The 57671-nt window shown below is 73.9% G+C and carries 32 protein-coding genes and 2 pseudogenes (2 of these 34 only partly in view); 25 read left to right on the forward strand and 9 right to left on the reverse strand.

Translation table 11 applies throughout. The features are described from left to right. Positions 1-828, forward strand: partial view of an FAD-dependent oxidoreductase gene (locus tag ACIPLC_RS17925; protein ID WP_400473939.1) — the 3' portion only. 798 nt of this gene lie to the left of the window's left edge; 828 of the gene's 1626 nt are visible here — the last part of the coding sequence; its start codon lies off the left edge, out of view; the stop codon is at positions 826-828. A gap of 116 nt (positions 829-944) precedes the next feature. On the opposite strand, the gene ACIPLC_RS17930 is transcribed toward ACIPLC_RS17925, so the two are convergent. Then, positions 945-1868, reverse strand: coding sequence for a serine/threonine dehydratase (locus tag ACIPLC_RS17930; protein WP_400473940.1), 924 nt, complete (start codon positions 1866-1868; stop codon positions 945-947). 327 nt (positions 1869-2195) lie between these two features. Between ACIPLC_RS17930 and ACIPLC_RS17935 the strand changes: the two genes are divergently transcribed. Then, positions 2196-3053: a DMT family transporter gene (locus ACIPLC_RS17935; RefSeq protein ID WP_400473941.1), complete on the forward strand. Its 858-nt coding sequence runs from the start codon at positions 2196-2198 to the stop codon at positions 3051-3053. An 18-nt stretch (positions 3054-3071) separates the two neighbouring features. Here ACIPLC_RS17935 and ACIPLC_RS17940 read toward each other — a convergent pair whose 3' ends face one another. Together ACIPLC_RS17940 and ACIPLC_RS17945 are read right to left on the reverse strand one after the other, a co-directional pair. Then, a complete protein-coding gene (locus tag ACIPLC_RS17940; RefSeq protein ID WP_400473942.1) occupies positions 3072-3398 on the reverse strand; it encodes a hypothetical protein in 327 nt (108 codons plus the stop codon). Continuing rightward, complete coding sequence (locus ACIPLC_RS17945; protein ID WP_400473943.1) at positions 3395-3700, reverse strand: SAV_915 family protein; 306 nt, start codon at positions 3698-3700, stop codon at positions 3395-3397. Before ACIPLC_RS17945 ends, ACIPLC_RS17940 begins: the two co-directional genes overlap by 4 nt. A 236-nt stretch (positions 3701-3936) precedes the next feature. Between ACIPLC_RS17945 and ACIPLC_RS17950 the strand changes: the two genes are divergently transcribed. From ACIPLC_RS17950 to ACIPLC_RS17965, 4 genes are all read left to right on the forward strand, one after another. After that, complete coding sequence (locus ACIPLC_RS17950) at positions 3937-4365, forward strand: helix-turn-helix domain-containing protein (protein WP_400473944.1); 429 nt, start codon at positions 3937-3939, stop codon at positions 4363-4365. A 128-nt stretch (positions 4366-4493) separates the two neighbouring features. Then, positions 4494-4850, forward strand: a complete 357-nt coding sequence (locus ACIPLC_RS17955; RefSeq protein ID WP_400473945.1) for a DUF4180 domain-containing protein — start codon at positions 4494-4496, stop codon at positions 4848-4850. A 165-nt stretch (positions 4851-5015) separates the two neighbouring features. Beyond that, a complete protein-coding gene (locus tag ACIPLC_RS17960; RefSeq protein ID WP_400473946.1) occupies positions 5016-7238 on the forward strand; it encodes an NADP-dependent isocitrate dehydrogenase in 2223 nt (740 codons plus the stop codon). Positions 7239-7482: 244 nt separating this feature from the next. Continuing rightward, complete coding sequence (locus ACIPLC_RS17965; protein WP_400473947.1) at positions 7483-8763, forward strand: RICIN domain-containing protein; 1281 nt, start codon at positions 7483-7485, stop codon at positions 8761-8763. Positions 8764-8782: 19 nt separating this feature from the next. Here ACIPLC_RS17965 and ACIPLC_RS17970 read toward each other — a convergent pair whose 3' ends face one another. Next, positions 8783-9415 carry a YdcF family protein gene (locus tag ACIPLC_RS17970; protein WP_400473948.1) on the reverse strand — a complete coding sequence of 211 codons (633 nt, stop codon included), beginning with the start codon at positions 9413-9415 and terminating at the stop codon, positions 8783-8785. Between the two features lie 74 nt (positions 9416-9489). Continuing rightward, positions 9490-10503, reverse strand: a complete 1014-nt coding sequence (locus tag ACIPLC_RS17975) for a cytochrome c oxidase assembly protein (protein WP_400473949.1) — start codon at positions 10501-10503, stop codon at positions 9490-9492. Between the two features lie 260 nt (positions 10504-10763). Between ACIPLC_RS17975 and ACIPLC_RS17980 the strand changes: the two genes are divergently transcribed. Further along, positions 10764-11729 carry an NAD-dependent epimerase/dehydratase family protein gene (locus tag ACIPLC_RS17980; RefSeq protein WP_400473950.1) on the forward strand — a complete coding sequence of 322 codons (966 nt, stop codon included), beginning with the start codon at positions 10764-10766 and terminating at the stop codon, positions 11727-11729. 45 nt (positions 11730-11774) lie between these two features. Here the strand turns inward: ACIPLC_RS17980 and ACIPLC_RS17985 are convergent, their stop codons facing one another. Next, positions 11775-13886 (reverse strand): phosphocholine-specific phospholipase C, encoded by a 2112-nt coding sequence (locus ACIPLC_RS17985; RefSeq protein ID WP_400473951.1) that lies wholly within the window; start codon positions 13884-13886, stop codon positions 11775-11777. Positions 13887-14114: 228 nt separating this feature from the next. On the opposite strand from ACIPLC_RS17985, the pseudogene ACIPLC_RS17990 reads away from it, so the two are divergent. Both ACIPLC_RS17990 and ACIPLC_RS17995 read left to right on the forward strand, forming a co-directional pair. After that, positions 14115-15065, forward strand: a pseudogene (locus ACIPLC_RS17990) (hypothetical protein); the annotation flags it as partial. 208 nt (positions 15066-15273) lie between these two features. Further along, positions 15274-17277: a transglycosylase domain-containing protein gene (locus ACIPLC_RS17995; RefSeq protein ID WP_400473952.1), complete on the forward strand. Its 2004-nt coding sequence runs from the start codon at positions 15274-15276 to the stop codon at positions 17275-17277. 96 nt (positions 17278-17373) lie between these two features. On the opposite strand, the gene ACIPLC_RS18000 is transcribed toward ACIPLC_RS17995, so the two are convergent. Both ACIPLC_RS18000 and ACIPLC_RS18005 read right to left on the reverse strand, forming a co-directional pair. Next, entirely contained in the window at positions 17374-18633 is a 1260-nt protein-coding gene (locus ACIPLC_RS18000; protein ID WP_400473953.1) for a hypothetical protein, read from the reverse strand. A gap of 203 nt (positions 18634-18836) precedes the next feature. Further along, positions 18837-22118, reverse strand: a complete 3282-nt coding sequence (locus ACIPLC_RS18005) for a cytochrome P450 (RefSeq protein ID WP_400473954.1) — start codon at positions 22116-22118, stop codon at positions 18837-18839. Between the two features lie 173 nt (positions 22119-22291). Here ACIPLC_RS18005 and ACIPLC_RS18010 point away from each other — a divergent pair, with 173 nt between their 5' ends. The 3 genes from ACIPLC_RS18010 to ACIPLC_RS18020 all read left to right on the forward strand — a co-directional run bounded on the left by ACIPLC_RS18010 (position 22292) and on the right by ACIPLC_RS18020 (position 25042). Further along, positions 22292-22957: a LuxR C-terminal-related transcriptional regulator gene (locus ACIPLC_RS18010; protein ID WP_400473955.1), complete on the forward strand. Its 666-nt coding sequence runs from the start codon at positions 22292-22294 to the stop codon at positions 22955-22957. Positions 22958-23120: 163 nt separating this feature from the next. Next, positions 23121-24590, forward strand: a complete 1470-nt coding sequence (locus tag ACIPLC_RS18015; protein ID WP_400473956.1) for an MFS transporter — start codon at positions 23121-23123, stop codon at positions 24588-24590. Beyond that, a complete protein-coding gene (locus ACIPLC_RS18020; protein WP_400473957.1) occupies positions 24590-25042 on the forward strand; it encodes a MarR family winged helix-turn-helix transcriptional regulator in 453 nt (150 codons plus the stop codon). The genes ACIPLC_RS18015 and ACIPLC_RS18020 overlap by 1 nt, the downstream gene beginning before the upstream one ends. Before the next feature lie 47 nt (positions 25043-25089). On the opposite strand, the pseudogene ACIPLC_RS18025 reads toward ACIPLC_RS18020, so the two are convergent. Continuing rightward, positions 25090-25746: pseudogene (locus ACIPLC_RS18025) on the reverse strand (alkene reductase); the annotation flags it as partial. A 290-nt stretch (positions 25747-26036) separates the two neighbouring features. Between ACIPLC_RS18025 and ACIPLC_RS18030 the strand changes: the two are divergent. From ACIPLC_RS18030 to ACIPLC_RS18090, 13 genes are all read left to right on the forward strand, one after another. Beyond that, positions 26037-27335, forward strand: a complete 1299-nt coding sequence (locus ACIPLC_RS18030; RefSeq protein ID WP_400473958.1) for a helix-turn-helix domain-containing protein — start codon at positions 26037-26039, stop codon at positions 27333-27335. 204 nt (positions 27336-27539) lie between these two features. After that, positions 27540-27983 carry a cobalamin B12-binding domain-containing protein gene (locus tag ACIPLC_RS18035; protein WP_400473959.1) on the forward strand — a complete coding sequence of 148 codons (444 nt, stop codon included), beginning with the start codon at positions 27540-27542 and terminating at the stop codon, positions 27981-27983. Further along, positions 27980-29269, forward strand: a complete 1290-nt coding sequence (locus ACIPLC_RS18040) for a methylaspartate mutase (protein WP_400473960.1) — start codon at positions 27980-27982, stop codon at positions 29267-29269. The genes ACIPLC_RS18035 and ACIPLC_RS18040 overlap by 4 nt, the downstream gene beginning before the upstream one ends. Positions 29270-29388: 119 nt before the next feature. Next, on the forward strand, positions 29389-30381 hold the full coding sequence (locus tag ACIPLC_RS18045) for an asparagine synthetase A (RefSeq protein WP_400473961.1): 993 nt from the start codon (positions 29389-29391) through the stop codon (positions 30379-30381). Further along, complete coding sequence (locus ACIPLC_RS18050; RefSeq protein ID WP_400473962.1) at positions 30378-31649, forward strand: glutamate synthase-related protein; 1272 nt, start codon at positions 30378-30380, stop codon at positions 31647-31649. Before ACIPLC_RS18045 ends, ACIPLC_RS18050 begins: the two co-directional genes overlap by 4 nt. A 163-nt stretch (positions 31650-31812) precedes the next feature. Next, complete coding sequence (locus tag ACIPLC_RS18055) at positions 31813-36675, forward strand: amino acid adenylation domain-containing protein (protein WP_400473963.1); 4863 nt, start codon at positions 31813-31815, stop codon at positions 36673-36675. Positions 36676-36707: 32 nt separating this feature from the next. Beyond that, entirely contained in the window at positions 36708-41222 is a 4515-nt protein-coding gene (locus tag ACIPLC_RS18060; protein WP_400473964.1) for an amino acid adenylation domain-containing protein, read from the forward strand. A gap of 9 nt (positions 41223-41231) precedes the next feature. After that, complete coding sequence (locus tag ACIPLC_RS18065) at positions 41232-42971, forward strand: non-ribosomal peptide synthetase (RefSeq protein ID WP_400473965.1); 1740 nt, start codon at positions 41232-41234, stop codon at positions 42969-42971. Continuing rightward, positions 42968-43774 (forward strand): thioesterase II family protein, encoded by an 807-nt coding sequence (locus tag ACIPLC_RS18070; protein ID WP_400473966.1) that lies wholly within the window; start codon positions 42968-42970, stop codon positions 43772-43774. The genes ACIPLC_RS18065 and ACIPLC_RS18070 overlap by 4 nt, the downstream gene beginning before the upstream one ends. Then, positions 43768-44952, forward strand: coding sequence for a cytochrome P450 (locus ACIPLC_RS18075; RefSeq protein ID WP_400473967.1), 1185 nt, complete (start codon positions 43768-43770; stop codon positions 44950-44952). Before ACIPLC_RS18070 ends, ACIPLC_RS18075 begins: the two co-directional genes overlap by 7 nt. Positions 44953-45092: 140 nt before the next feature. Then, positions 45093-45305 carry an MbtH family protein gene (locus ACIPLC_RS18080; RefSeq protein ID WP_400473968.1) on the forward strand — a complete coding sequence of 71 codons (213 nt, stop codon included), beginning with the start codon at positions 45093-45095 and terminating at the stop codon, positions 45303-45305. A gap of 8 nt (positions 45306-45313) precedes the next feature. Beyond that, on the forward strand, positions 45314-46309 hold the full coding sequence (locus ACIPLC_RS18085) for a TauD/TfdA family dioxygenase (RefSeq protein WP_400473969.1): 996 nt from the start codon (positions 45314-45316) through the stop codon (positions 46307-46309). A gap of 49 nt (positions 46310-46358) precedes the next feature. Then, positions 46359-57671: the 5' portion of an amino acid adenylation domain-containing protein gene (locus tag ACIPLC_RS18090; RefSeq protein WP_400473970.1), read on the forward strand. Its footprint extends 2001 nt past the window's final position; 11313 of the gene's 13314 nt are visible here — the first part of the coding sequence; its start codon is at positions 46359-46361; its stop codon lies beyond the right edge, outside the window.

Genomic DNA, 57671 nt, shown 5'->3' on the forward strand with positions numbered 1-57671 from the left:
CACATCCGCACCGCCGTCGGCCTGCCGGATCTCGACGTCGAGGTGACCGGCCGGGCGCCCTGGCACGCCGCCGAACGGGTGGCCGAGCGGTACGGCGCCGGGCGGGTCTTCCTCGCCGGGGACTCGGCGCACGAGATGTCGCCGACCGGCGCGTTCGGCTCCAACACCGGCATCCAGGACGCGCACAACCTGGCCTGGAAGCTCGCCGCGGTGCTGTGCGGCTGGGCCGGGCCGGCGCTGCTGGAGACGTACGGGCAGGAGCGCCGCCCGGTCGCGCAGGTGACCGGCGAGCGCGCCTCGGCCCGCTCGGCCGAGCACAGCCACCCCGGGTACGCGGTGGTGCCGGGCACCGGGCGGCAGGCCGGGGTGCTCGCGGTGGCGCTCGGCTACCGCTACCCGGTGGGCGCGGTGACCGGGACGGACCCGGCGGGAGCGGTCGTCCCCGAGAAGTTCGAGTCGGCCGGGGAGCCGGGCAGCCGCGCCCCGCACCAGTGGCTGCTGCGGGCGGGCGTGCGGCTGTCCACGGTGGACCTGTACGAGCAGGCGATGGTGCTGCTCACCGGCCCCGAGGGCGCGGCCTGGCAGACCGGCGCGCGGCGGGCGGCCGACCGGCTGGCCGTCCCGCTGGACGCCTACCGGATCGGCGGCGGCGCCGAGGACGACCTGGCGCCGGAGCCGGGCGCGGACTTCGCGGAACTGCACGGGATCGGCCCGGCCGGCGCGGTGCTGGTCCGGCCGGACGGCTTCGTCGCCTGGCGCTCCACGGGCGCGGCGGACGACCCGGAGGCGGAGGTCGCCGCGGCCCTGCGGACGGTGCTGAGCCTGTAGCGCGTGTCCGACAACGGGACCTGCCCGCCGGTCTCCCAACCGGTGGGCAGGTCCTCATGCTTGACGGTGGATCCGGCCGGTGCCGGTGCCGAAGGCGTCGTCCGGGTGGTCGCCGATCAGGGCGCGGCCAGGTCGGACGGGTCGGTGTTGGCGCCGCAGAGCAGGACGGCGACCCGCTCGCCCTCCGCGTGGTCGAGGGCCGCCAGGGCGGTGGAGGCCGCGTACTCGACGGCGATGCGGTGGTCCTCCCAGAGCCGGCGGCGGGCGCGCACGATGGCCTCGTCGTCGACCAGGACGGACCGGACGCCCTCGTGGCGGGCGGCGTGGACGGCGAGGGCGGTGGCGCGGCGGGCGCCGAGGGCGTCCTGGGCCACGGAGGAGACCGGGACGTCGACGGGGTGGCCGGCGGCCAGGGCGGCGTGCAGCGCCCGGCTGCCCTCCGGCTCCACCGCGACCACCCGCACGCCGTGCTCGCGGGCCGCGACGGCCACCCCGGCGAACAGCCCGCCGCCGCCGACCGACACCACCACCGTGTCCAGCCCGGGGACCCGGGCCCGGATCTCCTCCAGCACGGTGCCCGCGCCGGCGGCGATCAGGGGGTGGTCGTAGGCGTGCGAGGCCAGCGCCCCGCCGGCCGCCGCGAACTCCTCGCAGGCCGCCAGCGCCTCCGCGTACTCCCGGCCGACCAGCCGCACCTCGGCGCCGTACGAGCGCAGCCGCGCCAGCTTCACCGGGGAGGCCGTCTCGGGCAGGAACACCGTGGCGCGGACGCCGAGTTCGCGCGCCGCCCAGGCGCAGGCCAGTCCGGCGTTGCCGCCCGAGGCGATGGTGACCCCGGCCTCCGGGAGGGTGCCCGCCTCGGCGTGCGCGAGCAGGAAGTTCTGCGCACCGCGCGCCTTGAAGCTGCCGGTGTGCTGAAGGAACTCCAGCGCCAGCCAGATCCGCCCGCGGTCGTCCCCGGGGGCGACCGCGACCGGCCGCACCCTCCCGGCGATCCGCTCACCGGCGGCCTTGACCTCGTCGTACGTCAATCGGTCCATCGCGCCTGCTCCTCGCGCCGGGTGCGTCACGTCTGGGCTCGACGGTACGTCGCGGCCGCGGAAGAAGGAAAGATCACCATCGGGCCGGGGCGGGACGAGGCCCTGGCGCCTGTCCGGCGCTGTCCGGCCGGGGGTGGGGCGGGGGTGGGGCGGGGGCGTAGGCTGACCGTCATGCGTCACGTGATCCTGCCGCCGCCGGTCCGCTAGCGGGCGGCGCACTCCACACCCACCCCGGCCGGGCGGCCGTAGCCGCCGCCACCGGGGCGCTGGTTGCCGCCCGCGTACCCCGCGGACCTCATCCGGCATCTCATCGTGGAGTACCGACGCATGACCTCGTACACCGCCGTGCCCTTCCGGCACGGCCTGTTGTCCATCTCGGCCGCCGCCGTCGCCTGGGGCGTGGGCGGCGCCGTGGCCGCCCTGCTGCTGCGGACCAGTGGCCTCGGCCCGGTCGCCGTCTCGTTCTGGCGCTTCGCCGTCGCGGCGCTCTGCCTGGCCCTGCTGCCCTCCCGGGACCGGCACGGCACCGGGCGGGGCGCCGCCGTCCTGACCGGGCTCGGCCTGGCCGTCAGCCAGTGCGCCTACTTCGGCTCGGTGCAGTACGCGGGCCTGGGGCTGGGCACGCTGATCACGATCGGCGCCGGTCCGGTGCTGACCAGCCTCGGCGGGCACGTCCTGCTGGGCGAGCGCCTCGGCGGCCGGGCGGTCGTCGCCGTCGGGCTGGCGCTGGGCGGCCTCGTGCTGCTGGTGGCCGCCCCGGCGGCCGGGCCGCGTCCGGCCCTGGGGGTCGCGCTGGCGGTGCTGGCGGGTGCCGGGCAGAGCGGGCTGACCCTGTGGGCCCGGGGCGGCGGTTCGGCGCGTGCCAGCGCGGGCGCGTTCACCACCGGCCTGCTCTGCCTGCTGCCGCTGGCCGCCGTCCAGGGCCTGCTGCCGAACGCGGGGAACCCGGCGGTGACGTGGGGCGCGATGCTGTTCCTCGGGACGGTGCCGACGCTGCTCGCCTACCGCTGGTACTTCACCGGCCTGAGCGTCGTCCCCGGCACCACGGCCGCCGTGCTGGTCCTGTGGGAACCGGCGACGGCGGCCGTGATGGGAGTGGTGTTCCTCGGCGAACCGCTCACCGCGGGCCTGCTGGCCGGCTCGGCGCTGCTGCTCGCCGCGATCGCGACCCTGGCCCGCGAGTAGGGGCTTCCGGCGCGATCTCTAGGGCACCGGTCGGAGGGTCACCGGCCTGGGGGTGAGGGCGCGCAGCACCAGGTCGATCCGGACCTTGGCGGCCCCGGCGCGCTGCAGGGCGGTGGCGACCGCCCGCAGTTCCTCCGGGCCGGTGCAGGCGAGGCGGAGCTCCAGGTCGGCGTCGCCGGCGAGGGAGAGTCCGCCCTGGACGGCCGGGTGCTCGGCCGCCAGCCGGTCGAAGTCGAGCGGGACCGGCCCGTAGCTGACCCGGGCGAGCGCGTGCAGCGCCCGGGCCGGCTCGGGTGGTTCCGGTTCGGGGTCCGGATCCTCGGGGACCAGATGGAGGGCGGTCACCGGTGCTGGAGCTGTGCGGTCGGGGCGGGGGTGAGCGGGGAGGCGGGTTCGGTGACGGGCGGGGCGACCAGGCGCGGGTCGAGGACGAGGGTGTCGACGCCGAGCGGGGCGGTGAGCGCGCGCAGGGCGGGCTCGCCGAGTTCGGTGAAGGTCTGGTCCGGCCCGAGGAGGGCGGCGAGCGACTCGGGGCTGGAGAAGCCGACGGCGCAGCGGCGGCCGTCGCGCAGGCGGAAGAGGCGGAGGGCGGTGGTGGTGCCGGTACTGGAGACGGTGACCGGAACGTGCCAGACGACGCGGGCCATGCGGGTGCTCCCGGGTGGGGTGGTGGTGCCTGCCGGAACTGCTGCTTCGACGCTAGGCCGGGTTCCGCCGGGCGTCGCCGGTCCTGACGCGGCGTTGACCGAATGGGGTGGTGCGTTGACGGACTCCTGACGGCCGGGTCACCCGGGTGGACTAAACCACTCCCTATCATTACGTAAACATCCCTATCTGATGGTATGTTTCCTGCGGATGGGGACGTTCGAGAGGATGGTCGCAGGTGGCGCAGTACTACTCGGTGGAACAGGTGGCCGAACTGCTCGGCCTGCACGTGCGCACCGTCCGCGGCTACATCCGCGACGGCCGGCTCGTGGCGGCCAGGATCGGCAAGCAGTACCGGATCGCCCGTGCGGACCTGGAGGCCTTCACCGGCGCCCCGGCCGCCGAGGTCGCGCCCGGGGCCGGCCCGCGGCGCGCCGAGGTGTCCGCCGTCGTCCGGATCGAGGGCGTCGACCGGGTCGCCGCGGACCGGCTGTCCAACGCCGTGCTGGCCGCGATCGCCGGCCCGCGCGAGGGCGGCTGGCCGCTGCACGTCGAGACCGTCCACGACGAGGAGCGGGAGACCCTGCGGCTCGTCGTCCTCGGCGATCCGGCCGACACCGCCGCGTTGCTCGGCATCGTCCACACGATGACCTCGTCCATGCACTGAGACCTCGTCCACGCACCGAGACCCCGTTCACGCGTTGGCGCCTCGTCCATGCGCTGACGCCGGCCGCGCCGGATGGCGTCGGTCACACCGGATCCGCATCGAATCCACATCGACCAGGGAGAACGGCAATGTCCGAGCAGTACGGCACGACGGTCCTGCGGCTGCCCGTCGAGGGTGCGCCGATCCGCGAGGAGCAGGACGCCGTGGACGTGATCGGCGACGCGTTCGGCCGCGGCGCCTCCTGGGTGGTCGTCCCCGTCGCCCGGCTGCACCCGGACTTCTTCGCGCTGCGCACCCGGGTCGCCGGCGGCATCGTGCAGAAGTTCGTCAACTACCGCGTCGGCCTGGTGGTCCTCGGCGACATCGCCGACCACGTCGCGGCGAGCGACCCGCTGCGCGACTTCGTCCGGGAGAGCAACCGCGGCCGGCAGCTCTGGTTCCTCACCGACGAGGCGGAGCTGGCGGCCCGGTTCGCCGAGGTCTGAGCGCTCTCCGCTTGCCCCGCACCGGCCCCGGGACCACGGTGGAGCTGACCGTCGGAGCGCCCCCGGGGCGCCCGGCGCGCGCTCCGGGGCGGGGGGAGGTGGAGCTAGGGGGCCGTGACGAGATATCTTGACGTCAAGACGTTGGAGACGTGAAGCGGAGTACCGATGACTGACTCGACCATCATCTATACGCACACCGACGAGGCTCCGGCCCTGGCGACCTACTCGTTCCTGCCGGTTGTCCAGGCATACGCCTCGACGGCGGGTGTGCGCGTGGAGACCCGCGACATCTCCCTGGCCGGGCGGATCATCGCGAGCTTCCCGGAGCGTCTCGCCGAGGGCCAGCGGATCGAGGACGCCCTCGCCGAGCTGGGCGACCTGGCCAAGACCCCGGGCGCCAACATCATCAAGCTGCCGAACATCTCGGCGTCCATCCCGCAGCTGAAGGCCGCCGTCGCCGAGCTGCAGGCGCAGGGCTACGCGCTCCCGGACTACCCGGACGACCCGCAGACCGACGAGGACCGGGACGTCCGCGCCCGTTACGACAAGGTCAAGGGCAGCGCCGTCAACCCCGTCCTGCGCGAGGGCAACTCGGACCGCCGCGCCCCGGGCTCGGTGAAGAACTACGCCAAGACCCACCCGCACCGCATGGGCGCCTGGTCGGCCGACTCCAAGACCAACGTCGCCACCATGGGTGAGAACGACTTCCGCTCCACCGAGAAGTCCGCCGTGATCGCCGCCGACGGCGCGCTGCGCATCGAGCTGGTCGCCGAGGACGGCAGCGCCACCGTGCTGCGCGAGAGCGTCCCGGTGCTGGCCGGCGAGGTCGTCGACGCCTCGGTGATGCGCGTCGCCGCCCTGCGCGAGTTCCTGGCCGCCCAGGTCGAGCGCGCCAAGGCCGAGGGCGTGCTGTTCTCGGTCCACCTCAAGGCCACCATGATGAAGGTCTCCGACCCGATCATCTTCGGCCACGTGGTCCGCGCCTTCTTCCCGAAGACCTTCGCCAAGTACGGCGAGGTGCTGGTCGCCGCCGGTCTGGACCCGAACAACGGCCTCGGCGGCATCCTCAACGGCCTGGACGGCGTGCCGCACCTGGGCGCGGAGATCAAGGCCTCGTTCGAGGCCGAGATCGCCGAGGGCCCGGCCCTGGCGATGGTCGACTCGGACAAGGGCATCACCAACCTGCACGTCCCGAGCGACGTCATCGTCGACGCCTCGATGCCGGCCATGATCCGCACCTCCGGCCACATGTGGGGCCCGGACGGCCAGGAGGCCGACACCCTCGCCGTGCTGCCCGACAGCAGCTACTCCGGCGTGTACCAGGCCGTCATCGAGGACTGCCGCGCCCACGGCGCCCTGGACCCGGCCACCATCGGTTCCGTCCCGAACGTCGGCCTGATGGCCCAGAAGGCGGAGGAGTACGGCAGCCACGACAAGACCTTCGAGGTCGCCGCGGCCGGCACCGTCCGCCTCGTCGACGCCGAGGGCAACGTGGTGCTGGAGCAGGCCGTCCAGCCGGGCGACATCTTCCGCGCCTGCCAGACCAAGGACCTGCCGATCCAGGACTGGGTCAAGCTGGCCGTCACCCGCGCCCGCGCCACCGGCGACCCGGCGGTGTTCTGGCTGGACGGGAGTCGCGCCCACGACGCCGTCCTGATCGAGAAGGTCAAGAAGTACCTGCCGGAGCACGACACCACCGGCCTGCAGATCGAGATCAAGTCCCCGGTCGAGGCCACCACCTTCTCGCTGGAGCGCATCCGCCGCGGTGAGGACACCATCTCGGTGACCGGCAACGTGCTGCGCGACTACCTGACCGACCTGTTCCCGATCCTGGAGCTGGGCACCAGCGCCAAGATGCTGTCGGTCGTCCCGCTGATGGCGGGCGGCGGCCTGTTCGAGACCGGCGCCGGCGGCTCCGCCCCGAAGCACGTCCAGCAGCTGGTCAAGGAGAACTACCTGCGCTGGGACAGCCTGGGCGAGTTCTTCGCCCTGGCCGCCAGCTTCGAGCACCTGGCCACCAGCACCGGCAACGCCCGCGCCCAGGTGCTGGCCGACACCCTGGACCGCGCCACCGGCACCTTCCTCAACGAGGACAAGTCGCCGAGCCGCCGCCTCGGTGGCATCGACAACCGCGGCAGCCACTTCTACCTGGCCCTGTACTGGGCCCAGGAGCTGGCCCAGCAGACCGCCGACGCCGAGCTGGCCCAGGCGTTCGAGGGCCTGGCCAAGGCGCTCGGTGAGCAGGAGACGGCCATCGTCGACGAGCTGATCGCCGTGCAGGGCTCGCCGGTCGACCTCGGCGGCTACTACCAGCCGGACCCGGCCAAGGCCGCGGCCGTGATGCGCCCGTCCAAGACCTTCAACGAGGCGCTCGCCAACCTCGCCTGATCCCAGGGGAGTCGAAGCACCGGGAGGCTCCCGGGTCCAGTACCGGACCTGGGAGCCTCCCGGCTTTCCAGGCTGCCTCCGTGGCCGCTGCGGGGCCAGGGCGGAGGAAGATCATCAACGGTCCGTCAGGGAGCCGTCAAGATCACGGGTGGCGCCGGTGAGCGGTCCTAGCATCCGGAGGACCGTTCTCCGCTGCGGATCCGCAGACGGACGCCACCTCGCCGAATGATCGGGGCACTTCAGCATGCGCGCTTCCTCCCGCCGGACGACCAGGGCCACCCACCGGGCCGTCGCCGGCACCCTGCTGGCGGCCCTGGCCTCGACCGGCCTGATGGCCGTGCCGCAGCAGGCCTCGGCGGCGACCGACTGCCCGGGCATCGAGCCGGGGGTCGGCGGGCCCGCCAACATCGGCAACGGCAACTGCTACAGCGCGCTGATCAGCTCCATCGGCGCCATGATCGGGGGCTTCCGCAGCGCGGCCCTCACCGCGCAGGCCGACAACGCCGCGTTCACCCAGGGCATGGCCGGCCAACTGAGCGCCGCCGCACCGGGGTTCAACGTGATGGTGTTCAAGTACGACGGCACCGACCTGTACGACACCCTCTGGTTCCGCAACGTCTACGAGGCGGACATGCGCGGGGTGCTGATCGACCAGACCGTCAAGCTGGAGCACCACGACAACGAGGGCGGCCCGACCGGCTACGACGACTTCCGGATCTGGGTCTTCGCGGGCGAGTCGACCTTCACCAACAAGGGCGACGGCGGCTACGGGAACTGGGCCTTCGTCGGCAGCGACTCGGACCGGACCGTGACCACCTCCCGGTCCTGCGTGCTGATCCGGTGCTACGACAGCAAGCGGATCATCCACTTCCCGGCCCGCGAGATCCCGGCCGACATCGCGGGGACCCCCGGCACCCCGGGTGTCCCCGTGACCCCCGGCGTCCCCGGCACGGTGCCGGGCGTCGGCACGGGCGGCACCGCCACCCCGGGCATCCCCGCGAACCCCGGTACGGTGCCGGGCGTCGGCACCGGTGGCACCGCCACCCCGGGCATCCCCGCCAAGCCCGGTACGGTGCCGGGCGTCGGCACCGGTGGCACCGCCACCCCCGGCGTGCCCGCGCACCAGGGTGGCGGTGGTGACGTCGTGACCGGGCTGCTGTACCCCAAGGTGAAGACCGGCCGGGGCCCGGTGGCCACCGGGGCCGCCTCGGGCCCCTCGATCCTCGCCGGCACCAGCGGCCCCAAGAACACCGGCTGGCAGTTCACCGCACTGGGCAACGGCCGCTACAAGATCACCAGCGCCGTGTCCGGCCTCGCGCTGACCGAGAACACCAAGGGCTACGTCGCCGAGGCCAAGCCGTGGACCGGCGCCGACGAGCAGAAGTGGCAGCTCGTCGCGCAGGGCGACGGCCAGTACCGGATCCGGATCACCGACCAGGACTGCCTGACCTACGACGAGGACGCCAAGGCCCTGGGCGTCTGGACCTGCAACAGCGGCTGGAACCAGCAGTGGAGGCTCCAGTAGCAGCCGGGGTGTCCGGGGCTCATCCGAGGAGCACTCCGGTGCCGGCCAGCAGCAGGAGGGCGGCGACGTTGGCGCGCGGGTACGCGAGTGCCGTGCCGACCGCCTCCCGCAGCAGCGCGTACGGGCCGTGGGCGAGCAGCCCGTCCGCGCCGACCACCGGGCCGGGGGCGCCGGCCCGGCGGGCGGCGAGTGCGGTGCGGACGGTGTGGAAGCCGCTGGTGACGACCGTGCATCGGTAGCCGGGCCGTTCGGCGGCCATCAGCGCCGCGCTGAAACGCAGGTTCTCGACGGTGTTCACGGCCCGCTCCTCGCGCCGGATCCGGTCGGCCGGGACGCCCCGGGCGGTCAGGTAGCGGGCCATCGAGGCGGCCTCGGTGCACTCCTCGTGCGGGCCCTTCCCGCCGGTGACCAGGAGCAGCGGCGCGTGCCCGGCGGCCTCCTCGGCGGCGAAACGTTCCAGCGCGGCGTCCAGCCGGGCCGCCAGCGGCGGGGCGGGCTCGCAGCCGTCCAGGGCGGCGCCGAGGACGACCAGGTAGTCGGCCCCGGCGGGGGCGGGGCGGCGCCCCTGCCGCAGCGCGCAGCCGAGGAAGCCGAGCAGCCAGAGCAGGACGTACCCGCCGAGCAGGACAGCGACGGTCAGCAGAGCGTGCATACCGTCCGAACGTATACGGCGGAACCCCCGTTCCGAACGGGAACGGGGGTTCCGCGGCGCGGGCGGCGGCGGGCTCAGCCGGCGTCGGCCGCCGGGGTGACGGGGGTGACAGCGGCGGCGGGGGCGGCGGGCGCCGCCGGGCGCGGGCCGCGCTTGTGCAGCGAGGCCAGGTAGGCGTTGTACGCCTCCAGCTCGGCGTCGCCGCTGCGCTCCTCGGCCCGGTCGGTGCGGCGGGCGTGCCGCTGTTCGGAGCGCATCCACTGGTACACCAGCGCGATCAGCACGATCGCGGTCGGGATCTCGCCGAACGCCCAGGTGATGCCGCCGGCCAGCTTCTGGTCCTCCAGGAGGTCGGTGCCCGGTGGCGCGCTCTCCACGGTGAAGGTGGTGACCAGCGGGTGGGCGGCCATCATCACGGCCACGCCGAAGAAGGCGTGGAACGGCATGCCCATGAACAGCTCGATGATCCGCATCACATGACTGGGGCGGTGCGGGCCCGGGTCCACGCCCATGATCGGCCAGAAGAAGGCCAGACCCGTGGCGAGGAAGTGCACCATCATGAAGATGTGCCCGGCGCGGTACTGCATCAGGAAGTCGAACAGCGGGGTGAAGTAGACCCCGTACAGGCTCGCGATGAACAGCGGGATGGTGAAGGCCGGGTGCGAGATCACCCGGACGTACCGGCTGTGCAGCAGCGCCACCAGCAGCTCGCGCGGACCGCGCGGGCGGCCCTTGCCGGCGGGCCGCAGCGCGCGCAGCGCCAGCGTGATCGGGGCGCCCAGCAGCAGCAGGATCGGCGTCAGCATGGACAGCACCATGTGCTGGATCATGTGCGCGCTGAACAGCACCATGCCGTAGTCGTTCAGCCCGGTGCAGGTGACCAGGATCAGGCTGCCGACACCGGCCGCCCAGCCGACCATCCGGCCGACCGGCCAGCGGTCGCCGCGCCGGTGGAGCCGGACCACGCCCGCCGCGTACAGCGCCAGGGCGGCCAGACCGCCCAGCAGGAACACCCAGTCGGGGGACCAGGTCCAGACGTTGGACAAGGTGAACGGGCCTAGCTGGGTCATCCCGCCGTGGTGGTGCATGCCTGACATTCCGTCGCCCATCGGGGGGCCCTGCTTTCCGTCCTCGTGGCCCCTGGAGGGGGTCCGGTTCGCCCGTTTTGCTTGGTCTACAGCCTAGGTGGGCCTTACCTCGGGCCGTGCCCCGCCCCCTCCGTACGGGCGGCCGCCGGGCGGGTGGCGGGGGCTGGATAGACTGACCGGCCGGTCGACGGCGATATGCCGACACAGCGACACGGCGACACCGTGAGACGGCGAGACGGCGAGACGGCGAGGGGTGCGGCATGGCGGCGGGACGGCAGCACCCGGAGCGCACCACGGTCGCGCTGACCGGAGCGACCGGCTTCATAGGCTCAGCCGTGCTGGCCGCCCTCACCGCCCGCGGCGCGCGGGTGCGCGCGCTGGCCCGCGAACTGCCGCCCGTACGCGGCGCGGCCGACTGGGTGCCGGGTGACCTCGCCGACGGGGCGGCGCTGGCCGCGCTCTGCGAGGGTGCCGACGTCCTGCTCCACCTGGCCTCCCGGGTCTCCGGCGGCGCCGAGGAGTGCGCGGCGGTGAACGTGCGCGGCACCGAGGCGGTGACGGCCGCCGCGACCCGGGCCGGGGTGCGCCGGATCGTCCACCTGTCGACGACCGCGGTGTACGGCGAGGGGCCGCACGCCGGCATCGGGGTCGACGAGGTGCCGGCCGCCCCGGTCTCCGAGGCCAGCCGGACCAGGCTGCTCGGCGAGCGCGTCGCGCTGGCGGCGGGCGCCGTCGTGCTGCGGCCCGGCCTGGTGACCGGGACGGGCGACCGCTGGGTGGTGCCCGCGCTGGCCGAACTGGTCCGCCGGGTGCCGGTGCCCTGGGCGGGTGGGAACGCCAGGCTCTCCGTGGTGGACCGCGCCGACCTGGCCCGGCTGATCACCGCCCTCGCCCTGGACGACCACGTCGTCCCGCCCGGCGTCCACCACGCGAGCCACCCCGACCCGGTCCGGGCCGGCGACCTGCTCGCCGCCCTGGCCGACCTCGGCCTGCTGCCCGCCCTGGCCGGCCCGGACACCTCCTGGGACGAATGCCGCCGCCTGCTCGCCGCCACCCCCGGCCGCGTCTCCGAGCGCCAGTTCTCCCTGATCGCCCGCGACCACTGGTACCGGGGGGACGACGTCTGGCGCCTCGCCGCCTGCCCGCCCGGCCCGGGCCCCCTCATCAGGCTGCCCGCCGCCGCCCCCTGGTACCGCCGGACCCTGGGGCTCCCCGCACCGGCGTAGGACGGAACGCCGGTGCGGGGAGCCGGTCAGGGGCTCCGCCGTCGGTCAGCGGGGGCCGGGGTCGCTGGTGCCGGGGCGGCCGTTCTCCAGGTGGCCGGCCCAGCGGCGACGGAAGGTCGGTCCGTCGGTGCCGGCGACGGTGATGTCGTACCAGCGGCTGTCGGGGCGGATGTCGAACGTGAACTGGGCCGAGGCGCCGGGCCGGATGCTGCGGCTCTGCTGCGAGCCCTTGGCGTAGGCGTTGGCGGCGGTCACCGTCCGGGCGACCGGCCCGTTGTTGGTGACCTTGACGCGCACCGTGGACTTCTTCGGGTCGAACAGCGCGACCAGTTCGGTCCGGGCGTTGCCCTCGAACTCCTGCACCGACCCGTTCGGGCCGTGGGCGGCGAGGTGGTAGTCGCCGGAGGCGGTGAGCGGCCAGAAGTCGCCGAGGGTGTCGCCGCCCGAGATGGTGTAGCGGCGGGGGGCGGCCTTCGGCGCCGTCCGGTCGTAGACGTAGAGCCAGGCGCCCGCCTCACCCCGGTTCTCCAGGTCCAGCTGGAACCGCCCGGGGGTGTCCGTCTCCTCCTCGTTGACCACCAGGTCGTACGGGAGGGCGCGGGCCGGCCGGACGCCGGGCTCCTGGGTGGGCATCCGCTGGGGCAGCGGCACCTGGTACGGCTTGCCCTGGGAGGCGATCGGCGCGGGCACCGGGATCGAGACCGGCCGCGGGTCGGCGCCGGAGAAGTCGAGCGCCGAGGTGAGGTCGCCGCAGACCGACCGGCGCCAGGCGCTGATGTTGGGCTCCTCGATGCCGAACCGGGCCTCCAGGAACCGCAGGACGGAGGTGTGGTCGAAGGTCTCCGAGCAGACCCAGCCGCCGCGCGACCACGGGGAGATGACCAGCAGCGGCACGCGCGGGCCGAGGCCGATCGGCTGGAGGCCGCCCGGGTCGGCGCCGGGGACCAACGGGCCCATCTCGCCCGGGTGCTTGCCGAGGTCGAGCAGTTCGTCGCGCAGGCTCGCCCGCAGGTCGGCGGAGACGATGCCCTGGCCGCCCGGGCCGCTGACGACCGGCGGCATCGGCGGGACAACGTGGTCGAACAGGCCGTCGTTCTCGTCGTAGTTGATGAGGAAGACCGTCCTGCCCCAGACCTCGGGGTTGGAGGTGAGCGCGTCCAGCACGAGGTTGATGTAGTACGCGCCGTCGGTGGGCGTCGCGGACGGGTGCTCGCTGTACTTGTACGGCGGGACGATCCAGGAGACCTGCGGCAGCCGGCCCTGCTGGACGTCGGCGCGGAACTCCTTCAGCGTGTGGTCGGTGGCGCCCTTGTCCACCAGCGGGCCCGACGCGCCCTCGGCGACCTGGTACCGCTCGAAGAACATCAGCGAGTTGTCGGTGTAGTTGTCCGTGGGGGTGCCCGGCTCGCCGGAGCCGCCCTGGTACAGCTTCCAGCTGACGCCGGCCTTCTCCAGGCGCTCGGGGTAGGTGGTCCAGGTGTAGCCGTTGGTGTTGTTGCGCTCCTCCAGGCCGGGGCCGTTGGGCTTGCGGCCGTACACGTTGCGCGGGTCGCTGGTGCCGGTCCACAGGTAGATGCGGTTGGGCGCGGTGTCGGCGTGGACGGAGCAGAAGTACGAGTCGCAGACGGTGAAGGCGTCGGCCAGGGCGAAGTGGTACGCCAGGTCCTGGCGCTTGAGGTGGCCCATCGTCATGACGTCCTGCTTCTGGTTCACCCACTGGTCGTGGCGCCCCTCGTTCCAGGCGAGGTGGCCGCTGCTCCACCCGTGGTCGGTGCCGGCCTGGTACTCGGTGGTGTTCCGGGGGTCGATGTACCAGGGCAGCACCTCCTGCTCGGAGGCGGGCAGGCCGCGGTCGTGGTAGCGGTCGGTCTTCACGGCTGCGGCGGGCTGGTGCCAGTTCGGCCGGCCGTCGGGCAGCAGGGTGGGGCGCGGGTCGTCGAACCCGCGCACGCCGCGCAGGGTGCCGAAGTAGTGGTCGAAGGAACGATTCTCCTGCATCAGGACGACGACGTGTTCGACGTCCTCGATCGAGCGGTGCCGGCCGATCGCGGGCAGTGCCAGGGCCTTGCTGACCGCGGGCGGGAACGCGCCGAGGCCGGCTGCGGCCGCGGACGCGCCGCTCAGCTGGAGGAATCGGCGCCGGTCGATGGAGGCCACGTGGTGTCCTTCCTGTTTCGGGTACATGGGGTGCCAAGAAGGTTCGAACATAGGTGCCGCAACCAGGCCCTACGAGGTCCTCCAGCGAACGCCGCGTGAGTTTTCAGCCAACTCCTGTCTAGCCAACTTCCCGGGACCTACCGGTGGTGGGCCCGGAAACCCGCATGCGTCGCCCCGCGCCGTTCTGCGAGCATGACCGCATGGTCCACCGTCTCGAACCCATCAGGCCTGCTGGAGCGCCTGTCGGGGCTGCCCGGGGCGACGGTCGTCGACACCGCCGCCCGCACCCTGGGCACCGTCCGGGAGCTGGTGGGCGACCACGTCGGGCACAACGCCTACTTCATCGACTTCCCGCTCAACGTGCCGGACACCTTCGAGTTCTGGACGCACTGCATCGCCGGGGCGCTCGCCGACGACGCGGCACGGGACGGCGTGCTCGCCCAACTGCGCACCGGCGTGGTCGACCTGCTGACCCTCCCGGCCTACGGCAGCTACCAGCACGGCTACGCCGAGCTGATCGCCGCCCACGACGAGCTGATCGCCGCCGCGGGCGACCGCATGACGGTCCTGCACCTGGGCGGCGCCCTGGACGAGGAGGTGACGGCCCTCTACCTGGCCCTGGCCGGCAGCACCACCCCGCTGGGCGAGGAGGGCCTGCGCGACCTCGGCGTGCTCGCCGGGCACTGCGTCGCCGGTCCGCAGCCCGAGGCGGTCCCGGTCCGGGAGAACCGCGCCGTCGTCAACCTCGCCCGCCTCCGGGCCGGTGCCGACCTCCTCCTGGACACCGTCACCGACGTGCTCCGGCTGGCCTGCGCACTGTCCGACGGCGACGCGACCCTGGCGGAACCGACCGCGGCAGCGCCATCGTCCCGCAGGTCAACGTCTTCTCCGGCGAGGGCTTCGAGGAGGTCGAGGAGTCCTTCTTCGGCTTCATGCTGCGCGATGCCGAACAGCAGGGCCGCCCCTTCGAACCGCGCACCGTCCGCATGAAGTCGGACCTGCGCGGCCCGGGCCGGGTCGCCCTGCCGCTGGCCTTCCTACGCGGGGACGACGGCCGCTGGCACGCCAAGTGGCTGCACCTGTACCTGAAGGGCAACCCGAACTCCAACCGGGTCGAGGGGAACCGGGTGGTCGGTCGCCACGCTGCTGCGCGGCATCGTCGAGCGCGACCACCTGACGGGGTGCCACAAGGCACCCCGGCGTCGTCGTTTCCCGTGGTCCACCTCCTCGGCCGGCGCCGTGAAAGCCCAGGCCGGGCGGGTCTGCGCCGCCCCGCCGGTTCGCTCGGTATGACCGTGATCACATCAATCCCGTTGTGCCGTGGTGCCGTTCCCACCGCGTCTGAGTTCGGGGGGTCTGTGCCCACGAGCGAATCGGAGACCGGACTGTGCGTGCTCAGCAAGGTGGCGGGGCTGAGAAGGAGAAGCCCGGAGGACGGCGGTGGATCGACTACCCGCGCAGAGGGCGGCGCGGAGTCCGTCGCTGGCTTCCGTCCTGGCGGCAGCTGCTCCTGGTGTCGGGGGCCGGGGCGCTGGTGCTGACGGGATGGCTGGCCTGGTTCTACGTCACCACCCACGTCCCGGAGGACCTGAACGCCTTCGCGACCCAGCAGAACAACGTCTACTTCTGGGCGGACGGCACCGAGATGGCGCGGATCGGTGAGACCAACCGGCAGGAGGTGCCGCTCGACCAGGTGCCGGAGCCGGTGCAGTGGGCCGTGCTGGCCGCCGAGAACGAGACCTTCTATTCGGACCCGGGGATCTCCGTCACGGGCATCGGCCGCGCGGTCTACCAGATGGCCTCGGGCGGCGACACCCAGGGCGGCTCGACCATCACCCAGCAGTACGTCAAGAACAGCTATCTGAACCAGCGTCAGGACCTCTCCCGCAAGCTCAGCGAGATGGTCATCGCGATCAAGCTGGACCGGCGGATGAGCAAACCGGACATCCTGGCCGGCTATCTGAACACCAGTTGGTTCGGACGCGGCAGCTACGGCATCGAACGGGCCGCGGCCGCGTACTACGGCAAGGACGTCTCGCAGCTCAATCCGAGCGAAGGGGCCTTCCTGGCGGCCCTGTTGAAGGGGGCCGGGCAGTTCGATCCGGGGATCAGCGCGAACAACCACCGGCGGGCCGAGGAGCGGTGGTCCTGGATCCTGGACCGGATGGTGAAGGTCGGCAAGCTCTCCGCCGCCGAGCGCGCCGGGTACACGGTGTTCCCCGAGCCCCGGCCCCAGCCGAAGGCGGCGGGGCTGAGCGGCCAGGTCGGGTACCTGGTGGACATGGCCAGGACCTACGTGGAGGGCCACAGCGACATCGCCCCGGCCCAGTTCGACCTCGGCGGCCACCAGATCTTCACCACCTTCGAGAAGCCGAAGGTCAACGCCCTGGCCACCGCGGTGCGGGACGCCACCAAGGGGATCGACCCCGACAGCCGCGAGACCGACCGGTTACTGAAGGTCGGCGCCGCCTCGGTGGCTCCGGACGGGAGGATCGTCGCGCTCTACGGTGGATCCGACTACCTGAAACAGGGCTTCGACAACGCCAACACCTCCACGGTGCCGGTCGGTTCGGCCTTCACCCCGCTGGTGTACGCCGCCGGCCTGAGCCAGGGCGTGCAGCGCCAGCGGAGCGGCAGTCGCACCCCGGTGACGCCCACCACCACCTACGACGGTGACGACGGCGTGAACGTGATGACCCCGGAGGGGCCGTACTGGGGGCGTAACGGGCGGATAGCGAAGACCGCCAACGACGGCGGGCGGGACTGGGGCAAGGTCACCCTGAGGAGCGCGGTGGAGCAGTCCGTCAACGGGCCGATGATGCAGCTCGGTATGGACGTCGGCCTGGACCGGGTGCAGAAGACCGCCGCCGACCTGGGCCTGCTCCCGGTCAGCATGGGGGAGTTGGTGCCGGCCTTCGGCGTCGGCAACTCCACGCCCAGCGCGATCAGGACCGCCGACGCCTACGCCGCCTTCGCCGCGGGAGGCAGCCACACGGACCCGTACTCCGTCCTCAGGATCACCCGGAACGGCGAGCCGCTCGCGCTGCGCCTGCCGACCGCCGTGCAGGCGCTGACCCCGGAGGTCGCGGGGGAGGTGGACACGGCGCTCAAGGGCGCCGTCCGCACCGGGAGCGCCAAGGCGGCGGCGGAGGCCGGGCCGGACCTGGCCGGGAAGCCCGGGACGACCCCGGACCGTACGGCGGGGTGGTTCGTCGGCTACGACGCGCGGATGTCCACGGCCGTCACGGTCTTCCGGGCGGACCTGAAGGACATGAAGCTGCTCTCACTGGAGGGGCTGGGCGGTGCCGCCCCGGACGCCCCGGACTCCGCGCTGCCCACCCAGATCTGGACCTCGTACATGAAGGCGGCCGGCGGCTCGGGCGGCGGGTAGGACCGGGCGGCGGGTAGGCCCGATCGGCGGGTGGGACCGGGCGGGGGGGGGGGGGGGGGGGGGGGGGGGGGCCCCCCCCCCCCCGCCCGGACCCGGTCACTTGACCAGGCGCGACCAGTCGGCGGGCTGTCCGGGGTCCAGCTGGCGCAGCTTGTCGAGCACCTTGGGGTCCTGGGCGTCCAGCCAGTCGGCGACCTGGCGGAAGGAGACGCAGCGGACGCCCTCCCGGGTGCAGACGCTCTTCATCACGTCCTCGATGGCCTGCATGTAGATGCCGCCGTTCCAGCCCTCGAAGTGGTTCCCGATGAAGAGCGGGGCCCGGCTGCCGTTGTAGACCCGTTCGAAGCCGTTGAGGTAGCCGTCCCGGGTCTCCTTCTCCCAGGCGTCGTACTTCTTCGGGTCGCCCTTGGTGGTGTCCCCGGACTGGTTGGCGAGGAAGTTGTAGTCCATCGAGAGGACCTGGGCCGACTTGCCGGGGTAGGGCAGCAGTTGGAGCGGGAAGTTCCAGATGCCCTCCTTCTTGCCGGGCCAGACCTGGAACTCGCCCGGTGAGCTGGCGTCGTACCGGAAGCCGTCCGCCTTCTCGGCCGCGAGCAGGTTCTTCTGGCCCTCCAGGCAGGGGGCGCGGCCGCCGACCGCCTCCTTGGTGTAGTCGAAGGGCAGCGGCGGGAGGTCCTTGAAGCCGGTGTTGGTCTTCCAGTTGGTGACGAAGGAGATCGCCTGGTCGAGCTCGCTCTTCCACTCCTCGGTGCTCCAGTCGCGGCCGCTGCCCTTGGCGTCGCAGAAGTGCCCGTTGAAGTGGGTGCCGATCTCGTTCCCGTCCTGCCAGGCCAGGCGCAGCTGCTCCAGGGTGTCCTTGATGTGGGCGTCGGTGGCGAAGTCGATGGCGGAGGTGCCGGCGTCGTGCTGCGGCGGGTGGTAGAGCGTGCGTTTGGACTTGGGCAGGGTGTAGATGCCGCTCAGGAAGAACGTCATCTGGGCGTTGTTCTCCGCGCCCAGCTTGCGGAAGCGCGAGAACAGCCGGTCGTCGCCCTCCAACGCCCCGTCCCAGGAGAACACCACGAACTGTGGCGGCTTCTCACCGGGCTTCAGCTTCTCGGGCCGGGGCTGCTTGGGCTGCGGGCCGGTGTCGGAGGTGGAGCCGTCGCCGAGCACCTTGACCTGGCCGTCCCAGGTCGGGGTGGGGCTGGGCGGTGGGGCGGAGCTGGGATCGGGGCTGTCGGACGGTGTGCCGCTCGGGTCGGGTGCGGGGCTCTCCGGAGCGGCGCCGGCGGTGGTCGGTCTGCCCTTCGAGTCGGGGCCTCCCGTGCCCAGGCCGAGGGCCACGACGACCCCCGTCGCCAGCAGGACAGCCACGCCACGAGCAGGACGCACCGTTCCTCCGCTTCTCCGACCTGCAAACAAATGATGGTCGGATAGTCATACGTACAGTGCGAACATCAGAACACCTTGATCGACAATGTGTCGAGGCTTGCACGGAGGGGGAGTTGAGGGAGGGTCGGAGAACGGCGGACCGGCCGCGCCCGGGGTGGCGCGGCCGGCCGTCCTGTCGAGCGGGCTCAGCGGCCCGCGTAGACGTCCTCGACGTAGCGGCGCTCGTCGATCAGGCCCTGGAGCCAGGCCTGGGCCTGGTCCTCGTCGGCGCCGGGGGTCCGGCTCAGGTAGAGGTCGCGGAAGGCGGCCCGGACGCCCGGGGCCATCCGGGCGCCGTCGCCGCACACGTAGACCTCGGCGCCGGCGGCGAGCAGGCTCCAGACCTCCGCGCCCTCGGCGGCGATCCGGTCCTGGACGAAGCGCCGCCCGTCGACGGGCTGTTCGCTGAAGGCCGGGCGCATCGAGACGGCGCCGGCCTGCTCGGCGGCGAGCAGTTCGTCGCGGTGCAGGTAGTCGGCGTCGGGCGCGTCGCAGCCGAAGTAGAGCAGGGCGGGGGCGAGTTCGGCGGTGGCGGCGGCGGTGGCGGCGAGCAGGGCGCGGCGGTCGGCGACCGCGCCGCGGAACGGCGCCAGGCCGGTGCCGGCCGCGATCATGATCACCGGGGCGCGGTGGTCGATCCGGAACGTCTCGCGGCACGGCTGGAGGCGCGCCAGCACGGTGTCCCCGACGGCCACCCGGTCGAGGTAGCCGGAGCCGACGCCCCGGAAGCCGCCCCGGCCGGAGCGGGCCGGGGCGTCGAGCACGGAGACCATCAGGTCCACGTGGCGCGGGGCGCTGGTCGGCGAGGTGGAGATGGAGTACATCCGGGGCCGGATCGGCGGCAGCAGTTCCAGCAGCACCGGCCAGGTCAGGGCCTCCCGCAGGGCCGGGTGGTCCTCGACCAGGTCCAGCAGCGTCCGCGGGTCGTCCTCGGGCAGCGCCCGCAGCGCGGCCTGCTCGGGCGGGCAGGGGTTGAGGTCGGCCAGCGTCGCGCGCTGGGCGGCGTTCGGGCGGTCCTGCAACTCGACGTGGTGGGTGAGCAGTTCGCGGACCGTCAGCGGCCGGTCCACGGCGAGGATGGTGCGCCGGTTCGCCACGATGCTGAGCAGGGTGTCCGGGTCGGCGCCGAACAGCTTGGCGGCGCGCTCGACCAGGGCCGGGTCGTTGGCCGGCAGCACCGAGACGTGGTCCGCGGTGCGGTAGTCGACGCCCTCCGGCAGGGCCAGCCGGACCAGGCGCTTGACCCGGGGGTAGGCGGGGTCGGTGAGGCTGCCGACCGCCGTGACGGTCAGCCCGATCACGCGGCGCCGCGCGGCCAGGGCGTCCAGCGGGCCGCCGGCCAGCTCGGTCACGGTGTACGTCTCCAGGGCGGCGGCCTCGGCGGGAGCGGGAGCGGGAGCGGGAGCGGGCGCGGTGCCGGTGCCGGCGGCGACGACGGGTGCAGCGGCGTCGCCGTACCGCTCCAGCAGGGCGCCGCGCAGCGCGGCGGTGAACTCCGCCACCTTGCCGGCCAGATCGCCGGAGGCGTCGGCCGCACCCCGGGCGAGCAGCCGGGTGCCGCCGAGGGCGGCGAGGCCCTCGTCGATCAGCGTCGGCACGCGCTGGTACGTGGCGGCGTACGTCCGGTCGCCGATGCCGAGCACCGCGTACCGGACGTCCTTCGCGAACCCGGCCTCACGGGAGGCCCCTTCGGTCGCCTCCCGGAGCCGGCGGACGAACTCCGCCGCGTCGTCCGTCGGCTGCCCGTTGTACGAGGCGGCGGTGATCACCACCGGCCGGTCGGTGGGCAGTCCGCCCGCGTACGCGTCCAGCGGCGCGACGGCGGTGTCGCAGCCGAGTGCGGCCGCCGCGTCGGCCAGCTGCCGGGTGAACTCGCGGCAGGCGCCGTAGTTGGAGCCGTGCAGGAGCAGCAGTCCGGTGCCCTGGCGGACCCGCCCGGGCAGGTCGGCGGTGCGGGCCGGCGCGGCCGCCACGGCCGGGGGCGCGGGCGTGCGCGGGGCGAGGGCGAGGGTGAAGTCGTCGGGCTTGATGGTGAGCGTCTGCTTGATGGTCAGCCGGTAGTCGGCGTGGTCGATCAGCCGGTAGCGGTGGACCAGCATGCCGAGCAGCATGGTCGCCTCGTGCAGCGCGAACTGCCGCCCGATGCAGGCGCGTTCGCCGGTGCCGAAGGGCTTGAAGGCGTGCGGCGAGCGGGCCGCCTCCGGCTCGGGGTCGAAGCGGGAGGGGTCGAACAGCTCCGGGTTGTCGCCCCAGACGGGGTCGCGGTGCAGCATCATCGTGGCCACCAGGACGGGCTCCCCGGCGCGGACCGGGATCCGGCCGCCGAGCAGGGTGTCCTCGCGGGCCTCCCGGCTGAACCCGGGGGCCGTCGGCCACAGCCGCAGCGCCTCGTTGAGCACCTGCCGGGTGTACCGGAGCCGGCCGACGTCCTCGTACGAGGGCTCCGGGTCGGCCTGGTCGCCCCAGAGCGCGTCCACCTCGCGCTGGACCTCGCGGAGCACGGTGGGGTGCTTGACGAGGTGGTACAGTGCGAAGGAGAGCGCCCCCGAGGTGGTCTCGTGGCCGGCGATCAGGAAGGTGATCACCTGGTTGCGGATGTTCTCGGCGTCCAGTCTGCTGCCGTCGGTGGGGTGCACGGCGTCGAGCATCAGGCCCAGCAGGTCCTCGGCCGGGCCCTGCTCGGGGCTGCCGGAGCGGGCGGCGATCACCTCGTCCACCACCGAGGCCAGGTACCGGGCGTCGCCCTGGGCGGCCTCGTCGCGCTCGCGGTGGTCGAGGTCCGGGTCGCGGAGGAACTTGTTCATCGCCCAGTCCAGGGAGCGGACCATCGCCTCGACGAAGGGATGCGGCTCGTCCCGGTCGAAGGAGCCGAAGTCGAAGCCGAAACCGGCCAGCCCGATGGTGTCCAGGGTCATCCGGGTCATGTCGCCGGGCACGTCCACGACCAGTCCGGCGGCCGACCGGCCGTCCCAGGACTCGATCAGGCGGCGGGCCACCCGCAGCATCACCGGGTGGTAGGTGCGCATCGAGCCGAGCGCGAAGGCGGGCATCAGGATGTCGTGCGCCCGGGCCCAGTTCGGCTCCGCGTTGTACGCCGTGAACAGGCCGTCCCCGGTGAACTCGCGGACGTTCTCCAGGGCCGGTCCGATCGACTTGGTGAACCGCTCCTCGTCGGCCAGCTCCTCGACCAGGTCCAGGCCGCTGACGATCAGGGTGTCCCGCCCGTGCAGGCGCTGGACGTAGGCCGGGGCGTGCCGCCGGGCCAGTTCCATGGTGCGCAGCAAGGGGGCGGCGATCGGCGGCGCCGACGAGATGTCGACCAGGGGCACCCCGGCGGCGCTCTGCCGGGGCACCAGGGTCTCGGGCAGGAGCCCGGCCGCAGCCGGATCCGCAGCCTCGGCTGCCGCCGAGGTCATCGTCTCGGTCATGGGTTGTCGCCTTCCGTGGCAGGAGGAACCTCGTCGTCCTCCACTCTCGCCCGAACGGGGCGGGAACCCAGGCCCGGGGACTACATGTTTATGCAGTAGCGGCGGTCGCGGAAGACTTGCCCACGGACCGTCAGGTCTGCTGCACACGCGAGCCGTACACGGGAGGGCCGGGCATGAGACTGACCGACTGCGAGTCGACCGCGGAGAGCTGGCAGGACCTCGCCGTCATCTGGCGCAACCGGACCCTGCGGTTGCTCGACCACGTGCCGGTGGCGATGGCGGTGTGCGAGTTCAGCGGCCGGATCATGATCGTCAACCGGGCGATGGCCGCCGAGTTCGGCCTGCTGCCGGGCCAGTTGCGCAACCGCAGGATCCTGGAGTTCTTCACCCTCCGGGACAGCACCACCATTCCGGCACTCGCCGAGGCCGTCCGGCTGCACCGCCGCTCGCAGTACCCGGCCCCGGTTTCCTGGTCGGCCGCCGACGGCACCGGGCGGAGCGGCGAGATGACCGTCACCCTGGTCGGCGACACCCCGCAGGAGACCCCGAACCTGCTGCTCTCGCTGCGCGTCCGCACCGAGCCCGCCACCCCGGCGGCCGCCCCCCGCCCCGCGGTGAGCCCGATCGAGGCCCGGATCCTCGCGGCCGCCGCCCGGGGCGCCACCACCGCCCAGATCGCCCGGGAGATCGGCCTCACCCCGGACGGCGTCAACTACCACCTCGCCCGGCTCACCCGCCGCTGGCAGCTGCCCAACCGCACCGCACTGGTCGCCCGCGCCTACGCCACCGGCGTCCTGGCCCTCGGCACCTGGCCGCCGGAGCCGGCCGGCGGGGCGTGACGGTGGTGGGCGGGCGGTGACGGCGGAGGGCGGGGCGTGACGGCGGAGGGTGGGCCGGAAATCCGTCTACAGAACGATTCCGCGCCAGGGCCTGGGCCGTCCGCCGAGTTAGTTGTATGCTCACAATGATTTCGACAACACAACTAACCGTGGAGCCCCCGTCATGCCGGACGCCGCCCTACGACGGCCGTGGCTCGTGCTCGCCATCTGCTGCATGAGCCTGCTGATCGTCAGCCTCGACAACACCATCCTGAACGTCGCCCTGCCCGCCATCCAGCGTGACCTGCACACCTCGGTGTCCGGGCTGCAGTGGACGGTCGATGCCTACACGCTGGTGCTGGCCAGCCTGTTGATGCTCTCCGGCTCCACCGCCGACCGGGTGGGCCGCCGCCGGGTCTTCCAGATCGGGCTGGTGGTCTTCACCTCGGCGTCGCTGCTGTGCAGCCTGGCCCCCGGGCTCGGCTGGCTCGTCGCCGCCCGGATGCTCCAGGCGGTCGGCGGATCTATGCTGAACCCCGTCGCCATGTCGATCATCAGCAACACCTTCACCGACTCCCGGCAACGCGCCCGCGCCATCGGCGTGTGGAGCGGCGTCGTGGGCATCAGCATGGCCGCCGGACCGATCGTCGGCGGAGCCCTGGTCGAGTCGGCCGGCTGGCGGGCCGTCTTCTGGATCAACGTGCCGATCGGCCTGGCCGCACTGTTCCTGACCCGCAGGTACGTGCCGGAGTCACGGGCGCCGCGGCCCCGCCGGGTGGACCCGGTCGGCCAGGTGCTCGTCATCGTCCTGCTCACCGCGCTCACGTACGCGATCATCGAGTCGCCGGAGCGCGGCTGGACCTCGCCCCTCGTGGCCGGCTGCGCGGCGGCGGCGCTGGGCGCGCTGCTGGGTCTGCTGTGGTACGAGCCCAGGCGCACCGACCCGCTCATCGACCTGCGGTTCTTCCGGTCCGCGCCGTTCGCGGGCGCCACCGTGATCGCGGTCGCCGCCTTCGCCGCCCTGGGCGGCTTCCTGTTCGTCAGCTCCCTGTACCTGCAGAACGTGCGCGGGCTCACCCCGCTGCACGCCGGACTGTTCATGCTGCCCATGGCGGTGATGGCGCTGCTGACCGCACCGGTGTCCGGCCGCATGGTGGCCTCCCGCGGGCCGCGCATCCCCCTGCTCCTCGCCGGGGCGGCCCTGTGCGCGAGCGCCGTGCTCCAGGCGCTCACCTACTCCGGCCACCTTCCGACGGCCGTGCTGGTCGTCGCCTACCTGCTCTTCGGCACCGGCTTCGGGCTGGTCAACGCGCCCATCACCAACACCGCCGTGTCGGGCATGCCCCGTTCGCAGGCCGGCGTCGCGGCGGCGGTGGCCTCCACCAGCCGGCAGATCGGCCAGTCCCTCGGCGTGGCCGTCGTCGGCGCCCTCATGGCGGGCGGGGCGTACGCGCACACGGCGGCCTTCACCGACGCCGGGCGGACGGCGTGGTGGATCATCGCCGGCTGCGGCGGCGCCGTGCTGGTCACGGGTACGCTCACTTCCGGCCGCTGGGCCCGGGAGACGGCCCTGCGCACGGCGGAGCGGCTCGCCGCCGAGGAGGCACAGGAGACGACGGCGACGGCGGAGACGAAGGAGACGGTGAACACCTGATGGAGCGCCTGCACGCCGGCGAGCACCACGAGGGGGGCGAGGCCGCCGCCAGGACGGCGACCAGGGTCTGGCAGGGGCTGAACGCGCTCGTCCTGGAGCGCTACGACCGCCGCAAGACCGTCGCCGAAGCCCTCGGCATGAGCTTCAGCCGGGTCAGGGCGCTGCGCCGCCTCGGCGCCGACCCGATCACCCTGCGGGACCTGGCCGAGCGGCTGGGCAGCGACCCGCCGTACACCACCGTCATCGTCGACGATCTGGTGCGGCGCGGCCTCGCCGAACGCGTCACCAATCCCGCCGATCGCCGGTCCAAGCTGGTCCATCTCACCGAGGAGGGCCAGGCGAAGGCCGCCCTCGCCGTCAGGATCCTCACCACCCCGCCCGACGACCTGCTCGCCCTGCCCCCGGAGGACATCCAGGCGCTCGACCGCGTCCTGGCGAAGCTCCTGGACTGAACCTCCCGGGGCGGGGCGCCGCCGCGGCGGCCTCGGGCGGGTGGCCGCTACGACTGCTGGTCGACCGTGTGCTGGTAGGCCGAGTAGGTCAGGTAGCCCCGGTCTCCGCCCTGGTAGTAGGTGGCCTCGTCGGCCGGGGCGATCGGGGCGCCGGTGCGCAGCCGTTCGACGAGGTCGGGATTGGCGAGGTAGGCGCGGCCGAAGCTGATCAGCTCGGCGCCGAGGCCGAGCCAGTGGTCCGCCGCGTCGCGGTCGACCTGCTTCGGGCCCATCGGAAGCACCGGATTCATGATGAGCGTGCCCGGCCAGGCGCGGCGCAGGGCGAGCAGGGACGGCTCGTCCGTCGTCGCCTCCAGATGGACGTAGGCGAGCCCGAGGCCGGCGAGTTCGCCGAGCAGGGCGGTGTAGAGCTCCAGGACGTCCTCCTCCGCCACGCCCCAGAAGGTGCCGCCGGGGGAGAGGCGGATCCCGGTCCTGGCGGCGCCGACGGCCTCGACGGTGGTGGCGGCGGCTTCGACGGCGAAGCGGATCCGGTTGCGCACCGGGCCGCCGTAGCGGTCGGTGCGCCGGTTGGCGTTGGAGGAGAGGAACTGCGAGATCAGGTAGCCGTTCGCGCCGTGCAGTTCCACCCCGTCGAAGCCCGCGTCGACGGCGCGGCGGGCGGCCTCGGCGTAGGAGCGGGCGTGTTCGGGCCCAGGACCCGTGACGCGCTCGACGCACTGATGGATGTGGCCCGCGCCGCACTCGAGGAGCAGTCCGCCGACGGGCTGTGAGGTCCGCGTGAAGGTCATGGGTGGGGCCGGTGATCGGCCGTTGATCGGGCGTAGACGGCGAGCCTGGAGCATCGGGAACCGGAGGGGACCGGTTCGGAGGCCACAGCCTGACCACCGGGACCCGTACGGTCGGACCACGGACCGCGCGGGTGCCCAGCGCTGATGCCGCCGCCGGGCCCGACCCCGATCAGGAGTCCGGACCACGGAAGGGCAGACGAGGCATGGACGGCGGGCAGTGGGTGCAAGCGGTGGAGACGGCGGCGGGCTTCGGCGAGCAGTTGAGGGTACGGCGCGAGCGGATCGGCCTGACCCAGCAGTGCCTGGCCGATCACGCCACCCTGAGCGTGCGGGCGATCCGGGACATGGAGAGCGGCCGGGTGCGGCGGCCGCGGAACGAGACCGTCCGACTGCTGGCGGACGCGCTGCGGCTGGAGGGCCGCAGCCGGACGGACTTCGAGGAGGCCGCCCGTCGGCACCCGCTCGCCGACGAGCCGCCGGCGACGGTGGCGCCGGTCGCCCCGCCGGTGGCGCGCGGGGCGATCGTCGGCCGGGAGATGGAGGCCGAGGTGCTGTCCGACGCCTTCGCGGTGCACGGGGACCGGCTGGTCTCGCTGGTGGGACTCGGCGGGGTCGGCAAGACCCGGCTCGCCCTGGAGGTGGCCCGCCGCCTGCACCTGGCCGCCCGCTGGTCGGTGCGCTGGGTGGACTGCGCCGGTGATCCGGCCCCCTGGCACGGCCGGTCGGACGACATCGTCCGGGACATCGGCGACCGGCCCGCCCTGCTGGTGCTGGACGGCGCCGACGGCGGAGTCGACGCCGGCCGACTGGACGGGCTGTTCCACCACTGCCCCGGGCTGCGGGTGCTGATCACCGCCCGGGAGGCGTGGCCGCTGCCCGGGGGGCAGGTCGTCCCGCTCGCGCCGCTGCCCGTACCGGCCCCCGAACTCGACGCCGAACCCGAGGCGTTGGCGCAGGTCGGGGCCGTCCGGCTGCTGCTCTCGCACCTGCGCCGGCTGCGCCCCGGCTACACCCTGGAGCGCTCCGAGGCCCCCGCCGTCGCGGCGCTCTGCCGCCACCTGGACGGCCTGCCGGGAGCGTTGGAGCGCGCGGCGGGGTGGACGCTGGTGCAGTCCACCGCCCAGTTGGTGGCCCGGCTCTCGGCCGGCCCGTTCACGCTGGCGGCACCACCGGTGGTGTACGGCACGCGCGGTGACGTCCGGGACGAGGTGGAGCCCGCGATCCGACGGCTGACGGACCGCCAGCGCGCCCTGCTGGACGTGCTCGTGGACGAGCCCGGCGACTGGTCGGGGGAGGACGCGGTGGTCCGCAGCGGCTGGGCGCCGCAGACCTGCCTGGCGACGGTGCACGAACTGCTCTCGCGCGGACTGATCCGCAGCGTACCCGCCCGCGACGGGGTGCGGTTCACGGTGCTCAACGTGTGCCGCCGCCTCGTCCTGGAGGAGCCCGGGCACCGGTTCGCGCCGGCCGGGGACGTCCCGCTGCTCGCCGTCGCGGGCTGACCGTGCGGCGACACACCGGCGGGGTGCCGATACTGCCGCTACTTGCCCGCATCTTGCCGCATGAGCTGCCGGTTGCCGGGCCCGATCGTCCCTAGCGTTCTCTGTGGGGCTGGACCGTCGCGGAATACGCGCCGGAATTCCCGGGCCGCCGGCTGGGTCGTCGGCGGAATTCCATCGACGATCGCTACCGACGAGGGCTGGGCTGTGGATCACGGAAACGCCGAACAGAGCAGACTGGAGGTCGTCGTCACGACGACGGCCTCGGATTCGCACACCTGGAACCTGGTGTTCCTGCAACTGCTGCTGGAGGAGATGGGCCACCGGGTGACGAACCTGGGCGCATGCGTCCCCGACGCCCTGCTGCTCTCCGAATGCCGCCGGATCGAACCGGGCCTGATCGTGGTCAGCAGTGTCAACGGGCACGGCTACCAGGAGGGACTGCGGGTGATCCCGGCCCTGCGCGCCTGCCCGGAGCTGCGGCGCACCCCGACGGTCATCGGCGGCAAACTCGGCATCGCCGGAACCGACGACCCCGACCGCGAGCGGACGCTGCTGGCGGCCGGCTTCGACCGGGTCTTCGAGGAGGGCTCCGCGGTGGCCGGGTTCCGTGAGTTCGTCGACGGGCTGCGCTCCCGGGTCCTGCTGTGACGAGCTTCGGCGCGTTCGTGGCGCAGGCCGCGGAAGCCGGCGCGCTGGTGGTCCAGCCCCGGATGGGGATGGCGGAGGCGGCCCGGATGCGGGAGGGCCTGCTCGCCACCCGGGCCGCCGCCGCCGTCACCGTCGGCACCATCACCCTGGACAGCTACACCCGCACCGGAGACCTGGACGCCGCGCGGCGCGCACTGGCCGCCGGGGCCGGCCTCAACGGATACCCGATCGCCACCCACCCGGTCGAGGTCACCCGGGCGGTGCTGGACGGGGTGGCGGACGCGGGCTTCCCGGTCCAGGTCCGGCACGGCTCGGCCGCGCCGGAGCACATCATCGGGGCGCTGCTGGCGGCCGGCCTGGACGCCACCGAGGGCGGACCGGTCTCCTACTGCCTGCCGTACGGCCGCACCCCGTTGCACGAGGCGGTGGCCCGCTGGCAGCGCAGCTGCGAACTGCTCTCGTCCATGCGGGAGTTCGGTGCCGATCCGCACCTGGAGACCTTCGGCGGCTGCATGATGGGCCAGCTCTGCCCGCCCTCGCTGCTGATCGCCATCAGCGTCCTGGAGGCGCTGTTCTTCCGTCAGCACGGGCTGCGCAGCATCTCGCTCAGCTACGCCCAGCAGGCCGACCCCCGCCAGGACGAGGAGGCGCTGGCCGCGCTCGGCCGGATCGCCGGCGAACTGCTCGTGGACGTCGACTGGCACCTCGTGGTCTACGCGTACATGGGCGTGTACCCGCGCTCGCCCGGCGGGGCCCGGCTGCTGCTGGAGGACGCGGCGCGGCTCGCGGTGCGCGGCGGCGCCGCCCGGCTGATCGTCAAGACCACGGCCGAGGCGCACCGCATCCCGACCGTCGCCGAGAACGTCCGGGCGCTGGAGGCCGCCGCCGCGGCCGCCACGGCGGAACGCACCCGCCCCCGGCCCGCCGCCCCGCCGGACACCGGAGTCGAGGCCGAGGCCAGGGCGCTGATCGGCGCGGTGCTCGACCTGGACGCCGACCTCGGACGGGCCCTGGTCCGGGCGTTCGCGGCCGGCTACCTGGACGTGCCGTACTGCCTGCACCCGGACAACGCCGGGCGGACGCGCAGTTCGCTGGGCCCGGACGGGCGGCTGCTGTGGTCCGCCGTCGGCTCGATGCCGATCGCCGGGCTCGCCGAGGGCGGCCGCGCGCCGATCCTCGGCTCGGCCGGGCTGCTGGCCGCGCTCTCCCAGGTCCAGCGGCGCTACGACGGCCGGGCCGAGCGGTCGCCCGCACCCGTACCCCGAGGCCTGCCCGCCGTCCGGTGAGCCAGCCGGCGGCGTACCGCCGCACGACGAGCGCTCCGCGAGCGGACTCCACCGACGCGCCACGTTCCACGCTCCACGCTCCACGCGCCACGAGAGAACGAGAGAAGAGGACCCCGAGCATGCCCGACTCCACGCCCCTGCCGCCGACCGACCCGGGCCGGCACCTGACCGCGCCGGCCACCCGCAGCGCGCTCCGGATCCAGCAGCACCTGCTCACCGCGGCCCGCGAGTTCCTGCGCGGCCGGGGCTTCACCGAGCTGCTGCCGCCGATCATCGGCCCGGTCACCGATCCCGGCGCGCGCGGCTCCAAGCAGGTGGACATCGACTTCTACGGCCACCGCTACAAGCTGATGACCAGCGCGATCCTGTACAAGCAGGCCTCGCTGCTCGCCTTCGACAAGATCTTCTGCATCGCCCCGAACGTCCGCCTGGAGCCGCTGGAGACCGCCGGGACGAGCCGGCACCTCGCCGAGTTCCACCAACTGGACGTGGAGGTCGCCGGTGCGAGCCGGGATGACGTCGTCCAGCTCGCCGAGGACCTGGTGGTGCACATGGTCGACAGCACGGTCCGCGCGCTGCCCAAGGAGTTCGCCGAACTCGGCCGGGACCCGCAGGCCTTCGCCGAACTGCTGCAGGGCTCCTTCGGCCGCATCCGGCACGCCGAGGCGGTCTCCGAACTCCAGGGCATCGGGCACCCGCAGAGCCCCGAGGCCGAACTCGACTGGGACGGCGAGGCGTTGCTGTCGGCCCGGCGGGACCGGCCGTTCTTCGTCACCGACTACCCGAAGGGCTCGCGCGGCTTCTACGACCGCGAGCACCCCGACGACCCGGGCCTGCTGCGCAACTTCGACCTGCTGGCGCCCGAGGGCTACGGCGAACTGTGCAGCGGCAGCCAGCGCACCAACGACTACGCGGAGATCATCACCCGGATGCGGGAGACCGGCGAGAACCCGCAGAAGTACCGCTGGTACCTGGACCTGGTGCGCGAGGGCGTGCCGGCCAGCGCGGGCTTCGGCATCGGGGTCGAGCGGCTCACCCGGTACGTCGCCGGGCTGGACGCCGTCTGGCAGGCCAGCGCCTTCCCGAAGATCGCCGGGGTGGTGTCCCCGTGAGTGACCTCAGTGCCCCGGGATTCCCGGAGGAGGAGGTCCGGTCGCGGGCCCGCGCCGGGGCGGCGGCCGCGTTCCCGCCCGCCGAGGAGTACGGACACGTGCTGTTCGGCGCCGGCCGGCCGGACGCGGCGGACCGGGCGGCGCCGCCGGACGTCCTGGACGCGCTGCGGATCGTCCCGCCGCTGTTCCTGCCGCAGCGGTTGGCCAAGCTGATCGACCTCGGCCGCGAGCCCGACTACCGGGACGTCGAACTGGCTACCGCCATCGGAGGGTTCGCCTCCGCGCTGCCGGTGTACGTCTCCGCGACCGGCTCCACCCGGGCCGCCGGCGGCGACCTCGGGCTGGCGCTGAGCCGGCAGGCCGGGGCACTCGGCATCCCGATGGTGATCGGCGAGAACGTGGTGCCGGTGAACGGCTACGGCCGGCTCGGCGAGGCGGCCGACCGCACGCTGCTCGGCCGGCTGCGCGCCTACACCGAGGAACTTCCGGACGGCCTCGGCGGCGTGGCCGTCCAGCAGAGCACCGAGGACGCCGACGCCGAGGTGTGGAACCTCGTCCACAGCGACCCGGCCGCCCTGCCCCTGCTCGAATCCGGGCGGCTGGCCTTCGAGTTGAAGGTCGGCCAGGGCGCCAAACCGGGCCTGGGCGGCATGACGGTGCTGGCGGCCGAGGCCGCCGCCGCGCTGGGCGACCGCTTCGGGCTGGACCCGTTGTTCGGCGACGGGCGGGTCCTGCGCGCCGCCACCCCGGGCACCTTCACCGCGGAGATCCTGCGCCAGCAGATCCGGCTGATGCGCAACAACTATCCGCGGGTGCGGATCTGGGTGAAGCTCTATCCCGGCCGGGACGTGGCCGAGGCCGCCCGGGTGGCGCACGAGGCCGGGGCGGACGCGGTCGTGGTGGACGGCGCCGAAGGCGGTACCGGCTGGGCGCCCGGGGTGTTCCTGCCGCACGTCGGACTGCCGCTCGCGGAGTGCCTGCGCCGGCTGGCGGCCGCGCCGCCGCCCTCGCTGCTGGTCTCCGGGCGGATCTGGGAGGGCGCCAGGGCGGTCAAGAGCCTGGCCCTGGGGGCCCGCGCGGTGGGCCTCGGGCGGGCGGCGCTGCTCGCCGTCGCGGAGGACCGGGAATCCGGGCTCCGCCGCTTCGTGGACTGTCTGGCGCTGGAACTCCGACTGCTGATCAGTGCGCTCGGAAAGTACGCGCCCCAGGCCCTGGACCGGGAGGACGTCTGGTCCCCCGAAGAATTCGGGCTCACCGCCGGCCGGTAGCCCCGGCCTGCCCGGGCCGATTCCTGCGGTCCGCCCGGAAAGCGGCACCGGAAAGCGTCACCGGAAACTGCCGATTTCCTTCCTCATTTCCTGCCGATAGGGCCGTCGAATTCTCCCTATCGTCGAACTCGTCGCCGATTCATCTCACTTCTGGGGTTGGATGATGTCCTCTCGCGGTTTCCCTACTGAGAATGCTGCGCCCGAAATCACGGCGCCCGAAACATCTGCGCCCGAAATCGCGGCGCCTGCTTTCGAGCCGTCCGCTTTCGAGCCGTTCGCCTCCGCCGTCCGCCGCTTTCCGGAGCGGTCGGCCGTCCGCACCGGCGGCCGGACCGTCAGCTACCGGGAGCTGGACGGCCTGGCCGCCGCGCTCGCCGCCCGGCTCGCCCCCGGGCGGACGGTGGCCGTCACCGGCCGCGACCGGCTGGACCACGTGGTTGCCCTGCTGGCGGTCCTGCGGGCCGGCGCCACCTACCTGCCGCTGGACCGGGAGGCCCCGGAGGAGCGCAACCGCTGGATCGCCGAGGACGCCGGGGCCTCCCTCGCCCTCGGCGGCGAGCAGCTCACCGAGGTCACCGAGCGCGGCGATGGCGCCGGCGCCAGCACGGGCGCGGGCGGGGACGCGGGTGCCGGCTACGTCATCTACACCTCCGGCACCACCGGTCGCCCGAAGGGCGTGCACGTCCCGCTCGCCGCGCTGACCGGCCATCTGGCCGCCGCCGTCCGGACCTTCGGCCTGACCGAGCAGGACGTGGTGCTGCAGTTCGCCCGTCCGACGGTGGACGTGGCCGTGGAGCAGGTCCTCGGCGCGCTGTCCGTCGGGGCCTGCCTGGTCCTCCCGGAGCGGCAACTCCTCTCCCCGGCCGCACTACTGGACCTGCTGGACACCGAGGGCGTCACCGTCGCCAACCTGGCCGCAGGCTACTTCCAGGACGTGGTGGCGGCCCTGGGCGACCGGGCGCCGCGCACCCTGCGGCTGATGATCTCGGGCAGCGACAAGCTGGAGCCCGCCACCGCCGCCGCCTGGTGGGCCGCGACCGGGGTGCCGCTGCTGAACGCGTACGGACCGACCGAGACCGTGGTCACCGCCACCACCCACCGGCTCGCGGGCGAGCAGCCCGAGGCGGGCGTGCCGATCGGCACCGCGCTCGGCGGGCGGCGGCTCTACGTGCTCGACGAGCGGCTGCGGCCGGTGCCGCCCGGCACGGCCGGCGAACTGTACGTCGGCGGGCCGCTGCTGGCCTCCGGCTACCTCGGCCGTCCCGGCCTCACCGCCGACCGCTTCGTCGCGGACCCGTTCGCGGACCCGTTCGCGGGGTCGGGCGTAGACCCGTTCGCGGGCCCGGACGGGAACCCGGGCGAGGACTCGTCCGCAGACCCGCTCGCGGCGCCGAGCGGCACCCCCGGCGCCCGGATGTACCGCACCGGCGACGTGGTGCGCCGCACGACCGAGGACGGCCCGCTGGAGTTCGTCGGCCGCAGCGACCACCAGGTGAAGGTCCGCGGCTTCCGGGTCGAACCGGGCGAGATCGAGCAGGTGCTGGCCGGGTACCCGGGCGTCACCGGCTGCGTGGTGGTGGTGCGCGAGGGCCGACTCGCCGGGTACGTGACCGGCTCCGCGCCGGGGTACGCCGAGGTACGGGCCTGGCTGGCCGAGCGGCTGCCCGAGCACATGATCCCGGCGACGCTCACGGCGCTGGAGGCCTTCCCGCTGACCGGCGGCGGCAAGGTGGACCGCGAGGCGCTGCCCGAGCCGCAGGCCGCGTCCGAGGGCCAGTCGGCCGGCCGGCCGCCGCGCACGCCCGCCGAGCAGCTGATCGCGGCGGTCTGGGCGGACGTGCTCGGGGTGCCCGAGGTCGGGGCGGACGACAACTTCTTCCACCTGGGCGGCGATTCGCTGACGGCCGTGCGAGTGGTGGGCAGGGTCTTCGACGTCTTCGGGATGATATCTCCGTACACCATCTTCGACGCGCCGACGTTGGCGGAGTTCGCCGCCGCGGTGACCGCCGCGTCCGGCGGTGAGCGCCCGGCGCTGGTCCGCTCGGGCGCCACCGAGGCCCCGCTGTCGAAGTTCCAGCGCGGCCTCTGGTTCCTCGACCAGTGGAACCCGGACGCGCCGACCTACGTGGTGCCCTGGGTGTTCCGGTTCGCCGGGCCGGTCGACCCCGAGCTGCTGCGGCGGGCGCTGGCCGGGGTGGTGGCGCGGCACGAGAGCCTGCGGACGACCTTCGAGCTCGCCGAGGACGGCCCGCGCCAGGTCGTCCACCCGGTCGTGGAGCTGCCGTTCACGCTCACCGAGACCACCGCCGACCAGGTGGACGGGCTGGTGGCCGGGGCCGCGCTGGAGCCCTTCGACCTGGAGGGCGGGCCGCTGGTGCGGGCGCGGGTCTACCGGGCCGCCGGGGCGACCACGCTGCTGCTGCTCTTCCACCACATCGTCTGGGACGAGGGCTCGCTCCCGGTGCTGGAGGCCGAACTCCAGGAGCTGTACGCCGCGTCGGCCGAGGGGCGCCCGGCCGAGTTGCCGGAACTCGCCGTCCAGTACGGCGACTATGCGGCCTGGCAGTACCAGGACGACACCGTCGATCGTCAACTCGACTACTGGCGCGAGCAGTTGGCCGACGTGCCGGACGCCGACGCGCTGGCGCCGGACCACCCTCGCCCCGAGGAGCAGGCCTTCCGCGGCGCGTTCCACCGGTTCGTGATGCCGGACCAGGTGGCCGGGGCCGTCCGGGCGCTCGCCCGCAGCGAGGACGCCACCCCGTTCATGGTGCTGCTCGCCGGGCTGGCGCTCACCCTGCACCGTCGCTCCGGGCAGCGCGACCTGGTGCTCGGCTCGCCGGTGAACGTCCGTGGCCGGTCCGAACTCGACGGCCTGATCGGCTACTTCGTCAACCTGCTGCCGCTGCGCCTGAAGGTCGAGGAGGGCGCCTCCTTCCGCGAGCTGGTCCGGCACGTGCGCGAGGTGTCGATCGGCGGCTACCGGCACCAGGAGGTGCCCTTCGACGACATCGCGAACGCGGTGCTGGAGGAGCGCCCCGAGGACCGCAACCCGCTGTGCCAGGTGCTGCTGGAGCTGCACCCGCTGGACACCCGCCCGCTGACCGTCGGCGGGTGCGAGGTCACCCGGGAACTGCACTCCAACCCGGTCTCCCGCTTCGACCTGTCCGTCTCGGTGGACGACCGCGGCACCGGCTTCACCGGCCGCTTCGAGTACGACAGCGACCTCTTCGAGGCCTCCACCATGGCCCGCCTGTGCGAGGAGTGGCTGGGCACCCTGGCCGCCACCCTGGAGGTGCCGGTGCACGCCCTGTTCGAGGCGCAGGCCGCCCGCGACCCGCAGGCCACCGCCCTGATCTCCGGCGAACGGACCGTCCCGTACGGAGAGTTGAACGCCGCCGCGAACCGGCTGGCCCGCCACCTGGTCGGCCTCGGCATCGGCCGCGGCGACACCGTCGCCGTGCTGGCCGAGCGCGGGCCGGAGATGGTCACCGCGCTGCTGGCGGCCCTCAAGACCGGTGCCGCCTACACCCTGCTCGACCCGGACTTCCCGGCCGAGCGGCTGGCCGGCGCGGTCGCCGACACCGGCGCCTCGACGGTGATCACCCACCGCCGGGCCACCGTGCCGTTCGCCGTCCGGCGCCAGGTGGACCTGGACGCCGCGGCCGCCGAACTGGCCCGGTGCGCCGCGCACGACCTCGGCCTGCCGGTCGACGGCGCCGACCTCGCCTGCGTGATGTTCACCTCCGGCTCCACCGGCCGGCCCAAGGGCGCGGCCGTCCCGCACCGCGCGCTCACCACCACCTACCTCGGGCAGGACTACGCCCGCTTCGGCCCGGACGAGGTCTGGCTCCAGTGCTCGCCGGTCTCCTGGGACGCCTTCGCGCTGGAGCTCTACGGCGCGCTCTGCTTCGGCGGCGCGTGCGTCCTACAGCCCGGCCAGCGCCCCGACCCGCAGGCCATCGCCGAGCTGACCCGCCGCCACGGCGTCACCGAACTCCAGCTCTCCGCCAGCCTGTTCAACTTCCTGCTGGAGGAGTTCCCGGAGACCTACGACGGCCTCAAGCTGGCCATCACGGCCGGCGAGCGGGCCTCCGTCACCCACGTGGCCAAGGCCCTGGAGAGCCACCCGGGCCTGGTGGTCGCCAACGGCTACGGCCCGGTCGAGAGCCTCGGCCTGACCACCTGCCACGACGTCCGCCCCTCGGACGTCACCGGCAGCTCCGTCCCGATCGGCGTCGCGCTGAACGGCAAGGGCATCGTCGTCCTGGACGAGCGGCTGCGCCCCGTCGAGCCCGGCGTGACCGGCGAGCTGTACGCCTCCGGGGGCGGTCTCGCCTACGGCTACCTCGGCCGGCCCGGCCTCACCGCCGAGCGCTTCGTCGCCGCCCCGTTCGGCGCCCCCGGCGAGCGCCTCTACCGCACCGGGGACCTCGGCTACGTCAACGCCGAGGGCCTGCTGGAGGTCACCGGCCGGATCGACGACCAGGTCAAGATCCGCGGCTTCCGGGTCGAGCCCGGCGAGATCGAGGACGCGCTCACCCGGCACCCCGCCGTCCAGGAGGCCGCCGTCACCGTCCACGAGCCCGCCCCGGGCGACCACCGCCTCGCCGCCTACGTCACCGTCGGCGCCGACGCACCGGACCCGGACGCGCTGCTCGACCACCTGGCCGGGCTGCTGCCCGAGCACATGGTGCCCGCCACCCTGGACGTCCTGGACGCCCTGCCGCTCAACCACAACGGCAAGGTCGACCGGAAGGCGCTGCCCGCCCCCGCCGGGCGTCGGGCCGCCGCCCGCGATCCGCTGACCGAGACCGAACGGCTGGTCGTCGAGGCCGTGCGCGAGGTCCTCGACCTCGCCGAGGTCGGCCGGGAGGACAACTTCTTCCGGATCGGCGGCAACTCGCTGGCCGCCGTCCGGGTCGCGATGCGGCTGTCCCGGGAGACCGGCACCCGCGTCCCCCCGCAACTGGTGTTCCGGGCCAGGACCGTGAGCGCCATCGCCGAACGGCTGGCCGCCCGATGACGGGCCGCACCGCAGACGAAGGGAACGAGGCCGTGGGCCCGTCCGACCACCCGGCGCGCACCGCGCCCGTCTCGGGGCTGCAACGCGGCCTCTGGTTCCTCGACCGCCTCGATCCGCAGGCCGTCACCTACTGCACCCCCTGGACCGTCGACGTCACCGGCCCGTTGGACCTCCCGCTGCTCCAGCGCGCGCTGGACGCCGTGGTGGCCCGGCACGAGGTGCTGCGCACCACCTTCGCGCTGCACTCCGACGGCCCCCGCCAGCAGGTCCACCACACCCTCGCCGTGCCGCTCGCGGTGACCGACCTGCGCCCGGCCGGACCAGGCGCGGGCGGCCCCGAGCAGGCCGGACGCCTGGAGGAACTGCTCACCGCCCGCTGCGCCGAACCCTTCGACCTGGCCGCCGGCCCGCTGCTGCGCGCCGAGGCCTTCCGGCTGGCGGACGAACGCACCACCCTGCTGTTCACCGTCCACCACATCGTCTGGGACGGCTGGTCCGCCGAGGTCTTCGAGCGTGAACTCGCCGACCTGTACGGCGCCGCGGTGCAGGGCCGGCAGGCCGACCTGCCGGAGCTGACCGAGCAGTACGCCGACTACGCGGTGGAGGAGCTCGGCACCTCCTACGAGGAGCACCTGACCTACTGGAAGGAGGAACTGCACGGCGCACCCGCCCTGCTGGAGCTGCCCACCGACCGGCCCCGGCCCGCCGAGCGCGGCGCGGCAGGACGGACCGAGGAGTTCGGGCTCGCCCCCGGCACGGCCGCGAAGGTGCGCGCCCTGGCGGAGGCGGAGGGCGTCACCCCCTTCACCGTCCAACTAGCCGCCTTCGCCCTGCTGCTGAACCGCTGGACCGGCGCCGACGACCTGGTGATCGGCACCCCGGTCACCACCCGCAACCGCCCCGAACTGGAGCACCTGCTCGGCTACTTCGTCAACCTGCTGCCGCTGCGCCTGCGGCTCGCGCCCGGGTTGACCTTCCGCGGCCTGCTGGAGCACGTCCAGGACGTGGCCTTCGACGCCTACGGCTACCTCGACGTGCCCTTCGACCACCTGGTCGACCAGCTCGGCGCCGCCCGCACCGCGCAGCACCCGCCGGTGGTCCAGGTGGTGTTCGGCGCCCACGACGAGGACCGCACCCCGCTCGTGCTCGGCCCGGCCACCGCCGAGAGCCGGGTGCGCTCCAACGGCACCAGCAAGTTCGACCTCACCTGGTCCGTCTTCGACAGCACCGGGACCGGCGGCGGGGCGGTCGGCGGCACCGGAGACGGCACCGGAGGCGACCCCGGCGGCGAACTGCGCGGCGAGGCCGAGTACCGCAGCGAGCTGTTCGACGCCGGGACGGTGCGCCGGCTGGCCGCCGACTTCGGCGCCCTGCTCACCGCGGCCCTGGACGACCCCGACGCCACCGTGCTGCGGCTGACCGGCCGCACCGCCGGGGCCGAGGCCGTCCGGGCCACCGACACCCCCGGCCACTGCCTGCACCGGCTGTTCGAGCAGGCCGCCGACGCCCACCCCGACCGGCCCGCCGTCAGCGACTCCGGCCGCACGCTGGGCTACGCCGAACTCGACCGCCGGGCCAACCGCCTGGCCCACGCCCTGCGCGCCCGCGGGGCCGGCCCCGGCGACCGCGTCGGCATGCTGCTGGACCGCACGGCCGACGTCCTGGTCACCGTCCTCGGCGTGCTCAAGACCGGCGCCGCGTACGTGCCCGTGGACCTCGCCGCCCCCGCCGACCGCGCCGCGCTCGTCTTCGACGACGCCGACGTCACCCTCGTCGTCACCGACCGCCCGGACCGGGTCCCCGAAGGCCCCTGGCAGGCCTACGACCTGACCGCCGAGGCCGCCGACCTGGCCGCCCGGCCGGACCACCGGCCACCGGCCGCCGGCCGCCCCGGGGACGTCGCCTACATCATCTTCACCTCCGGCTCCACCGGCCGCCCCAAGGGCGTCGCCGTCGCCCACGAGCACGTCAGCCGGCTCCTGGCGGACGGCGCGGAGCACTTCGGCTTCGGCCCGGAGGAGACCTGGACGCTCTTCCACAGCTACGCCTTCGACTGGACGGTCTGGGAGATGTGGGGCGCCCTGCTGCACGGTGCCCGCCTGGTCGTCGTCCCCTACGTCACCAGCCGCTCGCCGGAGGAGTTCGCCGAACTGCTGGAGCAGGAGCGGGTCTCCTTCCTCTGCCTCACCCCCTCGGCGCTGCGCCAGCTGGAGCCCGTGCTGCGGCGCGGCCCGCGCGACCTGTCCGCACTGAAGTGGATCATGCTCGGCGGGGAGGCACTGGACCCGGGCGTCGTCCAGCGCTGGTTCGAACTCGACCCGCCGCCCCCGGCCCGGCTCTGCAACCTGTACGGCATCACCGAGACCACCGTCCACGTCACCACCCACGACCTGGCCGGCAGCGCCGGCTTCGAGCGCAGCCTGATCGGCGCGCCCATGCCGCACCTCACCGCCCAGGTCCTGGACGACTGGCTGCGTCCGGTGCCGCCCGGCGCGGCCGGCGAGCTGTACATCGGCGGCGGCAGCCTCGCCCACGGCTACTGGGGCCGCCCCGGCCTCACCGCGGGCCGTTTCGTCGCCGACCCCTACGGCCCGCCCGGGGCGCGGCTCTACCGCACCGGCGACGTCGCCCGGCGCCTGCCCGGCGGCGGCCTGGAGTACATCGGACGCGCCGACTTCCAGGTCAAGCTGCGCGGCTTCCGGATCGAGCTCGGCGAGATCGAGAACGCGCTCGCCGCCCACCCCGACGTCGAGGCCTGCGTGGTCACCGTGCACGAGGACCGGCTCGCCGCGTACGTCACCGGGCGCGAGCCCGCCGACGTCCGCGGCTTCCTCGGCCGCTCGCTGCCCCCGTACATGGTCCCGGCGAGCTTCACCGTCCTGGAGTCGCTGCCGCTCACCGTCAACGGCAAGGTGGACCGCGCCGCGCTGCCCGCCCCCGGCCAGCGCGCCGCGGCCACCGGAGGCCGCCACGTCGAGCCGCGCACCCCGGAGGAGGAGGCCTTCGCCGCCGTCTGGACGGAGGTCCTCGGGGTGGACGGCATCGGCGTCCACGACGACTTCTTCCACCTCGGCGGCGACTCCATCCGGGCCGTCCAGCTCGCCGGCGCGCTGCACGAGCGCGGCTGGGGGGTGAGCCTGCGGGACGTCTTCAACGCCCCCACGGTCGCCGCCCTGCTGCCGCTGGCGAAGCCCGTCGCCGACGGCCCGGCCGGCCACGAGCCCTTCGCCCTGATCACCCCGGAGGACCGCGAGGACCTGCCGCCCGGCCTCACCGACGCCTACCCGATGGTCTCCATGCAGCTCTCCATGGTCTTCCACATGGAGATCGCCGGCGGCACCGACAGCTACCACAACGTCAACTCCTACCGGCTCTCGGGCGACCTCGACGAACGGGCCTTCCGCCGCTCGGTCGCCGAGGCGATGGACCGCCACGCGGTGCTGCGCACCGGCCTCGACCTGTCCGGCTACGGCGAACCGCTGCAACTCGTGCACGGCCGAGTGCCCGCGCCCGTCGAGTTCACCGACCTGCGCGGCGAGCCGGACCAGGACCAGGACACGGCGATCCGCGCGGTGTTCGACACCCACCGGTGGACGCCCTTCGACCTCACCACCCCGCCGCTGTTCCGGATCACCGTGCAGCGCCTCGCCGAGGACGCCTTCCAGCTCACCATCTCCGAGCACCACGCCATCCTCGACGGCTGGAGCTTCACCTCGCTGCTCACCGAGATCCTGGAGCGCCACACCGCCCTGGCCGCCGACCCGCTCGGCGCCCCCGCCCCACCGCCGCGCACCGCCTTCCGCGACTTCGTGGCCGTCGAACGGCAGGCCGCCCAGGACGAGCAGTCGCTCGCGTACTGGCGCGACCGGCTGTCCGGCGTCAGCGGCCAGCTGTTCCCCGGCAGCGAGGACGTGCACGAGGCGCCGCGCACCGTCGAGCGGGTGCTGCCCGAGGCGCCCGGACAGCTGCGGCTGGTCGCCGACGCGCTGGCGGTGCCCGTCAAGTCGGTCGCGCTCGCGGCCCACCTGCACGCCCTCGCCGCCATCACCGGGCGACGGCGCGTCACCACCGGCCTCGCCGTGAACGGCCGGCTGGAACGGCTCGGCGGCACCGAGGTGTACGGGCTGTTCCTCAACACCGTCCCGCTGAGCTGCGAGCCCACCGGCGACCTGCTCGCCCTGGCGCGCGAGGTGCACCGGGAGGAGCTGGACATGATGCCGCACCGCCGGGTGCCCTTCGCCCGGCTCGCCCGGCTGATGACCGACACCGCGCTGGACAGCCAGTTCGGCTACCTGCGCTTCCACGCCCTGGGCCAGCTCAGCTCGGCCCGCATCGTGGACGGCCGGATCGGCTGCGAGCCGACCCTGCGCCACGAGCCCAACAGCTTCGCGTTCGGCGCCTCGCTGATCCAGGACCCGGTCTCGCAGCGCGTGCTGCTCGCCGTGGACCACCAGCGCTCCCTGGTCACCGACACCACCGCCGAGCAGTTCATCGACACCTACACGGCAGCCCTGCGCACCATGGCCGCCTCCGTCCGAGAGTCCTGAGGAACCGTCATGACCGACCTCCTGCACCGCCTGCGCGATGCCGCCGCCGCGCACCCCGAGCGCACCGCCGTCCTCGCCGGAGCGGCCCGCCTGGACTTCGCCGAACTCGACCTGCGCACCGCCGCGCTGGCCCGCGCCCTGCGCGCCCACGGCGTCGGCCGCGGCGACCGGGTCGGCGTCCACCTCGCCCGCACCGCCGACCTGCCGGTCGCCCTGCTCGCCGTCTGGCGGGCCGGCGCCGCCTACGTCCCGCTCGACCCGGCCTACCCCGCCGAGCGGCTGGCCTTCATGGCCGCCGACGCGCGGCTCGCGGCCCTGATCAGCGCCGACGGCCTCGCGGCGGTCCAGGGCGTGCCGGTCCTGGGCCCGGACGCCGCTGCCGACGGGCTTGACCTGCCGGAGGCGGCCGACCCGCTCGACCCCGCCTACGTCATCTACACCTCCGGCTCCACCGGGCTCCCCAAGGGCGTCGAGGTGCCGCGCGGCGCCGTCGCCGCCCTGGTGGAGGCACTGGAGGCCACCGGCGCCTACCGCGCCGAGCCCGGGGTGGTCGGCTGGAACGCCAGCGTCTCCTTCGACGCCTCCGTCCAGCAGTGGGCCCGGATCTGCCGCGGCGACACCGTCCTGGTCATCGGCGACGAGCACCGCGCCGACCCCGCCCGGGTGGCCGCCCTGCTGGCCGAGCACGCCGTCACCGACCTCGACCTGACCCCCTCGCACTGGGAGCTGCTGCGCGAGCCGCTCACCGGCGCCCGGGTGCCGCGGCTGTTCATGGGCGGCGAGCCCGTCCCCGAGCACACCTGGCGGGAACTCGCCGACGGCGGCATCGACGCGCTCAACCTGTACGGGCCCACCGAGTGCACCGTCGACGCCGTCACCGCGCCGATCAGCGGCCCCGGGCCGCACCTGGGCGAGCCGCTGCCCGGCGTGCGCCTCCACCTCCTGGACGAGCGGCTCGCCCCGGTCGCCGACGGCCTCGTCGGCGAGCTGTACCTCGCCGGGCCCGGGCTCGCCCACGGCTACCCGGGCCGCCCCGGGCTGACCGCCGGCCGCTTCGTCGCCGACCCGTCCGCCCCCGGCGAGAGGATGTACCGCACCGGCGACCAGGCCCGGCGCGGCGAGGGCGGCCGACTGGAGTACGTCGGCCGGGTGGACCGCCAGGTCAAACTGCGCGGCTACCGGATCGAACTCGGCGAGGTCGAGCACGCGCTGGCCCGGCTGGAGGGCGTCCAGGCCGCCGCCGTCACCGTCCACGAGCCCGCCCCCGGCGACCGCCGGCTCGCCGGCTACGTCACCGGCGGCGTCACCGCCGCCGAGCTGACCGAGCGGCTGCGGGCCGCCCTGCCCGCGCACCTGGTGCCCTCGGTGATCACCGTGCTGGACGCCATGCCGCTCACCCCGAACGGCAAGGTCGACCTCACGGCGCTGCCCGTCCCCGCGGTCGAGGAGGCGCCCTCCGAGGGCGCCGGCGGGCTGGCGGAGCAGGTCGCCGAGGTCTGGCGCACCGTGCTCGGCCTGACCGGCGTCACACCCGCCGACGACTTCTTCTCGCTCGGCGGCCACTCGCTCGCCGCACTGCGCGTCGTCCACCTGCTGCGCCGCCGGCTCGGCATCGAGCTCCAACTGCGCCACCTGCTGGACTCGGCCGACCTGGCCGCCTTCACCGCCACCGTCGAGCACGCCGTCGAGGCCGGCACCGCCGCCCCCCGGCCCGCCCTGACCGCCCGCGCCCGGGTCGGCGGCGCATGACCACCGCCGCGCGGGTGCGCCCCCGCGTCGAGGGGGACTGGCTGCTCGTCCCCGTGCCCCAACCGCACCGCCCGTTCCGGCTGTTCTGCTTCCCGCACGCCGGGGGCGACGCCACCGCCTACACCCCGCTCGCCCGTGCCCTCGCCCCGACCGCCGAGGTCTGGGCCCTGCGCCCGCCCGCCCGCGGCGGCCGCCTCGGCCACCCGATGCCCGCGAGCTTCGACCTGCTGGTCGACGCCGTCGTGGACGCCCTCACCCCGCACCTGACGGGCCGATTCGGCTTCTACGGGCAGAGCTTCGGCGCTCTGCTCGGCTACGAGGTCGCCCGGGCGCTGCCCGCCGAACGGCGGCCCGAACTGGTGGTCGCCGCCTCCGCCTCGCCGCCCGCCACCTGGGCCGGGCGGGACCGCCCGCAGCACACCGCCGACGACCTGCTCCGCCTCGCCGGCATGGGTGAACTCATCGAGGCCGATGCCGAGTTGAAGGAACACGCGCTCCAGGGGATCCGTACCGACCTGGCCGTGGTCGCCACCTACCGCCCCCGCCCGCACCCGCCGATCGGCTCGGACCTGCACACCGTCGCCGGCGTCGACGACCCGATGCTCGGTTCCGCCGGGCTCCAGGGCTGGGCGGTCCACACCCGTGGCGCCTCCGGCCACCACGTCGTCCCCGGCGGCCACCTGCTCGCCACCGTCGACGGGCCCGGCCCGGTCGACCTGCTGACCTCCCTCATCGAGCGACCGGGCCCGGGCCACCGGGCCGGCGCCGCCGCCGACCAGTCCACGACGGAGTCCCCATGCTGACCACCACCCCGGTCGACCTCACCGACCCGGGCCTGTGGGCCCTCCCCGGCACCCCCGCCCTGGTCGCGGAACTGCGCCGGGAGGCCTCCGTCCACCGCACCGACACCGTCGACGACGGGCCGATCTGGTCGGTGCTCTCCTACCGGCACTCCGCGGAGGTGCTGCGCAACGCCACGCTCTACAGCTCCGAGCAGGGCTCGCTGCTCGGTGCCGGCGAGGGCAACGTCCCGGTCGGCTCCGGCCGGATGATGGCCCTCACCGACCCGCCCCGGCACCGCGAACTCCGCGCGCCCGCCAACCCGTTCTTCGCCCCCGGCCCGGTGCGCGGAGCGTCCCGCGGCATCGCCGAACTCGCCGCCTCGATCGTCGACCAGGCCGTCGAGCGGGGCGAGGTCGACCTCGTCGACGCCGTCTCCGCCCTGCCGCTGTCCGTCATGTGCGACCTCCTGGACGTCCCCGAGAAGGACCGCGAGATGGTCGAGCGGGTCTGCGACGTCGCCTTCCTCGGCCGCACCCCCGAGGAGCGCCGGGCCGGTCACCAGCAGCTCATCCCCTACCTGCTGCACCAGGTGATGCTGCGCCGCACCGACCCGCGCGACGACCTGATCAGCATGATGGCCACCTACCGGGTCGGCGGCAAGCTGCTGCCGGTCGAGGACGTCGTCCTCAACCTGGACAACATCGTGGTCGGCGGCGTCCAGACCGTCCGCCACACCGCGGCCATGGGCCTCCACACCCTCGTCCAACACCCTGACCTCTGGCGGCAGTTGCAGCGGGGCGAGGTCGGCATGGACGCGGCAGTGGACGAACTCCTGCGCTGGACGTCGGTCGGACTGCACACCCTGCGCACCGCGAGCCGGGACACCGAGCTCGACGGCCGCACCATCCGGCGCGGCGACCGGGTCGCGGTCTGGGTGTGGTCCGCCAACCGGGACCCGGAGGCCTTCGACCGGCCCGAGGAGATCCGGCTCGACCGCGCCCCCAACAAGCACCTCGCCCTCGGCCTCGGCGCCCACTACTGCATCGGCGCGCCGCTGGCCAAGGCCGAACTCGGCGCCCTGTTCACGGCGATGCTGGAACGCGTCGCCGTGATCGAACCGACCGGCCCGGTCGTCCACAACCGCTCGATCATCAACTTCGGCCTGGACCACTTCCCGGTGCGCCTCACCCCGCGCTGAACCGCCCGGCACACCCCGCGCTGACCAGGGGCCCGACGGCAGGAGCCCCGCGCGAGCCGAACTGCCGCGTTCCTGCCGCGACTCCTGCCGTTCCGCCCCCCGGCCCGCCCCTACCTTCGAAACAACCCAAGGAGGACACCATGAGCAACCCGTTCGAGGACGACAACGCCGGCTACCTGGTGCTGGTCAACGACGAGAACCAGCACTCGCTGTGGCCGGTCTGGATCGACGCGCCGGCCGGCTGGACCACCGTCCACGGCGAGGACACCCGCCAGGGCTGCCTCGACTACATCGAGGCCAACTGGACCGACATCCGGCCCGCCAGCCTGACCGCCTCCCTCGCCCGGCAGTGAGCGCGACCATGCTGACCTGGGAACTGAACCCCGGCCGCCCGGCCCTCGCCCACGCCCCGCGCACCGCCGACATCGGCGAGGCCCGCGACTGGCTGCGCGAGAACGAGAGCGAGCTCACCGAAGCCCTGCACCGGCACGGCACGATCTTCCTGCGCGGCCTGCCGGTCGCGAGCACCGAGGACGTCGCGGCCGTGCGCGACGTCCTCATCCCCGAGCGCACCCCCTACCGGGAGAAGGCCACCCCGCGCAGTGACTACGGCAACGGAGTCTTCTCCTCCACCGACCTGCCGTCGCCCCAGCCGATCCGGATGCACAACGAGAACAGCTACACCCTCACCTTCCCGGGCCGGCTGCTCTTCGCCTGTCTGACCGCCCCCGAGGAGGGCGGCGCCACCCCGACGGCCGACTGCCGCCAGGTGCTCGGCCGGCTGCCCGCGCACCTGGTCGAGCGGATGCGGACGTCCGGCTGGACACTCACCCGCAACTACTCGGACTACGTCTCCCTCGGCTGGCGCACCGCCTTCGCCACCGAGGACCGGGCCGAGGTCGAGGCCTACTGCCGGGAGAACGGCATCACCTGGGAGTGGCTGCCGGACGGCAACCTGCGCACCGGCCAGCTGCGCCCCGGCACCATCCACCACCCGGCGACCGGCGAGGAGGTCTGGTTCAACCACCTCGCGTTCTGGAGCGAGTGGTCGCTCGACCCGGACATCCGCGAGGCGATGACCGACGAGTTCGGCCCGGACGGCTTCCCGTTCAACACCGGATTCGGGGACGGCGCACCGCTGGAGCGCGCCGACGTCGACGCCCTGAACGAGGCGTACCACGCCGCGACCGTGCGCGAGCGCTGGCAGGCCGGCGACGTGATGCTGGTCGACAACGTGCTCTGCGCGCACGGCCGGGACCCGTACCGCGGCGACCGCAGGATCGCCGTCGCGATGGGGCAGCCCCTCGACGTCCTGGACTGCCGGCCCAGCGTCCGGCCCACCCTGGCCGTCGCCTGACCGCCCGGTTCCGAACACCCCGTGCCGTGACGTGAGTAGAGGAAGCACCGTGATCCCGGTTTCGTACGCACAACAGCGTCTCTGGCTGATCGACCAGATCGAGGGGCCGACCGCGCTGTACAACCTTCCGTTCGCCCTGCGCCTGCGCGGCGAGCTCGACACCGCCGCGCTGCGCGCCGCGACGGTGGACGTGGTCGCCCGGCACGAGGCCCTGCGGACGGTGTTCCCGGTGACCGGGGGAGTCCCGGTGCAGCGGATCCTGCCGACCGAGGAGGCGCAGCCGCGCTTCCTGGTCGTGGACTGCGCACCGGACGACTACCCCGCCCGCCGGGACGCGGCCGCCGCCGAGACCTTCGAGCTGAGCCGCGAACTGCCCATCCGGGTCACGGTGTTCACTCTCGCCCCGACCGAGCACGTGCTGCTCGTCGTCCTGCACCACATCGCCGGCGACGGCTGGTCGCTCGGCCCGCTGCTGCGCGACCTCGCCACCGCCTACCGGGCCCGGCTCACCGGCCGCGCCCCCGACTGGGAGCCGCTGCCCGTCCAGTACGCCGACTACGCGCTCTGGCAGCGCGAACTGCTCGGCGACGAGCGAGACCCCGAGAGCCTGCTCGCCCGCCAACTCGACCACTGGCGAACCGCGTTGGCCGGTCTCCCGGAGGAACTGGAGCTGCCGACGGGCCGCCCCCGACCGCCCGCCCCCACCGGCGCCGCCGACTCGGTGGACCTCGCCTGGGGCGCCGACCTGCACACCGCCCTGCTCGACCTCGCCCGGACGCACCGCACCACCCTGTTCACCGTGCTCCAGGCCGGCCTGGCCGCACTGTTCACCAGGCTCGGCGCCGGCACCGACATCCCGCTCGGCACCGGCCTCGCCGGCCGCGCCGACGAGGCCCTGGACGAGCTGGTCGGCTTCTTCGTCAACTCGCTGGTACTGCGCGCCGACACTTCCGGCGACCCGAGCTTCACCGAACTGCTCGGCCGGGTCCGGGAGGCCCAGCTCGACGCCTTCGCCCACCAGGACGTCCCCTTCGAGCGCCTCGTCGAGGAGCTCAACCCGTCCCGCGCGCTCGGCCGCCACCCGCTGTTCCAGACCCTGCTGGTCCTGCAGAACCACGGGCAGGAGGCCGAACTCGCGCTGCCCGGGGTGGAGTCCGCACCCGAGCCGATCGGCCTGCGGGTCGCCAAGTTCGACCTCAACATCGGCATCGCCGAACGCCACGGCCCCGACGGCGCGCCCGCCGGGCTCACCGGCTCGATCGAGTACGCCGCCGACCTCTACGACCACACCACCGTCGCCGCCCTGGCCACCCGGCTCGGCCTGCTCCTGACCGCCGCCGCCGCCGACCCGCACGCCCCCATCGGCACCATCGACGTCCTCACCCCCGAGGAGCGCACCCGCATCCTCACCGAGTGGAACGCCACCGACGCCCCGCACCGGCCCGGCACCCTGGCCGAGTCCTTCGAACGCCAGGCCGACCTCACCCCGCACGCCACCGCCCTCGCCCACGACGGCGGCACCCTCGACTACGCCGAACTCGACGCCCGGGCCAACCGCCTCGCGCACCACCTGATCTCCCTCGGCGTCGGCACCGAGACCCCCGTCGCGATGCTGATGGAGCGCTCCGTCGAGGTCGTCGTCGCCACCCTGGCGATCCTCAAGGCCGGCGGCTGCTACGTGCCCATGCACCCCGGCCTGCCGCCCGAGCGGATGACCGACGTGCTGGCCGACACCGGCGCCCCCGTACTGCTCACCGACCGCGCCGACCCCGGCTTCCCGCACGAGGCCGTGGTGGTCCGCCCCGGCGACGAGGCCGACGCCCCCGCCCACCGCCCCGGCACGCCCGTCCACCCGGACCAGCTCGCCTACGCGATGTACACCTCCGGCTCCACCGGCCGCCCCAAGGGCGTCGCCGTCCGCCACCGCGACGTCCTCGACCTCGCCGCCGACCGGCGCTGGCGGGACGGCCGGCACGAGCGGGTCCTGCTGCACTCCCCGCACGCCTTCGACGCCGCCACCTACGAGATCTGGACGCCCCTGCTGTCCGGCGGCACCGTCGTGGTCGCCCCGCCCGGCGCCCTCGACGCCACCGCCCTGCACGCCGTCGCCACCCGCCACGACGTCACCGCCGTGTTCCTCACCAAGGCCCTGTTCGACCTCGTCGCCGAGCAGGCCCCGCAGACCTTCGCCGCCCTGCGGGTGGTCTGCACCGGAGGCGAGGCCGCCTCCGGCACCCTGCTGCGGCGCGTCCTGGACGCCTGCCCCGACCTGCTGCTCGCCCACGTCTACGGGCCCACCGAGACCACCACCTTCGCGACCCACCACCCGCTCACCCCCGCCGACCTCGACGGGCCCCGGGTGCCGATCGGCCGCCCGCTCGACAACATGCGCAGCCACGTCCTCGACGCCCGGCTGCGCCCCGTCCCGCCCGGCGTCCCGGGAGAGCTGTACATCGCCGGCGCCGGCCTGGCCCGGGGCTACCTGAACCGGCCGGGGCTGACCGCGGAGCGCTTCGTCGCCTGCCCGTACGCGCCCGGGGAGCGGATGTACCGCACCGGCGACCTCGTGCGGCTGCGCGCCGACGGTGCCGTGGAGTTCCTCGGCCGGATCGACGGCCAGGTCAAACTGCGCGGCTTCCGGATCGAACTCGGCGAGATCGAGGCGGCGCTCTCCCGCCACCCCGCCGTGCGCCAGGTCATCGTGATCGCCCGTGAGGACCGCCCCGGCGACACCCGGCTGGTCGCCTACTGCACCGCCGACACCTCGCTCACCCCGGCCGAGCTGCGCACCTTCGCCGGCACCACGCTGCCCGGCTACATGGTCCCCTCCGCCGTCGTCCTGCTCGACGCCCTGCCGCTCAACGCCAACGGCAAGGTCGACCGCCGGGCCCTGCCCGCCCCGGACGTCGCCGCCGACGGCACCGGCCGCACCCCCCGCGACGAGCGCGAACGGGCGCTGTGCGAACTCTTCGGCGACCTGCTCGGCATCGACGACATCACCATCGACGACGACTTCTTCGCCCTCGGCGGCCACTCGCTGCTCGCCACCCGCCTCACCGGGCGGGCCCGCGCCGAACTCGGCATCGAACTCGCCATCGGCGACCTCTTCCAGGCCCCCACCGTCGCCGGGCTCACCGACCGGCTCGCCGACCGCCCGGCCGACACGCCCGCCCCGGCCCGTCCGGCGCTGCGGCCCGGCCCCCGGCCCGACCGGGTGCCGCTCTCCTTCGCCCAGCGCCGCCTCTGGTTCCTGGCCCAGGCCGAGGGCCCCGCCGCCACCTACAACGTGACCCTCGCCCTGCGGCTGCGCGGCCCGCTCGACCCCGCCGCCCTGGCGGACGCCCTCGGCGACACCGTCCGGCGGCACGAGGCCCTGCGCACCGTCTTCGGGGAACACGACGGTGTCCCGTACCAGCGCGTCCTCGACGGGCCGACCGCGCCGCTGCTCACCACCACCGACCGCCCGGTGGACGAACTCGCCCGGCACACCTTCGACCTGGCCGCCGACCTGCCCGTGCACGCCTACCTGCGGCCCGAGGGCCCGGACGAGCACGTGCTGGTCCTCGTCCTGCACCACATCGCCGGGGACGGCGCCTCGCTCGGCCCGCTGTACCACGACCTCGCCGACGCCTACCGGGCCCGGCTCACCGGCCGCGCCCCCGACTGGGAGCCGCTGCCCGTCCAGTACGCCGACCACGCGCTCTGGCAGCGCGAACTGCTCGGCGACGAGGACGACCCGCAGAGCCTGGCCGCCCGCCAACTCGCCTACTGGCGCGACGCGCTGGCCGACCTGCCGGAGGAGCTTCCGCTGCCCGCGGACCGCTCCCGGCCGCCGGTCGCCACCCACCGCGGCACCGTCGTCCCGCTGGAGCTCGACGCCGAACTGCACGCCCGCCTCGGCGAGCTCGCCACCCAGCACGGCGCGACCCTGTTCATGGTCCTCCAGGCCGCCTACGCCACCCTGCTGCACCGCTTCGGCGCCGGCACCGACCTGCCGATCGGCACCCCGGTGGCCGGCCGCCTCGACGAGGCCGTCACCGACCTGGTCGGCTACTTCGCCAACACCCTGGTGCTGCGCACCGACCTCTCCGGCCGGCCGAGCTTCGCCGAACTGCTGCGCCGCGTCCGGGACACCGACCTCGCGGCCTACGAGCACCAGGACACGCCGTTCGAGTCGCTGGTGGAGGAGCTGAACCCGGCCCGGTCGCTGGCCCGCCACCCCCTGTTCCAGGTGATGCTGGCCTTCGCCGGCACCCCCGAGGACGGGCCGGACCTGCCCGGCATCACCGTGACCGAGGAGCCGGTCGACTTCGGCACCGCGACCTTCGACCTCACCCTCAGCCTGGTCGAGCGGCTCGCCGCCGACGGCTCCCGGGCCGGGCTCAGCGGCGGCCTGGAGTACGCGACCGACCTGTTCGACCGGGAGACGGTCCGGCGGCTCGCCACCGCCCTGGAGCTGATCCTGCGCCAGGCGGTCGAGGACCCCGAGCGCCCGGTCGCCGCCCTGGAGGTGCTCGGCGAGGCAGAGCGGCACACGCTCGCCGGGTGGAACGACACGGCGCTGCCGGACGCCGGCACGCCCTACCTGACGGTGTTCGAGGAGCAGGTCGCGCGCACCCCCGGGGCCGTCGCCCTGGTCTGCGGCCCCGAGTCGCTGACCTTCGCGGAGCTGAACGCCCGGGCCAACCGGCTGGCCCGCGCCCTCGCCGACGAGGGCGCCGGACCGGACACCGTGGTCGCCCTCGCCCTGCCGCGCTCCGTGGAGTCGGTGGTCGCCACGCTGGCGACGCTGAAGGCCGGTGCGGCCTTCCTGCCCCTGGACCCGGAGTACCCGGCGGAGCGGATCGCCTACATGCTGGCCGACTCCGCCCCGGCGGTCGTGCTCACCGACCACCGCTGGCCGCTCGCCGAGTCGCTGGACGGACGCACCGTGCTGCTCGTCGACGAGGCGCTGCGGGCCTCCCGCGACGCCCACGACCTGCCCGGCACCGCCCACCCGGGGCACGCCGCCTACGTCATCTACACCTCCGGCTCCACCGGCAGGCCCAAGGGCGTCGTGGTCTCCTGCGGCAACTTCGCCAATCTGCTGGCCTTCCACCGCACCGAGACCGCGGCCGCCGTCGAGCGTGCCCGGCCGGGCCGCCGGCTGACGGTCGCGCTCACCGCCTCGCTGTCCTTCGACGCCTCCCTGGAGGGCTTCCTCTGGCTCGCGGGCGGGCACGAGCTGCACCTGATCGGCGACGACGTGCGCCGCGACGCCGCCGCGCTGGTGCGCCACGCCGAGCGCACCGGGATCGACGTCCTCGACCTCACCCCCACCTACGCGGACCAGCTGATCGAGGAGGGACTGCTCACCCGCTGCCCGCCGGCCCTGCTGCTGCTCGGCGGCGAGGCCACCGGCCAGGCCCTGTGGACCACCCTGCGGGACGCTCCGGACCTGATCGCGTACAACCTGTACGGCCCGACCGAGTGCACCGTCGACGCCCTGTACCACCGCCTCGCCGACAGCGAGCGCCCGTTGATCGGCCACCCCCTCGGCAACCTCCGCGCCTATGTGCTGGACGGGGGGTTGAACCCGGTGCCGGCCGGGGTGCCCGGTGAGTTGTACCTGTCGGGGGCGGGTCTGGCCCGGGGTTACCTGAACCGTCCTGGTCTGACCGCGGAACGGTTCGTGGCCTGCCCGTTCGAAGTCGGCGGCAGGATGTACCGCACCGGCGACCTGGTGCGCCGTTCCCGCGACGGCGGGCTGGAGTACCTGGGCCGCACCGACCACCAGGTCAAGATCCGCGGCTTCCGGATCGAACTCGGCGAGATCGAGACCGCGCTGACCGCACACCCCGAGGTGCTCCAGGCGGCGGTGCTGCCGTACGAGCAGGGCCCGGGCGGGGCGCGACTGGTCGCCTACCTGGTCGGCGCCTCCTCGCTGGAGCCCGCCGAGCTGCGCGCCCTGGTCGCGGCCGAGTTGCCCGCCCACATGGTGCCGGCCGCCTTCGTCCGGCTGGACGCGCTGCCGCTCAACGCCAACGGCAAGCTGGACCGCACCGCCCTCCCGGCGCCGGACTTCGCGGAGTCCGCCGGTGGCGGTCGGGCGGCGCGGACGGCGGAGGAGGAGATCCTCTGCGGGGTGTTCGCCGAGGTCCTCGGTGTCGAACGGGTGGGCGTCGACGACGACTTCTTCGTGCTCGGTGGTCATTCCCTGCTGGCGACGCGGTTGTTGAGCCGGGTGCGGTCGGTGCTGGGGGTGGAGTTGGGGGTGCGGGATGTGTTCGAGGCGCCGACGGTGGCGGGGCTCGCGGCCCGTTCGGGCGCGGTGGCCGGTCGGCCGGTGCTGTCGGCGGAGGTGGAGCGTCCGGAGCGGGTGCCGCTGTCGTTCGCGCAGCGGCGGTTGTGGCTGATCGACCGGATGGAGGGCCCCAGCGCGCTCTACAACGTGCCGGTCGCGCTGCGGCTGGACGGCGAGCTGGAGGTGGCGGCGCTGGAGGCGGCGCTGGGCGACGTGGTGGCGCGGCACGAGAGCCTGCGCACGCTCGTGGTCGAGGCGGACGGTGAGCCGTACCAGCGGATCCTGCCGCCCGACGAGGCCCGGATCGCCGTCGAACGCCGGGACTGCCCGGCCGACGCGCTGGCCGCCGCCGTGGACGAGGAATCCCGCCGCCCCTTCGACCTGGCGGCCGAACCCCCCTTCCGCGCGACCCTCCTGAGGGTGGCCGAGGAGAGCCACGTGCTGCTCCTGGTGCTGCACCACATCGTCAGCGACGGCTGGTCGATGGGTCCGCTGCTGCGGGATCTGTCGATGGCGTACGCGGTGCGGTCCGGTGGCGAGGTGCCGGTGGTGGAGGCGCTGCCCGTCCAGTACGCGGACTACGCGCTCTGGCAGCGCCGGCTGCTGGGGGAGGAGGCGGACGCGAACAGCCTGCTGTCGAGGCAACTCGAATACTGGCGTGGGATGTTGGCGGAACTTCCAGAAGAACTGGTGTTGCCGGTGGATCGTCCGCGTGGTGTGGCGGCGTCGCACCGGGGTGATCGGGTGGTGCTGCCGCTGGGTGTCGATCTGCATCGCGGGTTGGTGGGGTTGTCGCGTGCGCATCGGGTGACGTTGTTCATGACGGTGCAGGCGGCGTTGGCGGCACTGCTGACCAGGCTGGGTGCGGGCACGGATGTGCCGATCGGCACGGTGGTGGCCGGGCGCTCGGACGAGGCGCTGGACGAGCTGGTCGGGTTCTTCGTCAACACGCTGGTGTTGCGCACCGATACGGCGGGTGACCCGAGCTTCGCCGAACTTCTGGGCCGGGTACGGGAGGTGGACCTGGGGGCGTTCGGCCACCAGGACGTGCCGTTCGAGCGCCTGGTGGAGGAGCTGAACCCGGTCCGCTCGCTGGCCCGCCACCCGCTGTTCCAGGTGATGCTCGTCCTGCAGAGCAACGAGGACGCCGAACTGGAACTGCCCGGCCTGCGCGTCGAGGCACTGCCGGCGGGCACCGGGGTCGCCAAGTTCGACCTCAACGTGATCATGGAGGAGGTCTACGACGCGGACGGCGAGCCCGCCGGGATCGACTGTGCGATCGACTTCGCGACGGATCTGTTCGACCGGGAGACGGTGGAGTCGTTGGCCGGGCGGTTCGGGCGGTTCTTGCGGGCTGTGGTGGAGAGCCCGGAACTGCCGGTCGGCCGGGTGGAGTTGCTGGCGGCGGAGGAGCGGGGCGCGTTGCTGGGTGGCGGGTTCACGCCGCTGCCGTCGCGGGTGCCGCTGGTGCCGGCGGTGTTCGAGGAGCAGGCCGCGCGGATGCCGGAGGCGGTGGCCCTCGTCTGCGGCTCGGAGCGTCTGACGTTCGCCGAGTTGAATCTGCGGGCGAATCGGCTGGCGCACCGGTTGATCGCTGCGGGGGTGGGGCCGGAGTCCGGTGTGGCGCTGGCGTTGCCGCGTTCGATGGAGTCGGTGGTGGGCCTGCTGGCGGTGCTCAAGGCCGGCGGGGTGTATCTGCCGCTGGACGCCGAGTACCCCGCCGACCGCACCGCCCGCACACTCGCCGACGCGCAGCCCGTCCTCGTCCTCACCGACGACCGCTGGCCGCACCCGGAGCTGCTGACCGGCCTGCCCGTGGTCGAGGCGGGCGACGCGGCCGGTCCGGAGTCGAACCCCGCCGCGCGGGCCTCGGCCGGGGACGCGGCGTATGTGATCCACACGTCGGGTTCGACGGGTCGGCCGAAGGGTGTGGTGGTGTCGCACGGGAGCCTGGCCGGGTTGTTGGCGGCGCACCGTGCCGGTGTGATGGCGAGCCGGGAGCGGTCGCGGGTGGCGTTGACGGCTTCGTTGTGCTTCGACGCGTCGTGGGACGGCCTGTTGTGGCTGGTGGCCGGGCATGAGTTGCACCTGGTCGGTGACGAGGTGCGCCGGGATGCGACGGCGCTGGTGCGTCACGTCGGGGAGCGCGGTATCGGGGTGCTGGAGGTGACGCCGTCCTTCGCCGAACAGCTGGTGGAGGAGGGGCTGTTGGCCGCGCCGGCGTCGGCGCCGGGGTTGCTGTTGCTCGGTGGTGAGGCGGTGGGTCAGGCGTTGTGGTCGCGGCTGCGGGAGGCTCCGGCGACGGAGGCGTACAACTTGTACGGGCCGACGGAGGCGACGGTGGACACGCTCGTTCATCCGCTGGCCGCGACGGTGCGGCCGGTGCTGGGCGGCACGGTCGCCGGGACCCGCGCCTATGTGCTGGACGGGGGGTTGTACCCGGTGCCGGCCGGGGTGCCCGGTGAGTTGTACCTGTCGGGGGCGGGTCTGGCCCGGGGGTACCTGAACCGTCCGGGGTTGACCGCTGAGCGGTTCGTGGCCTGCCCGTTCGAGCCCGGTGAGCGGATGTACCGCACCGGTGACCTGGTGCGCCGTTCCCGCGACGGCGGGCTGGAGTACCTGGGCCGCACCGACCAGCAGGTCAAGATCCGTGGCTTCCGGATCGAACTCGGCGAGATTGAACAGGTGTTGGTCCGCCACGACGCCGTCCGCCAGGTCGTCGTCACCACCCGGGAGAGCGACGGCGGTGACCGCCGGCTGGTGGCCTACTGCGCGGTGACCGGGCAGACTCCGGGACTCGCCCTCGACCTGCGGGAGTTCGTCGCCCGGGCGCTGCCCGGCTACATGGTGCCGGCCGCCGTCGTCCCGCTCGCCGCGCTGCCGCTCACCGGCAGCGGCAAGCTCGACCACCGGGCCCTGCCCGCACCGGACTTCACGGAGTTCGCGATGGGTGGCCGGGCGGCACGGACGGCGCAGGAGGAGATCCTCTGCGGGCTGTTCGCCGAGGTCCTGGGGATCACCCGGGTCGGCATCGACGACGACTTCTTCGCACTCGGTGGTCATTCCCTGCTGGCGACGCGGTTGTTGAGCCGGGTGCGGTCGGTGCTGGGGGTGGAGTTGGGGGTGCGGGATGTGTTCGAGGCGCCGACGGTGGCGGGGCTCGCGGCCCGTTCGGGCGCGGTGGCCGGTCGGCCGGTGCTGTCGGCGGAGGTGGAGCGTCCGGAGCGGGTGCCGTTGTCCTTCGCGCAGCGGCGGTTGTGGCTGATCGACCGGATGGAGGGCCCGAGCGGGCTCTACAACCTCCCCGTGGTGCTAAGGCTGGGCGGCGAGTTGGACGTGGCGGCGCTGGAGGCGGCGCTGGATGACGTGGTGGCGCGGCACGAGAGCCTGCGCACGCTCGTGGTCGAGGCGGACGGTGAGCCGTACCAGCGGATCCTGTCGCCCGACGAGGCCCGGATCGCCGTCGAGGTCCTGCCCGTGGGCACCGACCCCGAGAGCTGCGTCGACCGGCCGTTCGACCTGTCCGGCGACCTGCCCGTTCGCGCCCAGGTGATCCCGGGCGGGCCCGACGGAGACCTCCTGGTGCTGGTGCTGCACCACATCGCCGGTGACGGCTGGTCGATGGGCCCGTTGTTGCGGGATCTGTCGGTGGCGTACGGGGCGCGGTGTGGTGGTGAGGTGCCGGTGGTGGAGGCGCTGCCGGTGCAGTACGCGGACTACGCGCTCTGGCAGCGCGGGTTGTTGGGGGAGGAGGCGGACGCGAACAGCCTGCTGTCGAGGCAACTCGAATACTGGCGTGGGGCGTTGGGTGGTCTTCCGGAGGAGTTGGTGTTGCCGGTGGATCGTCCGCGTGGTGTGGCGGCGTCGCATCGGGGTGATCGGGTGGTGTTGCCGCTGGGTGTCGATCTGCATCGCGGGTTGGTGGGGTTGTCGCGTGCGCATCGGGTGACGTTGTTCATGACGGTGCAGGCGGCGTTGGCGGCACTGCTGACCAGGCTGGGTGCGGGCACGGATGTGCCGATCGGCACGGTGGTGGCCGGGCGCTCGGACGAGGCGCTGGACGAGCTGGTCGGGTTCTTCGTCAACACGCTGGTGTTGCGCACCGATACGGCGGGTGACCCGAGCTTCGCCGAACTTCTGGGCCGGGTGCGGGAGGTGGACCTGGGGGCGTTCGGCCACCAGGACGTGCCGTTCGAGCGTCTGGTGGAGGAGCTGAACCCGGCGCGGTCGCTGGCCCGTCACCCGCTGTTCCAGGTGATGCTGCTGCTGGAAGGCGACCGGGCGGCCTCGGCGCCGCTCACCCTCGGCGCTCTGCCCGCCACCGTGCAGTCGACGGCCGGAGCGGTGGCCAAGTTCGATCTGAGCATCGGCATGGGCGAGAGCTTCGACGAGGACGGCGAGCCCGCCGGCCTGGAGTGTGCGATCGACTTCGCGACGGATCTGTTCGACCGGGAGACGGTGGAGTCGTTGGCCGTGCGGTTCGGGCGGTTGTTGCGGGCTGTGGTGGAGAGCCCGGAACTGCCGGTCGGCCGGGTGGAGTTGCTGACGGTGGAGGAGCGGGGCGCGTTGCTGGGTGGCGGGTTCACGCCGCTGCCGTCGCGGGTGCCGCTGGTGCCGGCGGTGTTCGAGGAGCAGGCCGCGCGGATGCCGGAGGCGGTGGCCCTCGTCTGCGGCTCGGAGCGTCTGACGTTCGCCGAGTTGAATCTGCGGGCGAATCGGCTGGCGCACCGGTTGATCGCTGCGGGGGTGGGGCCGGAGTCGGTGGTGGCGCTGGCGTTGCCGCGTTCGGTGGAGTCGGTGGTGGGCCTGCTGGCGGTGCTCAAGGCCGGCGGGGTGTATCTGCCGCTGGACGCCGAGTACCCCGTCGACCGCACCGCCGACATCCTGGCGGACTCCCGTCCGTCGCTGGTGCTGACCGACCCGCAGTGGCCGTTGCCCGAGGTCCTGGCGGGCCTGCGGACGCTGGACGTCACCGAGGACGGCCCCGGCCCCGAGAGCGACCCTGCCCCCCGCATCACCGCGCAGGACGCGGCGTATGTGATCCACACGTCGGGTTCGACGGGTCGGCCGAAGGGTGTG

The organism is Kitasatospora sp. NPDC086801 (assembly GCF_044745805.1).
GTDB lineage: Bacteria > Actinomycetota > Actinomycetes > Streptomycetales > Streptomycetaceae > Kitasatospora.

What these genes read in the sequence shown, in the direction of transcription:
- ACIPLC_RS17955 (WP_400473945.1), top strand. Translation starts at nt 4,494, where the DNA reads ATGTCCGAGCAGTACGGCACGACGGTCCTGCGGCTGCCCGTCGAGGGT.
- ACIPLC_RS17930 (WP_400473940.1), bottom strand. Translation starts at nt 1,868, where the DNA reads ATGGACCGATTGACGTACGACGAGGTCAAGGCCGCCGGTGAGCGGATC.
- ACIPLC_RS18045 (WP_400473961.1), top strand. Translation starts at nt 29,389, where the DNA reads ATGCCCGACTCCACGCCCCTGCCGCCGACCGACCCGGGCCGGCACCTG.
- ACIPLC_RS17935 (WP_400473941.1), top strand. Translation starts at nt 2,196, where the DNA reads ATGACCTCGTACACCGCCGTGCCCTTCCGGCACGGCCTGTTGTCCATC.
- ACIPLC_RS18065 (WP_400473965.1), top strand. Translation starts at nt 41,232, where the DNA reads ATGACCGACCTCCTGCACCGCCTGCGCGATGCCGCCGCCGCGCACCCC.
- ACIPLC_RS18080 (WP_400473968.1), top strand. Translation starts at nt 45,093, where the DNA reads ATGAGCAACCCGTTCGAGGACGACAACGCCGGCTACCTGGTGCTGGTC.
- ACIPLC_RS18010 (WP_400473955.1), top strand. Translation starts at nt 22,292, where the DNA reads ATGAGACTGACCGACTGCGAGTCGACCGCGGAGAGCTGGCAGGACCTC.
- ACIPLC_RS17980 (WP_400473950.1), top strand. Translation starts at nt 10,764, where the DNA reads ATGGCGGCGGGACGGCAGCACCCGGAGCGCACCACGGTCGCGCTGACC.
- ACIPLC_RS18085 (WP_400473969.1), top strand. Translation starts at nt 45,314, where the DNA reads ATGCTGACCTGGGAACTGAACCCCGGCCGCCCGGCCCTCGCCCACGCC.
- ACIPLC_RS18020 (WP_400473957.1), top strand. Translation starts at nt 24,590, where the DNA reads ATGGAGCGCCTGCACGCCGGCGAGCACCACGAGGGGGGCGAGGCCGCC.
- ACIPLC_RS18055 (WP_400473963.1), top strand. Translation starts at nt 31,813, where the DNA reads ATGTCCTCTCGCGGTTTCCCTACTGAGAATGCTGCGCCCGAAATCACG.
- ACIPLC_RS18005 (WP_400473954.1), bottom strand. Translation starts at nt 22,118, where the DNA reads ATGACCGAGACGATGACCTCGGCGGCAGCCGAGGCTGCGGATCCGGCT.
- ACIPLC_RS17975 (WP_400473949.1), bottom strand. Translation starts at nt 10,503, where the DNA reads ATGCACCACCACGGCGGGATGACCCAGCTAGGCCCGTTCACCTTGTCC.
- ACIPLC_RS18030 (WP_400473958.1), top strand. Translation starts at nt 26,037, where the DNA reads ATGGACGGCGGGCAGTGGGTGCAAGCGGTGGAGACGGCGGCGGGCTTC.
- ACIPLC_RS17970 (WP_400473948.1), bottom strand. Translation starts at nt 9,415, where the DNA reads ATGCACGCTCTGCTGACCGTCGCTGTCCTGCTCGGCGGGTACGTCCTG.
- ACIPLC_RS18015 (WP_400473956.1), top strand. Translation starts at nt 23,121, where the DNA reads ATGCCGGACGCCGCCCTACGACGGCCGTGGCTCGTGCTCGCCATCTGC.
- ACIPLC_RS18075 (WP_400473967.1), top strand. Translation starts at nt 43,768, where the DNA reads ATGCTGACCACCACCCCGGTCGACCTCACCGACCCGGGCCTGTGGGCC.
- ACIPLC_RS18070 (WP_400473966.1), top strand. Translation starts at nt 42,968, where the DNA reads ATGACCACCGCCGCGCGGGTGCGCCCCCGCGTCGAGGGGGACTGGCTG.
- ACIPLC_RS17965 (WP_400473947.1), top strand. Translation starts at nt 7,483, where the DNA reads ATGCGCGCTTCCTCCCGCCGGACGACCAGGGCCACCCACCGGGCCGTC.
- ACIPLC_RS17960 (WP_400473946.1), top strand. Translation starts at nt 5,016, where the DNA reads ATGACTGACTCGACCATCATCTATACGCACACCGACGAGGCTCCGGCC.
- ACIPLC_RS17945 (WP_400473943.1), bottom strand. Translation starts at nt 3,700, where the DNA reads ATGGCCCGCGTCGTCTGGCACGTTCCGGTCACCGTCTCCAGTACCGGC.